The sequence below is a fragment of the Sporosarcina luteola genome, assembly GCF_023715535.1.
Taxonomy (GTDB): Bacteria; Bacillota; Bacilli; order Bacillales_A; family Planococcaceae; genus Sporosarcina; species Sporosarcina luteola_B.
In genome coordinates this window covers 1-57,671 of the sequence record NZ_JAMBOI010000015.1, presented here as the reverse complement: position 1 = coordinate 57,671, position 57,671 = coordinate 1, and the positions used below count along the sequence as shown (strand labels likewise).

Below are 57,671 nucleotides of genomic sequence, written 5' to 3'. Positions count from 1 at the left end.
CATTCCCTCTCCACTTCTGACGCATCCAACCCTCGTCCGGGCAGCGTCATGAAATAGGCGGTTTCGGTTTCGAGATCGAGGACGGCCCATCGGTCAAACAAGTAGAAGAAAATGTCCGGCGTTTCGAGGTCATCCACAGCAATATGAGGAATCGGTTCGTATGTACGAGCGTAATCATAGCTGACGAACCCGATGGCTCCCCCTTGGAAGTCCGGCAACTCGGGCACATTGTCAATTTGCATCGATTCGACGAACTCGTTTAACTGCTCAAGCGGTTCACCTTCCCGCACTTCCTTCTTCCCGTCACGCCATTCAAGCTTCAGTGATTGAGGCTGCTTGCTTATCAACGTCACAAGCGGATCAATACCTGCGATGCATAGCTTACCCGTTCGCCCACTTTCCAGTAAAATATGCTTTTCCGCTGTTTTCGCAAGTTCTTTATAGGCATAAAAAAATTGCTCCTTCGTCATTCCGGTCTTTTTATAATCAGGATGCAATCTATCCATTTCATTTTCCCCCAGCTCCATTTAATATAGTTATCTTAACGTGTTACGTGTTGTTTAGGCTACCTTTAGCAATAGAAAAAGAGAGCCTCATTAGCTCTCTTCAATGAACATCTTTTATTCTTCTTCAAAATGATAAAGCGGGGTGCTCAAGTAGCGTTCACCGTTCGACGGAAGGATAGCAACGACGTTCTTGCCTTTCCCGAGCTTTTCTGCAACTTGGATTGCCGCGAAGATCGCCGCCCCGGAGGAGACACCGCCCAGGATTCCCTCTTCCCGCGCCGCTCTTCTTGCTGTATCATATGCTTCGTCATTCGTCACTTGGATAATTTCATCGTAAATGTCCGTGTCGAGCACTTTCGGAATGAAGCCTGCGCCGATTCCTTGGATTTTATGCGGTCCCGGTTTACCGCCTGAAAGGACTGCTGAATCGGTCGGTTCCACAGCGATAATCTTTACGTCCGGGAAACGTTCTTTCAATACGCCACCTGCCCCGGTGATCGTGCCCCCCGTGCCAATTCCTGAAATGAATGCATCGACACGATCGAGCGCATCTGCAATTTCCGGCCCTGTCGTCAGACGGTGCACTTCCGGATTCGCTTCGTTATTGAATTGCTGCGGCATGAACCAGCCATTCTTCTCGGCAAGCTCTTCCGCTTTTCCGATAGCCCCTTTCATCCCTTCCGACCCAGGTGTCAGGACAAGGTCCGCTCCATAAGCACGCAGCAGGTTCCGGCGCTCCAAGCTCATCGTGTCCGGCATGACTAGGACCGCCTTATACCCTTTCGCTGCTGCAATCATCGCTAGACCGATGCCCGTATTTCCGCTCGTTGGCTCAATGATCGTGCTGCCTTCCTTCAAATCCCCGGATTGTTCCGCGGCCTCAATCATTGCAAGCGCTATCCTATCTTTGACACTCGATCCCGGATTGAAGTATTCCAGTTTCAAATAAATATCAGCGCTGTCCGGATTCGCCATACGGTTCAACTTGACGAGCGGCGTTTTCCCAACAAGATCCGCAATCGTGTTCCCGACTCTATTCATTCTTACCCACTCCTAATCCCTACTTATTTGATATGTTTTATTGTATTAATAGTACACCCGAATTGTGACCAGTGTCAATCAATAATGCCTCCTATACTATTTCCCCTTTTTCAATTGTATAATCTAAAAAAGCTGTTCAGAACCACTCATTTATCATGAGGTCCAAACAGCTTTCATTTCATTTTCCGTAAAACCATTTTGCATCAAACTCTTTCCAGAACGCTTCGGGATTGACCGATTGCGGAAGCTGTTCAATGGCGAGCTCGCGTTTAATATGCTCTTTCACTTCTTCAAAGGAGAATGCCCTGCCTTCCACCACTTCATTCACTAGGATAATAGCGTATGTACCGTCCTGCAGCTTGATAGCGTCCCCGATCTTGCCTTCTTTCTGTTTTGACGCAGCTTTGTAGATTGTTGGGTCGATCGTCTCCGTCTCAGCATTTATATAGCCGATGTCACCGCCGAGGCTTGCCGACGCAAGATCGGTCGATATCTCTTTTGCCATGGCATTGAAGCTTGACCCCTTAGCCAACTCATCCAACGCCTGCTCCGCCTCTTCCTTGGTCGGAACAATGATAACGGAAGTCCGATAAGCAGTTAAGATATTATAGAGAGACTCATTTTTATCATAAAAAGATTTCACAGATCCATCATCAATGACGACGTCATTCGACAAAACCTTTTCCAGAATGAGGTGGGAACGAATTTTTTGCCTGGTTTGTTCAATATCCAGACCCGAGTGGGATCGGCCATCCACCGAAGTGATCAATGCGAGTTCAAGTTCGATCTCTTTGTCAGTCACTTCGATGCCGTATTTCTTTGCTGCCGTCTCCATCACTTTATTGTTAACGAGATCAAGAAGCACTTCCCGCCCGACTTCCTTTTCCATAGCAGTCATCCACTGCGCCCTCGTAATTGCCTCACCCGCGACCGAAGCAACCTCTTCATCGGGTTGCTTCGATTTGTCAGGTATGAGCCATCCGATAAACCAAAGGACGTTACAGGCAAATAGGATGCCGATCAGGAAAACAAGCGGTTTCGTTTTCAATTTCCTTCTTGGAGGGACCGTCTCCTGGACGTTACGACCTTGACCGTATTTCATCGATAAATCCTTCAAGCTCTTCTTTTGTGAATAGATACTTCTCTAAACAGAAATGGCATTGAGCTTCCGCCTGGCCATCCTCATCAATCATTTCACGGATTTCCTGCTCTCCAAGTCCGATAAGCGCGTTGCCGAAACGTTCTTTGGAGCAATTGCATCGAAATGCAACGTCCATGCGATCGAGGACTTCAACATTGTCTTTCCCTAAAACTTCCCCGAGTACTTCTTCAGGCGTCAATCCACGGTCAATCATCCTAGAAATCGGTTCAACGTTTGCAAGCTTTTTCTCAAGCGCGCTGATCGTCTCTTCCGTCGCACCCGGCATCACTTGGATGATGAAGCCTCCTGCAGCCTTTACAGTATTATCCGGATTAACAAGGACACCTAATGCAACCGCTGAAGGCACCTGCTCTGATACAACGAAATATTGAGTGAAGTCTTCCGCGATTTCACCCGAAACAATCGGAACTTGTCCCGTGAAAAAGTCGCGTAAACCAAGGTCTTTAACAACCGTCAACATCCCTTCCGTGCCCACAGCGCGTCGAACGTCAAGTTTCCCTTGTTCGTTCAATTCAAAATGGGTGTGCGGATGGGTGATATATCCTTTTACATCTCCGTTGGCATCAGCATCGACGACAATCGGTCCGGCGGGGCCATTCCCTTCGATTTTCACCGTCAGTTTGTCATCGCCTTTCAGCATAGCCCCCATCATTAGCGCCGCTGTCATCGTCCTGCCTAAAGCAGCTGTAGCTGTCGGCCATACATGATGCTTTTTCTGTCCCTCGGCCACTGCATTTGTCGAATTCACCGCATAGGCACGAATCGTCCCTTCATAAGCCAATGCTTTTATCAAATAATCTGTCATTCATAACTACTCCCTTCAAACATTTCTTTCATAAATCAAATGAAGCCCTTTCAATGTAAGGAAATTGTCTACGATGTCAATCACTTTCGTTTCACTGGCGATCAATTCGGCAAGCCCACCCGTAGCAATGACGGTCGGTTCCACCTTACTTTGCGCTTTCATCCTTCCGACGATACCTTCAACAAGTCCTACATACCCATAAACAATTCCTGCTTGCATCGCGGCTACGGTGTTCTTGCCGATAATATGGTCTGGCCGCGTCAATTCGACACGGGGCAATTTAGATGCCCGATCGAATAATGCTTCCATGGAAATGCCGATACCAGGCGCAATAGAGCCGCCCATATACTCGCCCTTTTCGTTCACATAACAAAATGTCGTCGCAGTTCCGAAATCGACAATAATGAGCGGAGAGCCATAATCATGGATGGCCGCAACCGCATTGACGATACGGTCTGCACCCACTTCACGGGGATTTTCGTATTTTATATTCAACCCTGTTTTAACGCCAGGACCGACGATGAGCGGACGTAAGTTAAAATACTTCCTGCACATCTGTTCAAGCGGGAACATGACCGGCGGAACGACCGAGGAAATGATGATGCCATTAATATCCTCAAAACTAAGGCCTGCATGGGTAAATAGCGCTTTCACGGACATGGCATATTCGTCTTCCGTTCTTTGCCTGTACGTTTCCATGCGCCAATGGTGCTTCAATTCTCCTTTATCATAAACGCCAAGAACGATATTCGTATTTCCTGTATCCAATACTAGAATCATTTTCTTTTCCTCGCTAACATTCGTCATTTTCCACAGTATCATACCACAAACCAAAAGCGGAGGGCGACGGTTAGCTTCGACAGGCGGTGGAGGTTTTGAAAAAAAGGCGCTCCTTGCCTTTTCTTTCAAAACCGAAGCGACCCGAGAAGCTGTCGCCTGCAGCTGGACGACATTGGATATAAATAAAAACAGCCGACTGCCTTAAAAAGCAGTCGACTGGAATGTTACCTTTTAAGTTGGAGCGTTTCGTTAATCTCTTCTATGTTCATCGATTGGAGGAAGTGGCTGATCTCCACTATTCTCCTTCGGCAGATCTCCGATGGAAGGATCTGCAGGCGCGCCTATCGAATCGGGATGGACGGAATCTTTTTCAGCTTCTGCATCATCCATTTTCGGTTGTGAGCCGTTTCCATTTTGTTCATATGGACGCTCAGGCAAAGTGCCATGATCTTTCAAGTGATTGATCTGCTCTGCATCCAACGTTTCCACTTCGAGTAGCGTTGTTGCTATCAAGTCGAGCAAGTTGCGGTGCTCGGTCAGTATAGTAGTTGTGCGCTCATACTGTTCCTTAATGATGCGCTGCATTTCCTGGTCGATTTCATATGCGATCGATTCGGAATAGTTCTGTTCGGAATTGAAGTCTCTTCCAAGGAAGACATTGCCGCCTTGCGCCTGGCCGAATTGCATCGGTCCGAGCTTTTTGCTCATACCGTATTCCGTCACCATGGAACGCGCAATACCCGTAGCGCGTTGGAAGTCGTTGTGGGCACCCGTGGATACTTCCCCAAGGACGATTTCTTCCGCTACACGCCCTCCGAGGAGGCCGGCAATTTTGTCAAGAAGTTCAGGCTTCGTCATGAAGTAACGGTCCTCTTTCGGCAACATGACCGCATATCCGCCGGCCTGGCCGCGAGGAACGATCGTCACTTTATGGACGATTTCAGCGTCATCCAGCATAAGTCCGACAACGACGTGACCTGCTTCGTGGAATGCGACGATGTTCCTTTCCTTTTCGGAAATGACCCGGCTCGTTTTAGCTGGTCCTGCAATGACACGGTCCGTCGCTTCATCGATATCAGACATATCGATTTTCGCCTTGCCCCGTCTAGCTGCGACTAACGCAGCTTCATTCAACAAGTTTTCCAAGTCAGCACCCGAGAATCCAGGCGTCCGTTGTGCAAGAGCTTTCAAATTGACTGTTTCATCAAGCGGCTTGTTTCGCGCATGTACTTTCAAGACCGCTTCACGGCCTCTTACATCCGGACGGCCGACAGTGATTTGACGGTCGAAGCGTCCTGGGCGAAGAAGTGCAGGATCGAGGATATCCGGACGGTTCGTCGCGGCAACGATGATGATCCCTTCGTTTCCATCGAACCCATCCATTTCAACCAAGAGCTGATTCAACGTCTGCTCACGCTCGTCATGTCCGCCACCGAGACCAGCACCCCGTTGACGTCCGACTGCATCGATTTCATCGATAAAGATAATACAAGGTGCATTCTTTTTCGCATTTTCGAACAAGTCACGGACACGGGATGCCCCGACCCCGACAAACATCTCAACGAAATCCGAACCGGAAATCGAGAAGAACGGCACGCCGGCTTCACCAGCAACAGCACGCGCCAAAAGCGTTTTACCTGTACCAGGAGGTCCGACCAAAAGGATCCCTTTTGGAATACGCGCTCCAAGTTCAACAAATTTACGTGAATCTTTCAAGAAATCCACAACTTCTTCAAGCTCGGCTTTCTCTTCATCCGCACCCGCAACGTCTGTGAATCTGACCTTTTTACGATCATCGGAATGGAGCTTCGCCTTGCTTTTCCCAAAATTCATGACTCGGCCGCCACCGCCGCCTTGTGCTTGATTCAATAGGAAGAAGAATAGAATGATGATGATAATGAATGGAACTAATCCTGTGAAGAAGGCTACCCATGCACTTGTTTCAGGTGCTTGCAGAATTTGGATCTCAGGGTTATTCGTTGTCCCGACTGCACGTAATTCACGTATTTCATCCATGACGGTGGAATCATCCACCAGGATATTTGTCGTAAACTTCTCTCCCTCTTCATAACCCTTCATAGTACCTTCAACGGTCAGAACACCACGGACGGGTTGAAACGACATTGTTTCAATTTCGCCTTTTTTTAGTTCTGTGAGAAATTGATCATACCGAATCTCTTTAGTTTTCGGATTCGGATTATTTAGTGAACTGAAAATCCCCATAATTGCAAGGAAGATCAATCCGTATAATAGAAAGTATCGAAGTATACGATTCATCCCAAGCCTCCTCATTTCTTTCAACAGAAAACTATTGTAAATCTTATCATATAACAGATTCAACCTACAAAGGAAATGCCTTTTTAAGGCACAGAAAACGAAATTCACTTTTCACCGCTTATGCTTACGGGTCCACACTCTTAGATACTAGTATGCCAACTTCGGGCCTACTATGGAAAAAGCTTTCCACCGCCCCTTGTAAAGGTTTGTTGAAAAGCTTTCAGAAAGAGTAGATTTCCTTTTTCAATACACCGATATAAGGCAAATTCCTATATTTTTCTGCGTAATCAAGTCCATAACCGACAACAAATGCGTCTGGTACAAGGAATCCGACATAGTCCGCTTTCAAGTCCACTTTTCGGCCTGTCGGTTTGTCAAGCAACGTTACGATTTTTATGGATTTCGCTTTCCGGTATTTGAAGAGTTCGACCAAATAATTCAATGTTTTACCGCTGTCAATAATGTCTTCGATGATCAAGACGTCGCGGCCCTCAACACTTGCATTCAAGTCTTTGACGATTTTCACTTCTCCTGATGAGACTGTTGCATTTCCGTAACTGGATACATCCATGAAATCCAATTCAATATACGCATCGATCCGTTTGATCAAGTCGCTCATGAACGGCAATGCTCCCTTAAGGACACCGATTGCAAGCGGGAATTTATCATGATAATCCGCTGTCAGCACGGCACCAAGTTCCGCAACTTTCTCCTGGATCTGTTCTTCTGTGATGAGTACTTCTTCAATATCTTTCTGCAACATCGAGTTCCCTCTCTTTTCCGTTAAGATTTTCACGTTTTTTCATTTTGAATATGTACTTTTCCTGTTCTGTTTTCCGTTCCCTGAACTGGATGCCATATCGTACGCCAGGAATGGCGCATATTTCCTCGTTCGCAGTTGTGACGACCGGTATCTTCCTTCGTTGTTCGGCACCGATCTTTTCGTCAATGAACAATCTGGACAAGCGCTTCGGCCGGGTCATGCCTGGAAGCAATAGACGATCACCGTCTTTTCTGCCCCTTACGTAAAGCGGCAAATCAGCATTGGGTAAATCGAAATACATCGTTTCCAACGCGTCCGCTTCCATTACATCCGCATCGCCCCAATATAACAGCATATCCCCCCAGATTGTCCATTCGCCCTTTTCCAGCTTGCGAAGGGATGTATCCGGAATCGGCATCTCTTCCACAATCGAAACATTGCCGTATTCCCTCACGAATCGGTATCCTCTTGGAAGATCGATCGTGACATTTCCTGCACTTGCGGACAGATGGTGATGCAATTGATTCAAAAGTGCTGTGTTATATTCTACAGGTTTGATTTCCCCGAAGTATAGATAATTCAATAGTAGTGGAATGAAGCGCTTTTGTAAAGCAGTGTGCATGCTGCTGAAAAGATCCAAGGAGAAGGTCGGAAGCCCGTCTTCAGTGAACGTAACAATGGACGCGAAATGCTCCTTTGCAAGACTGCCCAAGAGCAATTCATCCTCCTGCAGCGCCACCGTCATTTTGACGGTATTCAATGCCGCGGAAGGATTTTCCGACATGATGACCGGCGCGACATGGCGGCGGAGCCGATTCCGCAAATAAGCGTCGCTATCATTGCTGGGGTCCTCCCTGAATTGTGCCCCCCGCTCCTTCACATAGGTCAGCAGCTCTTCCTTCATTGCTGGAAGGAATGGCCTGATGATGCTACCGCCATCGATTTTCCGGCTCAATGGTATGCCGAAAGGGGTGTTCCCCTTGGACATTTGCATGAGCACCGTCTCCAATTGGTCTTCGGCGTGATGCGCTGTCGCCAGTACGTCATAATGTCCCGCCTGCATCACTTCAGTGAAAAAGGCATACCTTCCAGTACGGCAGACGTCCTGCATATTTCCACCTTCCTCATTCAAGATGGAGGGTACGGGTACATTCCCGCCGAAGAAAGGTATTCCAAGCTTTTCGCATAGTCCCTTTACAAGCTTGCCATCATCCGCTGACTCCTGCCCGCGCAGCATGTGATCGACATGGGCGGCAGCCACTTCAATCCGCAGTTTTTCGCGAATTGTGGCCATGAAGAGCAAAAGTGCGACTGAATCCACCCCGCCCGAGCATGCGACTAAGACCCTGCGACCCGATGACAGCAATTTCTCTTTATGAATAAATTCAAGGATTTTCCTTTCGAATGCCTGCATTTTTCGCCCTCCACATTATTGTCTCTTCAACTACCCCTTATTCTACCCCATAACTTTTTCCCGGGAAATAAATCGATTTGTAGGCTTTATTGTCGTCCACTTCGGTAGAACGTGTTCAACCTTCATTACCAACACAGTCCGGTCATCCGCCACAATTCCGAACTTCCTTTCCATTTCGTACATGATACGGTCAGCTATAGGCTCGCAAGAAAGGTGCTCATACTTTTCCAATATTCCATAGATTGCATCTTCCTGTTTTTCAATTGTAACGGAACCGTTGAATACGCCATCCGTCAGCATGACAATAATATCCCCTGACTTCAATTCTTCGTTTGTCGCTTCAACCGAAAATGACGGAAGGAAACCAACAGGAACGGATTTGCTATCAAGCCGGAGGAAGTCTTGGCCCCGTTTAATATACGTGCTCATTGAACCCGCCTTCCAAGACCAAAGCCGTCCATCCTGCAAGTCAACCAAAGCCAAATCCAGCGTCGCATACATATCATCAAGCCCATTCAGCGACATCATATAATGCAATGTATGCATCGCCGTTTCCGGATCCATCTTCCGGTCCAGACATTCCCGCATGAGACGAATCACTTTCCGGCTTTCCCGGTATGCATTTATATCATGCCCCATGCCATCCGATAGTAGAACAGCGGTGAGCCCATCATGAATTGGAAACACTTCATAGGCGTCTCCCGCATGGAATGTACCTCCCCCAGCCGTCGCTACAATTCCATATTCTAATGAAAAACGGACAGACGAGGAAAACATCAGTTGGATATGAGGGAATGGGTCTTGCAGCGCGACAGTTTTCTCCACTTTAAACGGCTCGCGGTAGACTTCCTCCAACAGCGGTAATATGAGACGTTCTGCCACCGTCATATCCGTCTCGAAATCCGAACGTCTTTCAGGGGTTGAAATTACGATCCGGTAAGCCCCCTTCTCCTCTGATAAAATATCGATCTGATAATATTCGATTCCTTGCGACTGCAAATGCTTCCCCAATTCCTCCTCCGCAAGATGGTTAACCGACAACTCCCCTTTTATATCATTCATGATTTTCTCCAAATGAGTGCTCATATCTCTCAATTGCAAGGCAAGCATTTTCCGCCCATGCTGAAGCTGCCCCATCAAGAGATGATTGGAAGCCGACTCCTCCAACTCGGAAATCAAACCTGAAGAACGGATACACTTATATTTGATCTTCTCTTCCACACGATGGCGTGCCGCTTTCTTTGTCGCCGAATACGTCCCTTCCCACTCATATAGGAGACGGGCCATTCCTTCTTCATTTCCCTCCCAGCATTTCGAATACCTGAAACAGGACTGGCATATCGATGGGATATTCTGCGCAGCATTCACGTCATCTGAAGCGAACCGATCATTGACGAGATTGGACATGAATTCAGCAAACTGTTGAAAATCCGATAATTGCTCATCCAGACGGTCGGTCAGCCATTGCTGCCGCTTCACTGATATATCCTGTTGACCTGTCGGCGTAATCATACGCCCGATTGGTTCAACCTTCTTTGCCGGGACAAAGAAGAACAGAAGCGTCGCCAAGCCGATCGTCAAGAAGTGGGATGTATCCAGCGGCAGTGTAAAATCATATAGAAGGAAGAAGACGGATACAGCAAAGCCGCCTGTCGCAATACCCAATTTCCCGAGACGTTTGAATGCGCCTGCAAAAAACCCCGTCATGCCGTATACGGCCATCATCCCGGTAAACGACAATTCCGCAACTCCTGCAATCGCCGCGATCATCATCGCAATCGTCGTGGAAAACGGCAGACCCCCAGCAAGTGCTGCCAGCAAAATGGTCAAATGAAGCAGCAATCCTGAAATTGAAATCGGACCGACCATGAGATTGCCCATCCCTGTTGTCGCCATGATGCCGACAATGCAAACAGCCCCGAGACGTTCCGGCGACCACTGGCCATAAAAGATGCGCTCACGATGAGGAAATGCAACAAACAGGAAAAATGTCATGAACAGCGCCAGTACCGCTTCGAAACCGATCGACAATTGCACATCAACAGGCGTATGCCCGCTATGCATGACAAACTGCCATAAAACTTGGACAACTATGATCGTACCTGCAACTGTCAATGGAATGGACTTCCTCATAAGAGGATGCTTACTCACCACATTAAATAACAACAATTGCAGTAAATGGATCACTGCTTGTCCCAGCCCCAGAAATGCCCCTCCCGCAATTCCGCCGATGAATACGTAAACGAGATGATTCCTGAATCGCATTTGCGCCAACGCCCAAATCGGCAAGAAAAAAGGGACAGCTGCGTTGAACAGAACAGCTTGCGACAAGAAAAACGTGCTCAGTAAAAAGAACGCCGCCATTAATACATACATCTTCCGCTTGCCCATCGTGCTCACCACGTGACGAATCTGTTGGCCTACCGGTCTTTCAAGATTGCCTATCATCTTCATCTCAACATTCCCCCTATGTCTACTTGTCCCTGAGTATACATAGGTCAAGCCAAAGAATTTGTCTGTTCCTGACAAGGGGCCCCATAAATCTTTCGACGAGTTCCGTAGCAATTTTCTGTTTTCCAACGAAAGGTTGACAGACTCCGTCGACCGTTGTATTATGGTTATTGTCGTTCAGAATCAATTGGACAACATGGCGGCGTAGCTCAGCTGGCTAGAGCGTTCGGTTCATACCCGAAAGGTCGTGGGTTCGACCCCCTCCGCCGCTATAATCGAAATGCGTAGAGCGTCGTTTAGCCTCGACAGGTGCTGGAAGCCTTGAGGTTAAAGGCGCTCTTTGCCTTTAACAGCAAGGCTGAAGCATCCCGAGAGGCTGACGCTCGAAGCTGGACAATAACGAAAAAAAGGCGTCCAGTCTTAAGACTGGACGCCTTTTTCATGTCAAAACACGCATAAATCTCTGGAATCACGCATAAAACGAATAACTCACGCATAACTTTCTCCAGAAACGCATAAACTCCTGCAAACACTCATAAACTCCCGCAAACGCGCATAAACTCTCCCAATCACGCATAACTCATTATCGAACCTATCTTCTTATCGAATCGACTCGATTTGTTTCTTATGATGCGAGTCATGCCAGGCAAAATCCGTGAAATATTCCTCCAATGTCAGAACATGCTCCCCAATGTTGAACGGCTTCGTCCATTCCGTCTCATCCACACCTTCAAGCCAATCAATAATTTGTTGCCGATACTGTGTTGCGAGCTCAATCACTTCGTCAAATGAATATTCTTTTGCAAGTATCGCAGCCCGCTCATTGAATGGCCCCCACTCTACATCTTCCAGTATCTCTGATTCTCCCAAACGCCGAAGCCGATGCTCCAAAGTGAACCGATCCCATTCTGCCATATGCATAAGAATCTCCTTTGGCGACCATCTTCCCTCTTGATAAGGTGCATCCGCCTGTTGCTCAGTCAGTGAGCTTAATGAATCCGCCCATTCCAAGTACTTCTTGAGATTATTCATGATTTCATGCATTCCAATTCAGCCCCCCCTTTTCCATTATTCAATATTCGGCAGCTGCAGAATGAAATCCTTTAAAAAATATTTATGAGCGTTTGGAAGTTTTTATGCGTGAATAAATTCATTTATGCGCGTTTCAGTAGAATTATGCGCATTTGGATGAACTTATGCGTCTTTCACCGCGGTTATGCGTCTCTAGGCAGATTTATGCGTAATTCAAGCAACTTATGAGTGTTTGTATGTATCCCCACAAAAAAAACGACCTACATCTTAACTAGATGTAGATCGCTCATAAGAGATTCATTTCCACTAATTGAAACAGCCAGCAAGTTACCCTCTTCTTGCGCCACGGCCACCGCGTTTAGATTCTGTTGCTCTTTTCAAAGTTGAAAGGCGTTCTTCACTGTCTTTCATGAATTTCGCCATCTTTTGCTCAAAATTCTCTGGACGCTCACTATGGCTAGGACGGCCACCGCTGTGACGAGGACGTTGAGGGCGTTGAGGACGTTCAGCTTCCGGTTTCGCTTTTCTGATCGATAACCCGATTTTTCCGTCAGTGCCGACATTCATCACTTTCACTTCAACCATATCGCCTACTTTTAGGTGGTCATTGATATCCTTCACATAATTGTCCGCTACTTCACTAATATGGACCAGACCAGTTGAACCGTTCGGCAGTTCGACGAACGCACCGAAGTTTGTGATCCCTGTAACTTTCCCCTGTAACTTGCTGCCTACTTCAATTGACATAAAAAAAATGCTCCTCCTTAAGATTTAAACGGCCCTTTTCAGATGCCTTTTTACCATATGGCGAGTCCTGCAAGTGCAAGATCCTTACTTTCATTATAGCCAACAAAAAAAGAGTGTCAATAAGACTACTCTTTTCCTTCATCTTTTTCTTCTTTTTTCTTCTTGTTTTCAGGAACAGAGAAGATGATTTCATTTTCGTCAGATAAGAAATATTCTTTCCGTGCAAGCTTGGCAATATAATCATCGTCATCCAATTTCACAAGCTGTTTTTTAAGAAGTTCTTGTTCTTCCTTCACTTCTTCCAACTTTGCAAGCGTCTCCACTTTTTGCTGTTCCTTTTCCTGCAGCGTCTGCTGTTGCTGAATATACATATTCGTCAATCCGCCGAACACTACGAATGCAATCACTGCATAGATGAACAGTTTCTTCTGTAGCCGCTTTTTCTGCTTGTTTCTCCATACTTCCTTTTTACGCAACGAGCGGACATATTCAGTTTCAATCGATGCAACGGTCGTGGTTGATTTCCTTTTCCTTTGCTCCATGTCCTGCACTCCCTCTCATTACGGTACGAAATCCGATAAGTCTAGTAATTATACATCATTCCGTATCGGATTTAAAGAAAGAGTTATAGACTTTGTTATATAGATAGATGAAAGGAGAAAGGAGAAACCTCACAATTTTGACGAGCAACTTGAATATCTGCGTAATGATCTTCACCAGGAGCCTAATGATGAACACAACCGGCTTAATGATTACCATATTCAAGACTCTTCCAAAAAACCTGAAAGGCCGGTGGAATAGTGATGCGTATAACAACATGCCGCAAATTTGGGCAACCGGATCATACATCCTCCATGCCCCGTCCCGGACGATGAAAAGAACGTAGAACGATGCACACCCGATCAAAATCCAGCCAATCACTTCCAAAGGGACCGCGTATTTCCGGATAATCGATGTCTTGCCGGTCGCATCCACGCCAGTTCCGATCAAATCCATGAAAACCCCGGCCCCAATGCCTGTCCCAATCATTGCAAGAAGACTAAGAAACTGGACGGAGAGACTCATCCAAACAATTTATGGAGGAAACCACGTGAACTTGCATCTTCTTCGTCATATTGCATCGTGCTGATTGTGCCTTCCAATGTAAGAAGCCCTTTGTCTACATCCAAATGGACGATACGCAGCTCCTCCCCACGAATTACTAATACTCCTTGAGATGTCCGTACGATGAACTCCTCTTGGTCGAACCGATCGATTGTTTTAACAGATGTAAGATCCATTCTTTTTCGATTTCTCATCGTGATGACATGATCCCCTGATGGAATTGCGTATGTTGGATTGTCGGTCTGGATTTGCATACTATTCCTCCTTTGCTTGTACGTTCACTGCCATCTTATGCGGCAAAATAAAAAAACATGACAGGAAAAGTTCCTGTCATGCCTTCAATCTTCATCGTCAATAAATTCAGGTTCCACCTTGTCCAGCTTCTCTTCTTTCAAGATTGTAAACATCGACGCTGCGTCTTCCTTCTTCGTTGATTCCTTCAACATATCGACACTTACTGTAACAATCTTTTGTCCAAAGCGGATAGCCAGCTCGTCGCCAGGTTTCACGACGGACGATGCTTTCGACACCTTGCCATTGATTGTAATACGGCCTTGGTCGGCCACTTGCTTCGCCAATGTCCGTCTTTTGATTAAGCGTGACACCTTTAAAAACTTATCTAATCTCATTCCTTTTCCCTCCCCTTAGCCTGTTGCCAAAATTCTTCGAGTTCATCTAGCGTATAGGCGGAGAAATCCCCTCTGCCGTTCTTAATACTGTGCTCGACGAACGAAAAGCGTCGTTTGAATTTCTCATTCGCATGCGCCATCGCTTCTTCGGGAGACAGTTTCAAAAATCTCGACAAATTGACGAGTGTAAATAGGACATCCCCCAGTTCATCTGTCTGGCTCTGCTTCGTCCCATTCGCCACTTCCTCTTTGAATTCCTGCCATTCTTCCTCAAATTTATCGAAAGCTCCTGTTATATCCGGCCAATCGAACCCGACTTTCGCCGCTTCCTTTTGATAATTGAATGAAGTGAGCAAGGATGAACTGTGGCGTGCCTGTCCATCCAAGAGCGATTCGGATTGCGGTTTCTCCGCTTTCTTGATTTCCTGCCAATTCTTCAAAACCTCGTCCGAATTTTCCACATTTCGATCACCGAACACATGCGGGTGGCGACGAATCATTTTATCGCCGATCGACTGTAAGACGTCTTCCATTGCAAAATAGCCGTCGTCCTCGCCGATTTGCGCATGTAAAAACACTTGCAGTAACACGTCGCCCAGCTCCTCGATGATGCCTTCATCATCCTCCTGGTCAATCGCTTCGAGCAATTCATGCGCTTCCTCAATTAAATAACGTTTCAAAGACTCATGTGTCTGCTCTCGATCCCACGGGCAGCCATCCGGAGCACGCAAAGTTGCGATGATTTTGCGCAATGTCGACCATTCCTTGAGCCGTCCTTCAAGTTCGCTGACAGGAGGTACATATACTGTCGTCAAGTTATCGATTTCCGTCTCTCTATCCAACTCGAACAACGGCACAGTCCGAAGCTTTTCCAATGAAGAACCCGCCGCCGTCACAATCGTCACCGGATGGTCATAGGCATACTTCTCCATCAGTGATAGCTTCACTTCTGAAGCGATGAACGCATCATACACTTGGCCAATCAACAAATGCTGCGTCATCATGACGTCATCGCGCTTCATGTCCGTACCATCAAGCAGTTGAAACCCTTCAATCGGGTCAATCCGGAGCGCTGCAAAGATCGGATCAAGGAAGCTGTTGCCGCCTGCGAGTTCAAGTTGCACTATGCCAGCACGTTCTTTTTCAATCAATAATTGCACTGTGCGCTCAGCAACGAGAGGATGTCCTGGCACGACATACGTTACTGCCTTTTCGTTTGCCATCAACACTAATTCCTCAACAATCTCTTCATACACTTGCCCAAACTCATCATTTTTTATATAAATCGCGTCGAAGCTTGCTATTTCCATGCCTTCCGCCCGCAATTCCTCAACAGCAGGATGCTGGTCCGTCCTTGCAACGACGAACTCTGCTTCCTTAAGCTTCCGATATACACCGAGGGACAGTTGATCGAGATCTCCGGCGCCAAGGCCGATAATCGTAATTGTATTCATCTTATTCACCTTCTATTTTTAGTGAGAATCAATTGTATACGGGCCAATCTTTTTCCGAACGGCAGCAAATACCATTCCTTTTCCGCCATTATACGTGATTTCATGATAACGACTAGGAAAACGCCCGCCCCTATTGCAACAGCTGTTAAAGCTGTCAACGTTGCACTGATCCGAGATGACAGATTGTCGAATAAAACCTGATCCGCTGCAAGCATCCAAGGGAAAATTACCGCTGCCATCGCAAATGTAGCTAGGAGTAGCCAACCGTAAAAACGGCTAGGTGCCAGTTTCATCGGCCACACGGTTTTGAAATAAAGAAGAAGCCCAAACGCAATTGCCGCAAAACCGATATTCCCTGCAAGCGCTGCACCAGTTACATCATAGAGAGGCACTAACAATTGATTCGCGATTATTTTCACGACAAGCCCGCCAAGAAGAAACAGCGTCGGGATTTTCACTTTGCCGGCGCCTTGCAATATTGCGGTCAATGGTAAGATGAGCGACAGCCAAAAGATCTGAAACGCAAAAATGATCAGTGCAACGGAGCCTTCCCTTGTCTCAAACAGCATTTCATTCACATATGGCAGGACGAAAGCAAGCCCGACAGCCGCCGCCCATCCGAATAAAACAGCCGTCCGGAATGTGAGTTGAATGAATGGCTCCGCGCCGCGACCTTCCTTTTTCGCAGCATGATGCGCAATTAGCGGGACGATCGCAAGTGCCAATGTGGAAGCAATTAAAATCCCCATCTGGACGAGCGGCTGTCCGCGGTCATAGACGCCTTTCAATTCCATCGCAGCATCCGCGACAAAACCTTTCGCAAGCAAACTATTGTAAATCATAAACGAATCCGCCATTTGAAACAGCAACAAGATGAGCGAACTTGCACTGACGCTCAAACTGACAAGCGTCAATTCCTTCACGATGGGCCATGTATCCACTTGTATACGAGGCCCTTTATAGCCATTTCTGTAAAACAGGGCAAGTATGACAACACCTAACGCCTGGCCGATAACAGCGCCCCACATGGCCACTTCGCCTGCTGTGTAAAGGGATGCCCCCACGCGTACAGCCACCCATGTCCCAATAAGGATGATTGCAACCCTCAACACTTGCTCACCGACATTCGAAACGGCAACAGGCGTCATCTGCCCTTCCGATTGGAATGAACCTTTCAACACTGCAAGCATCGGCATGACAAGCACGATATAAGCACCTGCACGAAGAAGTGAGACCAGTTCAGGATCTCCCATCGCCTGTGCGAAAAATGGAGCGAACGCCGTGAGAATGATGAAAAATGATATAGACAGTCCGGCTAAATAAAAAAAGGCGACCCGCTTTATCGCTTTTGCTTCTCCATTACTCGTGCTGCCCGCAAGCAACTTCGAAACCGCCACCGCAAAGCCGTACGATGTCCATACGATAAAAATGCCGATGAACGGATACACTTGCTGGTAAATGAAAAACCCTTTATCCCCGACAAGGTTTTGGAACGGAATCCGGTATACCGCCGCCAGCAGCTTGACGATGATGGCCGATATCGTCAAAATCGACGCACCTTTCATGAATGTTTTCATATTCCAATCCGCTTTGGACATAACTGCGCCTCTTTCGATGTTTTCTTTGTTTCCAGTATAGCATTTCCGGCAAAATCTGTTCCGGTGAATTAATAGAGGGATCTTGAGAGGGGAAAATCCTGTTTAATTCGAAAGGGGTCCATTTATTCCTGGGAAGGGGCCATTCTATCTAAATGAGTTCTCGTTACCGAGCGAAAACTTCTCATTAATCCCGAATAAGTTCTCGTTCCCCAGCAAATAGCTCTCATTCCAAAAACAGCCACACGCTCCGTTGCAGATGAGCGTGTGGCTGTGTCATTTCATTTTCCTCAATAAATACAGCAAATACGGCGTGCCGATAAGCGCGACGATGAGTCCACTCGGGATGTCTTTCGGCGCGATGGCAATCCGTCCGACAAAATCCGCAGTCACTAAAAGCAAACCGCCCAACAATCCTGAGACGACAAGCAGCGGCAAATGGCGGAAACCTACTAATCTACGGGCGATATGAGGCGAAACCAACCCGACGAAGCCGATTGTTCCGACAATCGCGACTCCTGCTGTACTGATTGCGACTCCGACAATCAGCGCCCAGACGCGCGTCGATTTGACGGATAAGCCGAGACCCGATGCCACGTCATCCCCGAACGTCAACACATCTAAGCTCCGCGTCAAATAGACGGCGGGACCGATGAGCAGAACGAGCAACCATAACGACAGCTGCACATCTTCCCAGCCTTTTCCGTACGTGCTGCCAGATAGCCAGACGAGTGCCGAAGCGACCGCCAATTTCGCCTTTACGACGAACACTTGTGTTGCGGCAGATCCGAATGCCGATATCGCAATCCCCATCAACGCAACGAGCATCGGCTGGAAATTGTTTTTCCAAGCCGTCACCATAATGATGCCAAGAGCAACGGCGGCTCCTACTACCGCTCCAAGCGGCATATATTGAACAGGAATTGCAGGGATTGCGACCAATAGCAGCATCGCCCCGGCACCACCCATCGAGGTAACGCCCAACACACTTGCATCCGCCAACGGATTCCGTAAGACGCCTTGCAATAAAACACCGGCAAGCGCAAGCATCACGCCGATGATGAATGCCGTAAGCACACGCGGCACCCGGAAATTCCAGACGACCGGTTTCATCCAATCGAGCGACCATGCCATTCCGTTATAGGATAATGCCAATGCAAAGACAGCGACAATTAAAATCGTAACGATCGAAATGACGACCGGCAGTTTGACCGGCTTCAACGTTCCGCCCATTTGGCGATCGCCTTTCGTATGCGACTTCGCCGTTTTCCAAGCTAAATAAAGCAGCCAAGGTCCGCCAGCTAATGCCGTCATCGCTCCGACAGGCACTTCCTGTCCAGGCTGGATCAACCGGCCGAGCACGTCCGCCCCGATCATCATTACACTGCCCCATAGAAAAGATTGCAGGAATATTTGCAAATGACCGCGGACGCCTAGCATCCGGACGATATGCGGAGCCATCAAACCGATGAACCCGATCGGACCGACGACACTGACCGTCGTCGCCGCAAGCAAAATCGCTGCAGCCCACGCAATTAATTTAACAATACGAACGTTTTGACCAAGCGAAGACGCAACATCTTCACCTAATGATAGAATGTCCATCGGCTTAGCAATTCCTAAAGCGGCGATGAACAGAATAATGATCATCGGACCCGCAAACGCAACGCCGCTCCAATTCAGCTGCACGAGCGTACCAGATCCCCATAAAAAGAGACCGTTTGTCTGATTCTCGAACAACAGCTGCAATGATCCTGTCATGGATGCAAACAGCAAGGAGATGATCATCCCCGTCAAGGCGACACGTACGGGCTCCATCTGTTTCCCCGCCAGAGTGACGACGAGGACGGAAGATAGCACCGCACCTGCAAGCGCAACGAGAAACGGAAAATCGCCTAGCAATGACGGAAAGAAGATCATCGAAACGACGACAAAGAAATACGCACCGGCATTGATGCCGAGCGTGCCTGCAGACGCCAACGGGTTATTCGTCAATGTCTGCAAAATGGCACCCGCCACAGCGAGCGCCCCGCCTGCTAAAATGCCGATTGCCAGACGCGGTAGCCGGAGGGAAAGCACGATATCTTGAATGCGCCCCTCCACCCAAACCTCCTTCAAAAGTTGGGGAACTGTGTAATCAGCTTGGCCTTGCGTCAGATGGATGAAGGATAGAACGACCAACAGGAAAAGACCGATGATCATAACGAACAACGATCTTTTCCCTGAAGCCTTTCCCGCCATTATTTATTGACCATCGTATCGACGATTTGATTCAACAAAGTTTCGGCTGACAGCGGACCTCCATACAACCAAGTATCCTCACCGAGGTTAAATAGTCGGTCTTCTTTTACGAAGTTCAAGTTTCTCCAAACAGCATTATCTTTCAATTGCTTTTCGTATACATTGTCTTCTTCCTGCACCGTATACAAATAGTTTGCATCTTCGTATTTCGTCAACCCTTCGACATTGAATGTGCTCGATCCGAAGACTTCAAATTGATCCGGCACATGCACGTTTTTCAAACCGATTTTCTCAAGAATTTGGGAAGCCATGGAGTTCGGCGTGAACACCCGGATTTCCGGCGCTTGAGGACCTGTGTAAGCTAGCGTCAAGATGACATCCTTCGTCTTCAAGTCGGCTTTCTCGATTTCAGCTTTCGCTTCCTCGTATTTCTCATCTAAGTGCGCCAACACTTTTTCAGCTTTATCCGTCTTGTCTACAGCCTTCGCGATTTCATTGAATGTCGTCGTCATTTCCTTATACAAGTCAATGGACTCGTCTTCCGGATACGGATTGAAAATGACTGTCGGAGCAATTTTCTCCAAATCCTTCAGCATTGCATCATGACGGAAGCTGACGCCGATGATCAAATCCGGCTCAAGCGCAGCGATCGCTTCTAAATTCGGTTCTTGTCTTCCACCTACATCAGCGACATCAGCGCTTAATTCAGCGTCAATATTCACCCAGTTATGGTATTCCTGGATATCCGCCATTCCTGCAGGCTGCATGCCGAGTGCCAGCAGATCTTCCGCATACGTCCACTCGAGGACGACGACTTTCTTAGCAGGCTTATCAAGCGTCACTTCGCCGTTCGAACCGACGATCGTAACACTGTTTTCAGACGTCTCGCCGCCTGCGCCTTTATCTTCCGTTTTCTTCGATGAACAACCGGCCACCAAAATCACACTGAGAGCCAGCAATAAGAATGCTTTCATATATCTATTCATGTTTTACCTCCACGTTGATAATCGTTATCAATTAGTAGTGTAATCTTTTGACCCGTCATTTGTAAAGTGTTTTCAACAAATTAATGATTATCATTCTCAATTGGTTGGGATTATGATATGCTTCTTAGTAATAAGTTCATTCCTTTTAGGATAAATGAAACGGAGGCATTCTGTATGCACCCTACTATAAATACGAAAGACCTTTCCATCGGTTATGAAGATCGTCTTCTTTTCGAGAATTTGAATTTGGCAATTCCTCGTGGCGAGATTACCGTCTTCGTCGGCAGCAATGGTTGCGGTAAGTCCACATTGCTCCGTTCAATCGCCCGTTTATTGAAGCCTTCGGACGGCTCCGTCTTGCTGGAAGGGAAAGATATTCATTCCATGTCTTCTCGCAGTGTCGCGAAGAAGATGGGCATTCTTCCCCAAGGTCCCGTCTCACCTGAAGGATTGACGGTTCACGACCTCGTTAAACAAGGACGGTATCCTCACCAATCATGGCTTTCCCGCTGGACAGCGGAAGATACGAAAAAAGTCGAAGCAGCGATGGAAGCGACGAAAATCAGCGACCTTCGTGACCAGGCGATCGATACATTATCGGGCGGCCAACGCCAGCGTGCGTGGATTGCGATGACACTCGCCCAGGACACGGACGTCATTCTGTTGGATGAGCCTACGACATATCTTGACATGACCCACCAAATTGAAATTTTGGATCTTTTGTTTGAGTTGAATGAACAAAAAGGCCGCACGATCGTAATGGTGCTCCATGATCTGAATTTGGCTTCCCGTTATGCCCATAATATTGTCGCTATTAAAGACGGCGGCGTTTATTCGCAAGGCAGACCTGAGAATATCATCACATGCGATCTCGTTCGAGCGGTTTTCGGCATGGAATGTCAAGTGTCGACGGATCCCCTTTTCGGAACGCCGCACTGTGTTCCATACGGCCGTGGACGCTGCGTCGTACAGGAAGTAAGGAGCAATACAGGTGCCTAAGCTGAACGAAGAGCACATTGCATCGTTAGAACGGTTTGGCATCTTTCTGAACAGGCAGCCTGACGCATTCACGAACGCCCAAGCAATTTTGTCGGAAACGGCGAGCACTGAATTGTTTTCGGAAATTCAAACGTTAACCAAAGCCCCGACAGATGCCGTGGCGGCTTCTGTCTATATGAGGAGGCACGGTTTCTTTATGACAGGACTGTTCCATATGCTCAGCAAATTCAACCTGCTCTATACCGGCAAGTTGGAAGACGTCTCTTTATTCATCGAAAACGGGACGATTCAGTTTACCATTCCGCCAGATTCATTCGAAGACGTACAAGACCGGCACGAGGCGATCCATTCCCTTCTTGGACAGTACGGACATCCCGTTGTCGAATATATGAGCAAGCGCGCGCATGTTTCCAAACTGATCCTTTGGGAGAATGTATGGGGCTATGTGCTCTGGATGTATACAATGCTTCTTAACGAAGACTGCCCATCTGCACAAAGTGACCTCGATTTCTTATTGGATAATGAAACATGGAAACCGCATATGAGGCGCTCGCCCTTCAAACAGTATTTGCAGAATGAAGAACCGCTTGAAGCAATGGCAAATTACAAACGGACCACTTGCTGCCTATTAAAGGAACTTCCAGATACAGAGAAGTGTCCTTATTGTCCGTTAAATAGAACATAAAACAGCCTTCCCGCACCTATTTTAGTCGGTACGCGAAGGCTGTTTTTTATTGTTCTGTATATATAGGCTGACTAAATCAACTGATTGCACTTAGATAGAGGTTAAATGAATCTTCTACTTCATGTCCCACCAGTGCAATAAAGTCGGTAATCATTTATTGTATGGGCTTTATCAAGTGCTTCGTAATAGGCTAATCGATTTTCCACCTTAATAATTACTCGCGGGAACCCATCATAGCATCAGCTATTACTGAATCAGCCTCTTTCGTTGAGATTAGAGAAGCAAGGTCCTTAATTATTTTCATTTATGGTTGTTTCCAGGGATTCGGAATATCTTTCATTTCCGGATGGTCCCAGAATTCAGGGCCAGGATAGCCTATATATAAATAAAGGTCGTTGTTAGGAGATTGTGTTGTCGCTTTTATAATTTGACTCTTCTCTTCTGAGTAGATATAACGATTGTACTCATCTTCAATAAATTTAAATCCTTCATAATGAGTAAATAACTCTTCAAAGTAATCTTTATCTACTTTTATTAATACAATCGAGTCTAATTTATCATTATAAAAATTGAAACTCGCTAACCCATCATAATTTATGACAAAATCAGACCCGCTTCCATCCGCTTGCCCTATTATATAGTTTTCACCTAATCGTTCAATAACTTTCGATGGTGAGTCACCTAACGTTACTCCATGAAAATATAGGTAACCTCTTTCATCAGTGAATGTGGGTTTGGCTAAATCTACATTTAAGTTGGTTGAAGAAGAGTGGTGACTTTTAATATTCCGTTGCGTTATATATAGATATTCTGCTTCTTTTTTCAAGTGTGATTCTGCATAGGATAGTGTTACGTAAAGATTTTCATTATTTGGCTGCGTTGATGACTCTATTATTTGATTGGTCTCATTAGAGTAGAAAAAACGAACATCATCAATGTGGAAAAGTGTAAACTTAAATCCACCGTAGTCATTAAATAATTTGTTAAAGTAATCTTCATCTACATTCACGAATACGATTGAATCTAATTTATCTTCAATAAAAGAGAATTCCGCCTGACCCTCATAATTCATTACAACGTCTGCCTCACTGCCGTCCTCTTCACTATCATCCTCTTGCACGATTGTAAAATTCTCACCATAGACTTCGATTACTTTTGCTTGGGAGTCACCTAACGTTATTCCCTCGAGATAAAATACCCCTTGTTCTTCGGAGAATATAGGTTTTGATAAATCTATGTCTATTTTCGTTGGAGACGGTTGTTCGGCTACAGACGGTTCATTTTCAGTCAATACTTCGTTTATGACAAAAAGCATTGCGCTCATTGTTACTACAGCGCCAATTATGATATATCTCCAATTATGTTTTCGTCTCTTTGATCTATTTTGGATCTCCTCCACAACGTTTCGCATAACCCTTTTTTTACTATCCGTTATATCCTTCACTTCAGTAGGAATGAATTTATCCATTTAGCAGTACCTCCCATTCAATTCCTATCAGCTGATTTTTCAACAGTTCTCTACCGCGTCGCAATCGGGTTTTGACTGTGTTTTCAGGAATGGCTAAAAGACTCGCTATCGCAACAATCGTCATTTCGTGAAAATAAAAGTATATGAGAACCTCACGTTGTTTCAACGGCAATTGAAGGATTGCTTCTCCAATTATTGTTTCTTCATCTTTTCTAACCAATTCATCTGATTTCATTGCAGGTTCTGTGTGGAATAATCTGTTTTGCAACTTTACCTTTCTATAAGTCCAGCTTTTCAAATAATCTTTGCTTTTATTAGCCGTCATTTTTGTTAGGAAAGCTTTTACTTCTCCCCGTTCTTCATAATTACTTTGACTGTGGTAAAACTTTATGAATACTTCCTGTACAATGTCTTCTGCTGCTTGGAGATCTTTCACGTAATAATAGGCTAGCCGTATTAAATGCTCCGTGTATTGAAACATTAATTCTTTTATTTCATTCGTATCTGTCACAGCTTCAACCCCTTTCCCTATATAGTAAACGATTCTCAAACTTCCAAGGTTTGAATATTTTAAATTTATTTGTTTAGAACTATTTCCGACAAACAAAAACAGCCCACCCGCACCGGTTTTTCCCGGTGCGTGCAGGCTGTTTTTCATTGTTCCATTTGTTTCGCCAAAAAATGAGCTGCAGTTTCTGCTGCTTTTTGTTCGGCTTCTCCGATGAAATGTACTTTCGATAATAAATAGACGGCGCCAATTGTGTCTCCGCCCGCTACAATCGGAGCGATACAATAGGACTTAACTTGCTCGACTTGTCCAGGCACCCATTCCACTGCCTTTTCAAGTTTCTCCGTAACGATGGTTCGGCCCTTTAAAATATCTTCCACGTCCGGAGCCAATTGGCGGTTCAAATAATCTTTTTTCGATAATCCGGATACGGCGATCATTTCATCCCTGTCACTGATCAGGGCGGGTGTTCCGAGGGTTTCATATAGTGTTTCTGCGTACTCTTTCGCAAATTGACCGAGCTCGGAAATAGGGGAATATTTCTTCAGGATAACCTCGCCATCCCTGTCGGTGAAGATTTCAAGCGGGTCCCCTTCGCGAATGCGAAGCGTCCGTCTGATCTCCTTCGGGATGACCACCCTCCCCAGATCATCAATTCTGCGCACGATTCCTGTTGCTTTCATGCATGATGCCTCACTTTCCAAAAATTAAAACCGTTTTCCGTTCGGATATAGTATGCATCATGCTTGGACATTTTATGCAATAGTTCCTTTAGACGGAATCTGTGGAAACGGACTCTTTGATAGACGAATGCAGAATCCTCATCATCTCCTCAAGAACGTCAAATTCCGTCTTTTTGCCTGTATGGCGCTCATCAACCGTTATGATAAGCCTGCCGTCTTCCATCGTAAAGCCGACAGCACGGCCGAATTCCATGGAGTCGGAAACAATTTTTGCTCCATCCGTCTTCGCCGTACCTTCTTCAGTTAAACGGATTTCAATGACTGAACGTTGTTTTTTAATCGATTCGACACCCGCCATGCGACCCCATGCCTTTATCCTTCCGACACGAAGCAACAGGTCGGCTTCAAGTGGCAAGTCGCCGAACCGGTCGGTCATCTCATCGACGAGCTCGGAGTAATCCTCCTCGCTTTCGATTGCTTTCACCCGTTTATACATTTGGATCTTCTGGAATCCGTCTTTAATATACGAATCCGGTAAATAGGCATTAATTGGCAAGGAAATTTCAACGTCCTGAATTTCGGATTTTACGATGCCCGTCTGTTTCTCCTCAATTGCCTCTTGTAACATTTGTGAGTACAGATCAAAACCGACAGAGTCGATGAAGCCGTGCTGCTGGGAACCTAGCAAGTTCCCCGCTCCACGGATCGACAAGTCCCGCATCGCGATTTTAAAACCAGATCCGAGTTCCGTGAATTCCTTGATCGCCTGCAGTCGGTTTTCCGCTACTTCTGTCAGCACTTTGTCACGCTGATAGAGGAAGTAGCCGTATGCAACACGGTTCGACCGTCCGACTCGTCCGCGTAGCTGATACAGCTGGGACAAGCCCATGCGGTCCGCATCATGGACGATGAGCGTGTTGACGTTCGGAATATCGATGCCCGTCTCGATGATCGTTGTCGTGACGAGGACATCGTATTCACCTTCCAGGAAACTTAGAATTACGGATTCGAGCGTCGACTCGTTCATTTGCCCGTGGGCGAAAGCGACACGCGCTTCCGGGACGAGCTGCTTGATTTCATCGACTTTGCGTGTCATATCTTCGACGCGGTTGTATAGATAAAACACTTGACCACCGCGCCCCAGCTCGCGCTCAATCGCTTCCCTTACAAGACCGAAGTTATGCTCCATGACATATGTCTGGACCGGGAAACGGTTTGCTGGAGGCGTTTCGATGACGGACAAATCCCGGACACCGAGCATCGACATATGCAACGTCCTTGGTATTGGCGTCGCTGTCAATGTGAGAACGTCCACATTCGTTTTCAACTGCTTGAGCTTTTCCTTATGCGTCACGCCGAATCGCTGCTCCTCATCGACGATGAGCAAGCCTAGATCTTTATACGCCACGTCCTTAGATAGGAGGCGGTGTGTGCCGACGACGATATCGATCGTTCCGGCCTTCAACCCTTTCAACGTTTCCGTCTGCTCTTTCCGCGTACGGAAGCGGTTTAATAAAGATACCTCCACCGGAAACCCGGAGAACCGTTCCTTCATCGTTTCATAATGCTGTTGGGCAAGAATCGTTGTCGGAACGAGGAACGCGACTTGCTTGCCGTCCGCGACTGCCTTGAACGCTGCACGAATCGCCACTTCCGTCTTCCCATATCCGACATCGCCGCAAAGAAGTCGGTCCATCGGACGCTCTCTCTCCATATCGCGTTTCACTTCCTCGATGGAACGAAGCTGATCTTCTGTCTCGTCGTATGGGAATGCATTTTCAAAGGAGCGCATTAGATCATCGTCCTCCGAGAATGCAAACCCTCTTTCAGCTTCGCGCTGCGCATATAGCTTGATCAGATCGTCCGCGATATCCTTGACGGCGGATGACACTTTACTCTTCGTCTTTTTCCATTCAGCGCCCCCGAGTTTATGGAGTTTTGGTTCCCTTTCCCCAGATGCAACGTATTTCTGAATCAAGTCGATTTGGTCCGCCGGGACGAAAAGTTTATCCTCCCCACGATAGCGGATATCAAGATAGTCTTTATGGACGCCGCCCACTTCGAGTGTCACAACGCCATAATATTTACCGATTCCGTGATGGACATGGACGATATGGTCGCCAGGTTTGATCTCCGAATAGCTTTTGATGCGTTCAGCGTTTGTCATTTTTTGCGGACGGGCTTTCCGCTTCGGTTTCCCTTTGAACAGCTCCGCGTCCGTAATGACCGCTAGACGTTGAAAAGGCAATTCGAATCCTGCGGAAAGGTCCCCTTCGATGATGGAAATAGTTCCCGCGCCTGTCGGCTTGCCGTTCACTGCCGCATCCATCTCATAATCTCTTAGAATCGATTGCACCTTCGCCATCCGCTCTTTCCCATCAGCAACGATAAAGATATTGTATTTCCCTTGCTGCCAACGATCCATTTCGTTTTTCAACAAGTTCATCTGCCCATGGAATTCCTGCATCGGTTTGCAGGAGAACGAGACTGTTTTCTTTAGGACGATGCCCGGCACAGCCCTTACGAATAATGATAAGTACGACTTGGGATGATTGAGCATTTTATGCATCTCTTCGAATGAAAACGAGAGTTTCGCGTCTTGAACAATCTTGCCTTCCTCGAGAAGAGTCAGAAACCATTCCTTCTCTTCACTTTCAAGAGAGGAAGACACTTCAAGAATCCGTCCAATTTCGTCGAATAGAACAATGCCATTTTCGGGAAAATAATCACCAAGATAGGATGGGACACGGTCTGAAAACGATACATGCTTCATCATCCCTTCCGGAGTGATGCCGTCGCGCAACAGGCCGATGTCTCGGGTTATATTCATCGTAAGGGATTCTTTTGCCTCTTCATTTTTCATCCGCTTCAGGCTTGCACGAAGGGCGTCCTCCAAGTTCGAGGCAATTTGAGACAATTCCGCGGCGTCCCAAACATATTCCGTAGCAGGAAGGATTGTCACTTCTGTCAGTTTGTCGGTTGAGCGCTGATCTTCCGCGGAGAACATCCGGATGGAGTCGACATCCGTGTCAAACAGCTCAATTCGGATCGGGTTTTCCATATTCAATGGATACACGTCCAAAATGCCGCCCCTCAGAGCGAAATCGCCCGGCGCGGTTACCATGTCCTGTCTTCCATAGCCCATTTCCACAAGTTTCCGGATGCATTCGTCCACATCAATGCTGTCATCCAGATGCACTGATAAGGAATTTTTGATCCATCTCTCTTTCGGAGGAAGTAGTTTCTTCATTCCCGCGACAGGCGTAATATAGACTCCCTTGCCAATTCGCGCCATATGATCGAGCGTATCAATTCGGTTTGCGCGCAGTTCATAACTGGACACAGAAAAATCGGCAGCGATCAATTCCTCTGCCGGATACAAATGAACGAGTGATTCGCCGAGCATCTTCACAAGGTCTTCATATGTACGTTGTGCTTGAAGCATATTGGGAGTGATGATCAGGATCGGCTTCTCTGCTGACTGCTGGACAGTCTTGAAGAAGACGGCCTTTGCGCCGCCAGATAGCCCGGCCAGCAATTGACGGTCCCGTCCTGTTTTTAACTCCTCAACAACTTTAGTAATCTCTTTGTCTTGTAGAAATAAATCTATTAGCGCATCCAATGATTATTTTCCTCGCTTTGCAGTAAATAAAATTAAGTGAAAAAAGCTTTGCGCGCGCAACACGCCAAAGCAGAAAAACCTATTGTATCCATTTCCGTAATGCATAGTAATTGGGATTCATCCGCAACGACTGTTCACATTGCTCACAAATGCAACGAACCGTCATTGAACCATTCTTATCATATTCGAGGAAGTGCTCCCCTTGTCCTTCTTCCGCATTTTTCAGTTCCCGGAGGATCTCTTCGGCAGATGAGAGCGGGATGCTGCCGACCTCTGTGTTGCAATGCCTGCATGAATAACGAACGTCATTCGGTTTCATCGGTTTCATCGACCCCTTTTTAACAAAGTATAGGCTTGGGAGCCGGTGATTATTCCTTATGAACCATTATAGTTATTCATTACGTCTAAAAATGGCCTCTTGAGCCAATCCACACAGGCAGAAGCGCTTTTTTCGACCATCTCTTCAATAAGCGGCTGTTCTTCCTTGCTGAATGGTGAAAGTACATAGTCTGCTACTTTCATGCCGCCGGTCGGACGACCGACTCCAATGCGGATCCTGTTGAAGGAATCCGAGCCAAGATGGGCGATTAACGATTTCATCCCGTTATGGCCGCCGGCACTACCTTTTTGACGCAGCCGTAATTTGCCGGGAACGAGGTCAAGGTCATCGTACAGTACAACGATATCATCGAGTTCCACATCGTAGTAATCCATGAGCGGACCGACACATTCTCCAGATAGATTCATATATGTCAAAGGTTTGACGAGCATCACTTTTCCTTCGGGACGGTGGATGATCGTATAGGCGCCGTTGAATTTCAATTGCATGGCAGGCGCGTCAAGTCGACGAGCCAATTCATCGATAACATGGAATCCGACGTTATGCCGGGTTTTCTCATATTGCTTCCCCGGGTTTCCGAGGCCGATTATCATTTTCATGAGGCGTATCTTCCTTTTGAATTAATTATAAAAAGGGCGCACGCTTTGCACGTGCGCTCCAACTGCTGTATATTATTCTTCCTCTTTACCACCGATGACTTCCGGTTCTGCATTTGCAGCACCTGCATCAGCTTCAAGCTCTTCCATTTCCGCTTCGGTACGTGGAGCGGAGATTAGAACGAGTGCGTAATCATCGTCAGAAAGTATTTCAAACTTAGATTTCGCACGTACGTCTGCGACTGTAATCGTGTCACCGATTTGCATCTCGGAAATATCAACTTCAAACGACTCCGGAATATCCGAAGGTTTGACTTTGATCGTCACTTCGCGGTTCGGCTGTTGTACGACGCCGCCTTCCTTCTCGCCGACGGAGTTGCCGACAAGATGTACCGTAACGTCGACTTCAAGCTCTTCTGCCATATCAATTGCGAGGAAGTCCGCGTGGCGGATATCGCCTATTAAAGCATCCTCTTGGAAATCATTCAATACGACGTTCAATTGCTTGCCATCTACTTCAAGTTTGAGAACGCCATTGCGTCCGACTTCACGCAATGTTTTCAGCAGGTCGCTCTCTTTTACGGCAATCGGTGTAGATTCTGTATTATATCCATAAACGACTGATGGGATGAACCCATCATTTCTTAGTGCTGTTAATGCTGATCTCGTTTTTACTTCTCTTGATTTCGACTGAATTGCTGTACTCATTTGCGTAGTCACCTTTCTTGAAAAAAAGTTATTCTATCTCTTGAAATACCCAAAATCAGACGACATGAAACTAGCTGGCTTGCTTATTCAAACAATGTGCTGACAGATTTCTTTTCAAACACACGGATAACTGCTTCACCCAAAAGCTTTGCAATCGATAATTGTTTAATTTTCGGGGATCTTTTGCTTTCCGGCAGTTCGATCGAATTCGTAATGATCAATTCCTTGATTTGCGAATTGTCGATTCTTTCGATGGCAGGACCGGATAATACCGGATGCGTACAGCAAGCGTACACTTCCTTCGCGCCACTCTCGATGATCGCGTTCGCTGCGATTGTAATCGTTCCGGCAGTATCGATGATATCATCAATCAGAATAGCTGTTTTCCCTTCGACGTTCCCTACGATGCTCATCACTTCGGCAACGTTTGGACGTGGACGGCGTTTGTCAATGATAGCGATTGGCGCTTTCATACGATCCGCCATCTTCCGTGCCCGTGTTACTCCGCCATGATCCGGAGAGACGATGACGAGCTCGTTGCCCTCCAAGCCTTTTCCTTTGAAGTATTCCGTCAAAATCGGTTCTGCAACGAGATGATCAATCGGAATATCAAAGAAGCCTTGGATTTGCGGTGCATGCAGATCAATAGCAATGACGCGGTCAGCACCCGCTTTTTCAAGCAAGTTGGCCACAAGCTTCGCCGTGATCGGTTCACGGGAACGCGCTTTACGGTCTTGGCGTGCATAACCATAATAAGGCATAACTACATTGATTGTACGGGCTGATGCGCGCATCAATGCATCAATCATGATAAGGAGCTCCATTAGGTTATCATTGACTGGATAGGAGGTTGATTGGATGACAAAAACATCGCAACCCCGGATACTTTCTTCGATATTGATTTGAATTTCTCCATCGCTGAAGCGCTTGACAGAGCACTTGCCGAGTGGGCGTCCGATTTCGTCCGCTACTTCCCGTGCAAGTGATTCGTTGGAATTTAAAGAGAATATCTTCAGTTTATCATTAGGATAATGATTAGCCATCATGGTCCCCCTGGTTAGTTAAGATTTAATTTTGTTGCGTATCCTTCTTTATTCTCCTGGCGCGCGCGTCCAATTGCAAGTGAACTTTCTGGCACATCTTTTGTAATGGTCGATCCAGCCGCTACGTAAGCGCCTTTACCAATTTTTACAGGTGCAACCAGATTGGAGTTGCAGCCGACAAAAGCGTCATCTTCGATTGTTGTCGTATGCTTGTTTTTACCATCGTAATTCACAGTGATTGTTCCGCAGCCGATGTTGACATGCGTTCCGACTTCCGCATCACCGATATAGCTAAGGTGGGAAACCTTGCTTCCTTCTCCTAGCCTTGATTTTTTAATCTCGACAAAATTGCCGATTTTTACATTGTCGCTGAGTCTGGAATCCGGACGGATATGTGCGAACGGGCCAACTGTCGTACCGGACCCGATGATGCTGTCCCGTACAACTGACGAATGGATGGTTGTATGATTGCCGATCTCACTGTTGGCGATATGACTATTCGGTCCAATGATACACTTTTCCCCGATGACCGTCTGTCCTTCGATCATCGTGCCTGGTTGAAGAACTGCATCCCGGCCGATTTGGGCATCCGCGCTAATATACGTGCTGCCCGGATCGATGATTGTCACACCGTTGCGCATATGGGATTCCGCAATCCTTTGGCGCATCACTTTTTCCGCTTCTGAAAGGATGACCCTGTCGTTTATACCGATTGTTTCACTGAAATCATCGGTTACATAAGCGGAAATTAATGCCTGTTCAGCCTTCAGGATGCCGATGACGTCAGGAAGATAGTATTCGCCTTGCGCGTTATCGTTCTTCACTTTTTTCAAAGCCTCGAACAATGCGCGGTTGTCAAAGCAGTACGTTCCCGTATTGATCTCGGTCACTTCCCGCTCTTGTGGCGATGCATCCTTATGTTCGACGTTCCGAAGGACGTTTCCTTGCTCATCCCGGATGATGCGGCCGTAGCCAGTAGGGTCGTCGGCATGTGCTGTCAGGATTGTCGCTTTCGCCTTCGTGTCGGAGTGGTGTGCGATCAATGCTTGCATCGTTTCCGATTTGATGAGCGGCGTGTCTCCACAGACGACGAGCGTAATCCCTTCAAGTTCACCTAACCGATCTTCCGCCTGCTGAACTGCATGTGCTGTGCCGAGCTGTTCTGCCTGAAGGGCATATTCACTTTTGGCACCGAGTGTTTCTTCTACCTTTTCTGCGCCGTGACCGACAATCGTTACGATTTTATCCGCGCCGATTCCGAGGATATGGTCGACAACGTGTTCGACCATCGGTTTTCCACAGACAGGATGCAATACTTTATATAAATCGGACTTCATCCGCGTCCCTTGCCCTGCAGCTAGGACGATGGCATATGTATTCGTCATTTGCTGGCCTCCATCCATTATTTCATTATTGACTATAGCCGAAAATAGTATAAATTTCAACTATACCCCCTTGACAACGCGATGTAATTCTTTTAATATTATTCTTTTCTTTTTTATTCCAATCAAAAAAGCACAAAACCGGAGAATATCTCTTGGTTCCGTGCTTCTTTTATATTCCATAAACTTATGCTCCAGCTTCTTCTAGGACTCCTTTTTCCTCGACCATATGATAAGCAGTGAGGACTGCATCTTGGACTTTCATCCTTGCCGATGTATTGATGGGGTGTGCGACGTCGCGGAATTCTCCATCCGGCGTACGTTTGCTTGGCATCGCAACAAACAATCCGTCATTCCCCTCAATGACGCGGATGTCGTGTACAACAAATTCACCGTCCAAGGTAATTGAAGCAATTGCCCTCATTCGACCTTCCGTCTCAACCTTTCTCAGCCTTACATCTGTCACTTCCATTACTTCCCCACTCCCTTTGTTGTTTATGTCTAGAATTTGGCTCAACGATTATATTCTACAAAAGTAAGCTTTTCCCTTTTATTTTTTCAAACTTTTTCTAAAAAACTTTTTATGGCACAAAAAAACGGCGGCCTGCTCTTATTACGAGCGGGCCGCCACTGTTATTTATTCGCCGGATAGGGCGATGACTTCGATTTCTACTGATGCGTCCTTCGGTAATCTTGCCACTTCCACTGTTGAACGTGCAGGAGTATGTGATCCGAAATGTTGTGCATATACGTCGTTCAATGCTGCAAATTGGTTTATGTCCTTGATGAACACTGTCGCCTTGATTACTTGACCAAGGGAAGAGCCTGCCTCTTCCAATACAGCTTTCAAGTTTGCGAAAACTTGGTTCGTCTGCTCTTCAATCGTTCCTTCGACGAGCAGTCCGTCCGGTGTCATCGGAAGTTGTCCGGATGTGTAAACCAATCCATTTACTTTCACTGCTTGAGCGTATGGCCCGATTGCTTTCGGGGCATTTTCTGTAGCTACATAATTCATTCCGTCCTTCCACCCTTCTTGAAATAGTTTCCTTCTTCAAGCTCGATTGTGCGATCCTTCTCATTCACTGCGCGAAGCTTGACTAAGGATAAATAGTCTTCAACGAGCACTTCCTCGGTATGTTCCGCCTCTACCAGGACAGCAATCCCTGCAAGTTCGCAGTCGAATTCCTCGAGTAGATTCTTCATGCCCGCCATCGTTCCGCCCGCTTTCATGAAGTCGTCGGTGATCAATACTCTTCTCCCGCTCTTCATGCTTCTTTTTGATAATACCATCGTCTGGATGCGGCGCGTGGAACCGGACACATAATTGATGCTGACCGTCGATCCTTCTGTCACTTTGCTGTCCCTTCGAACGATGACGACTGGAACATTCAGATGGCGGGCTATCGCATGGGCGATAGAAATGCCTTTCGTAGCGACTGTCATGATTACATCGATCTCCGTATCCCCGAATGCAGATGCAAAGACTTTTCCGATGCGGTCCATTATTTTGGGATCCCCTAAAAAATCCGTCATATATAAATAGCCGCCAGGCAATAGCCGATCCGATCGGCCAAGGCTTTCCTTTATAAGGGCCATCACTTCACGGACTTCCGTTTCGGAGACTTGCGGAATGTATTTCACTCCACCTGCAGCTCCCGATACTGTCATCAATTTGCCTGTCCCATTCTCTTCGAACGTCTCTTTAATAATTGCCAAGTCTTCACTAATGGACGACTTTGCAGCCTGATAACGTTCGGAGAAGAAAGTAAGCGGTATGAGTGTATGCGGATTATCCAATAGGTGACGCGTCATATCAACGAGTCTTCCGCTCCTTTTCCACTTCATGAGTAACAACCCCTAAACCCGAATGTTTTATTCGACATTATCATAATTGTACGCCTTTAATCAAGCAGAAAACGTTCCCCTGTCATTCTGACAGCATGGACTTCCTTACAGAAACCTTTTAATCCATTGTAAATTCTCGATACTCTCGCCTCTTGCCTGACAAACCCAAAAACGGTCGGTCCGCTTCCGCTCATCAATACAGCGTCTGCCCCGAACTGTTCCATTTTTTCTTTCAGGACGACGACCTGTGGATGCAACTGCATTGTCACTGGTTCCAAAACATTGCCCAAGGATGCGCACATTTTGGCGTAGTCGCCTGAATGCAACGCTTCGAGCATACCAGCCGTGTCGGGATGCAGAATGGAATTGACATCAAGATTGCGGTAGATATCCGCTGTAGAAACGGAGATAGAAGGCTTCGCAAGGATAACCCAACAGTTGGGGGGTGCCGGCAAATGCTCTATCTGTTCCCCGCGCCCTTTCGCTAGCGCTGTTCCTCCATGCACGCAGAAAGAGACGTCCGAGCCGATCTTTGACCCGATTTCTGCTAACTCATCCGCGCTCAGCTGCAATTTCCATAGCCGGTTCAGTCCGCGCAGTGTTGCCGCGGCATCCGAACTGCCTCCTGCTAGACCTGCGGCAACAGGTATTTTTTTGTCGAGCGTTATTTCAACCCCGTCGCGGATACCGTATTTTCGTCTCAGTAGGTCCGCCGCTTGATAGGCTAGATTTTTCCGGTCATTCGGCACAAACCGCTCGGAAACTTTCATGTTGATATGCCCATCATTCGAAGGGCGAAGCCAGACACGGTCAGCCAAGTCGACTGTCGTCATGATCATTTCCACTTCATGAAAACCGTCGGGGCGTTTATGTAGGACATCGAGTGTCAGGTTGATTTTTGCAGGTGCTTTCTCATATAACATCCAGCCCCCTCCATTCCAAGCTTGTCATTGTTCCCTATTTTACCATAGGGCGATTGGATTGCATCCTCAAACTTTACATCGATGGACGAAATAAAGAAAAGAGCTGCACGGCGTCTGTAACGACAACCATGCAGCTCCTTCTTTGTCAGTCGTACATGAGATGGGTGGAACTTAGCTGTCGTTCCTTCTCTCCGCCATTCCACGTTCGGCCATCTGTATGGCATGCTTCACCATATTACCGGCGTCACGCGACTTGATGCCTCCCCAACCTTCCCGCTGAACAACATCGTAAAAGCCAAGCTCTTTCGCAATTTCTTCCTTCAAGTGCTCAGACATTATACTCCGTCTTCTCGCCATTAGGTTTTCCTCCTTTTCGACTGACAACTTTAGTATGGGCAATGGCAATAAAAAAACACCTATGCGTCTCCGTTAAGGGATGCATAGGTGTTTTTAAATAAAAAACAATACATGATTGCTATAAAAAACTATTTGACGATGAACTCAGTGGCGTCTCCGTCATCCAGAACTGTTATTTCGACTGCTTCAGTCAAAATATCCGCGTAGCTGTAAGACACCCTTTCAAAAGCATTTTCATCCTGGTCCAGTTCAACAACAAAAACTGCCCGATACGTCTCACGAAGGACTCCGGCACGTTCGATCGTTTTCTTACGGCCGCCGTTTGCTCTTAAGTGCAAACGTTTCCCCAAATGAGCATCCAATGACTTCTTAATGTCCGCTAATGTTTTTGGCACGTCGCTTACACCTCACTGGATACTAGTATAACACTTTTAAAAAGTTCTGTCAATTAAAAGAAGAATTTTATCAGTAAAACGTTGTCATTGTCAATTCTTTTTTTGCTTTTTTCAATTGATTAAGCTAAGAAACGCCCTGTTGTCACCGGTTTTTGAAATCTGCATACAAGGCGTTCGATAACTCTCCGAACTCCTTAATGGATAATGTCTCGCCTCTTCTGCCCGGATCCATGCCAATCCGCTCAAACGCATCAAGGATCTGCTCCTTCTTCGCCTTCCCGTCAGGCAAGGAGGATTGCAGGTTGTTCAGCAGTGTTTTTCTCCTCTGTACAAATGAGCCTCTCGCCACCTTGAACAGGAAGTCCTCATCTTTCACTTCCACTGGAGGCCCCGCTTTTTTTGTCAGATTCAAAACCGCAGATTCTACATTCGGCTGCGGGATAAATACCGTTTTCGGCACAATCATCGCTACTTCGGCATCCATGTAATATTGGACAGCGATCGATAATGATCCGTATGCTTTCGTACTTGGCGATGCCGTAATGCGATCCGCCACTTCTTTTTGCATCATGATCACCATGCCGCGTATCGGAACTTTTCCTAGCAAAAACCTCATGATGATTGGCGTCGTCACGTAATAAGGGAGGTTTGCTACGACGACAATATCGTCAAATCCGCTGAACTGCTCCTCGATCACTTGATTCAAATCCGCCTCCAGGACGTCCTGGTTGATGATGGTGACGTTATCATACGGCGATAACGTATCTTCCAACACAGGAAGCAGACGGCCGTCGATTTCAAATGCAACGACCTTTCTCGCAGTTCTCGCGAGGTGCTCCGTCAATGCCCCGATGCCCGGACCAATCTCGATGACGCCCGTCTTGTCCGTCAAGCCTGCATGCGATACGATATTACGTAAAATGTTCGGGTCTATCAAAAAGTTTTGACCTAAGCTCTTTTTGAATGAAAACCCGTGCTTCTCTAAAATTTCCTTTGTTCTTATTGGCGTTGCGATATCCTTATTCATGGCCATCCTCCTCGTGCAGGACTTTTAATGCCTCCATTAATTGATGTTGCCCAATCCGGAACATTTCAAGTCTCTTTTTCAAACCTTTACCGTTCACTTGACCGATTTGCAGTAGTTCGCTTAGCCGATCGCGCCGTTTTTTCGCGTCGGGATGTCCAATAAGCCTTTCATCCAGCAGGACCCGGAGAGGGATTTCCTCAACGGTTTGAACATCGACGGAATAGACCGCTTCAAGAGCTTTTTGGATGTCCTCATCCTTCGCATGCTCAATGCCAAGCCCTTGCCCGTTCTTGGCGATTGTTTTCGATTTATGCAGAAAGGCGTGTTTGACGTCCGGAATCCGTTCTTCGATGATGGAGCGGATTCTTTTGCCCGGGAAGTCGGGATCGGTAAATACGATGACTCCACGTGTTTCCTGGGCGTGCTTGATTTTATTCAATGTCTTTTCATCGATTGCCGATCCGTTCGTTTCGATTGTGTCGGCGCCTGTTGCCCTCTTGATGGCAATCGTGTCGGATTTGCCTTCGACGACGATGATCTCCTTAATGTTCACTATGACCCTCATTTCGTTACGTTACGTTTGTTTAATTTTACGCGTCAAAGCAGTCGTTGTACAGACAATCGAACAGGGATGGGTTTGATCTGCTGCTACTACGTAAAGATGAAAAAAACCGTGGGACTGGTTAAGCCCCACGGATTGATGTGGAAAAACATGACTACTATTGGAATTAGTCGATCACTTTGACTTTCACGGTGCGACGGCCGAAATTGTACGCTGCCGCCTTAGTAGGGACGTGAAGGTCGATCTTCTTCCCTTTGATAGCACCGCCAGTATCCCCTGCGATTGCGTATCCGTATCCTTCAACCCAGACTTTCGAGCCGAGCGGAATGACACTAGGATCCACCGCAATAACTTTCAGATTCGGATTGGCTCTCAGGTTGATGCCCGTTGCCGTGGTTCCTGTGCAGCCGTTACAGTGTGCAGTATAGGCGGTGGCGGTAACATAAAACTCTTTCCCGCCGGAAGGTGCTGCCGAGCTGCCACGAGACACAGCGACATTGGATTTTTTATTGTAGGCGCTTGCCACTACTACTTTGGAACCGACCGCAACAATTTTCTTTTGCGGTTCCTCAATGACTCTTTCACTCAATAACGTACGAGATACTTCCTTGCCATTCTCTTTGACAATTTCAAACTTGCGTTCAACGGATCCCTTCTTGCCTTTTTGGACGATCTTTTCGCGTCCTTTCAGCAATTTGGCATCGCTTTTCGTTACGACCGCAAAGTTTGTTGGCTCTTCCACTACATCGGTGACCTTTTCTACGCGTACGACTTCAACTATAGAACCCGGCTTTACGAAACCGTCCGCATCACGGTTCAGCTTGTCGTTTTCATCCAATTGAATGTTTTCTCTCTTTAAAAAGTCAGCGACCGTAGTCGAAGTTGACCACATTTGTTTCTCTTTTCCGCCATCGATAAGCGTCAATTGGAACGCTTTTTGAACATTGACTTGTAGATTTTCACCAAGGTTTTCATTCAGATCTGGGGTAACCTTGTCATGCTCGGTAAGGTTAATGTCGGCCGCGGCTAAAATATCGCCGACGTTCCGATCCGTCGTCCAAAACTTTTTTGTTTCCTTGCCTGTTTGAATCTCTACTAGCTTTGCCTGTTCCCACCTAATCGATAATCCTTCCTCGATCGTGGTATTCACTGAGGGTGTTACTAAATCGTGTTCGGCAACTTCGATATCCCTACTTGCTAGAAGTTGCCCAACTGTATGTTCAGATGTTTTTATTTCAATTTGCTCATCGTTCACTTGTAGTGTGACCGATTTCTTGGATATTTCATGAAGAACAAGTGAAATGATTGAAACGAATAGCGCAAACACAAAAGCAACAATCGCTATTTGTTTACTCCTCAATGACATCGAGAACAGATTTTTCATGGTGTTTTTTGTCATGAAAAAACTCCTCCTTTATCACTCGGCAAATTATATAGCTTCCCTTTCGACGTGTCAACCCATTAGATTTTTCACACTTCATACTGAGTTTGGCTGAATTCAGTCGGAAAGCTATATAATCACCCTTCGCATTACTTCGGAATACGGAAGATCTTCAAAGCATTTTCGGTCGTTCGTTTCGCCACCTCTTCAACCGTAATTTCCTTCAGACGGGCAATCTCCTCCGCCACGAGTGGGACTAGCGCCGGCTCATTCCGTTTTCCACGATGAGGGTGGGGAGCGAGGTAAGGGGCATCCGTTTCAATCAATAAATGATCCAGTGAGATGTCGGCTGCGACTTGCTTCGGCATTTTCGCATTTTTAAAGGTGACAGGGCCGCCAAGTGAAATAAGGAAATTCATCTCAATGCATTCTTTCGCAGTCTCGACGCTTCCTCCATAGCAATGCATGATGCCGCCCGTAATTCGAGCTTCTTCTTCCTTCAGGATCCTGACGACATCCCCGGTCGCGTCACGATTATGGATGATGACGGGAAGATCGACTTTTTGCGCGAGTCGGATCTGCTTCCGGAACAATTCCTGCTGAATATCCTTTGGCGATTTGTCCCAGTAATAGTCCAGACCGGTTTCCCCGATGCCGACGACTTTCGGATGCGCCGCCAGGGATTCAATCCACTCTAGATCCTTGTCAGTACAATCAACAGCGTCTACAGGGTGCCAGCCGATGACAGCATAAATGAACGGATATTGCTCAGCTAGCTCCATTGCCTTCTCAATCGTCACCCTGTCGAAGCCGACGACGACCATTTTATTGACACCCGCGTCAAGTGCGCGTTGAATCACTTCTTTTACATCTTCATTATATTGGTCTGCATTTAAATGAACATGAGTATCGATATACATTGATGTGTCTCTCCTCACAGATTTCATTCTATTCCAATGGATTATGACTTTCGTTACAATATGTTAACAAATTGGTTAAAAGATAAAGACGGCGCCTCTTTAGGAAACGCCGTCTGTTTTTATTCATTTCACTTGTGCACCGTTTTCCAATGTCGGATCGACTGTTGCCAGTTTTAGAATCCCATTGGAACTACCGGCCAATATCATCCCTTGTGACAATTCTCCGCGTAATTTCACTGGTTTTAAATTGGCGACGACGATGACTTTCTCGCCAATCAAAGCTTCCGGTTCATAATGCTCGGCGATGCCTGAGACGACTTGACGCTGTTCGTAGCCCAAGTCGAGTTGAAGCTTCAGCAGCTTGTCTGCTTTCGGGATTTTTTCACATGCAGTCACGGTCGCGACACGTAAATCGACTTTCATGAAGTCGTCAATCGTGATTTCTTCTGCCTCTTCTTCGATTTTCACAGGCTCTTCAACCTGCTTTTCCTGAGGAGCAGTAATTGCCATCTGGTCACGGATATAGACGATTTCCACTTCCGGATCTAGACGTGGGAAAATCGGAACCCCTTTTTCGACAACTTTGGTTCCTTCAGGAATTGCTTTAAAATCTCCTAGTGTTTCCCATGCTAGCAATGTTTCATCCAATCCAAGCTGTTCGATAATCTGAATCGGCGCCTTCGTCATGAACGGCTGCAGGAGCACTGCGATTTGTCGGAGCGATTCAGCAAGATGGGCCATGACAGATGCCAATTTCCCTTTATCCGCCTCGTCTTTTGCAAGAACCCATGGAGACGTTTCATCTACATATTTATTCGTTCGTGAAATGATTGTCCAAAGCTCAGAAAGAACGACGCTGAATTGCATCTTCTCCATCGCAGTTTCGTATTTTTCGATTGCATTTGTCGTGAAGTCACGTAAAACATTATCGAATTCGGTCGCTTCAAGGCTTTCAGTCGGAATGACGCCGTCGAAATATTTATTGATCATGGAAACTGTCCGATTCAATAAGTTTCCAAGGTCATTGGCTAAATCATAGTTCGTGCGCTCCACGAATGATTCAGGGGAGAACGTTCCGTCTTGTCCGAACGGCAATTCCCTAAGAAGGAAATAGCGCGTCGCATCCAAGCCATATCGCTCAACGAGCATTTCAGGGTAGACGACGTTCCCTTTTGATTTCGACATTTTCCCGTCTTTCATCATTATAAAGCCGTGGGCGAATACTTTTTTCGGCAACGGCAAATCAAGCGCCATAAGGAAAATTGGCCAATAGATCGTATGGAAACGTACGATATCTTTCCCGACGACATGTACATCAGCCGGCCAATACTTATTGAATAGCGTTTCATCATCAGACCCATAGCCGAGCGCCGTAATATAATTCGTCAATGCATCGACCCACACGTAAATGACATGTTTCGGATTCCCCGGCACTTTAATGCCCCAGTCGAATGACATACGGGAGACAGATAAGTCTTCAAGCCCCGGTTTGATGAAGTTATTGATCATCTCATTTTTCCGGGATTCCGGTTCGATGAAATGAGGGTTGTCCTCATAATATTTCAAGAGCCTGCCTGCATACTTCTGCATATTGAAGAAGTATGATTCCTCAGCCACCCTTTCCACCGGGCGATGACAGTCTGGACAGTTGCCGTCTTCAAGCTGGGCCTCAGTGAAGTAAGATTCACAAGGGACACATTTCCAGCCTTCGTACTCACCTTTGTAAATGTCACCGTTATCAAGGAATTTTTTAAAGATCTTTTCGACGGCCGCTTTATGTCGCTCCTCCGTCGTTCTGATGAGGTCATCATATGAAATGTCCATCAATTTCCAAAGATCGATAGCGACATCCGCGATTTGGTCTACATATTGCTGCGGCGGAAGGCCTTCCTCTTCCGCTTTCTCTTGGATTTTCTGTCCGTGCTCGTCCATTCCTGTTAGGAAATGCACGTCAAATCCACGCAATCTTTTATAGCGGGCCATCGCATCTGATGCAACGGTCGTGTAAGCTGTTCCAATATGAAACTTCCCACTTGGATAATAAATGGGAGTCGTAATATAAAATGTCTTCTGCTGTTCTGCCACCAAAATACCTCCTGTGTTTCAATCTATACTATCCATATTACTTAAATTTCAACAAAAGTGCTATGTAGATACGCAGTAAATCGTCAAATTGCTCATAAACCTCTTGAAATGAGCATAAATCGTCAATAATGCTCATAATCATGCCTAGCGACGCATAAACACCCGTAAACGCTCATAAGCCGCTTCAAATGCGCATAAATGCAAAATTCTACGTATTAATCAATTACGCCTCGTTTGCTTGCTGAAATAAGTTAAATTTCCTTATTAATGCTCAATCCATCTACCATTTCCATTTCCCTAAATACAGCCCTGACTAATTACTAAATGCCTTGTCATTACTAAAAATATAAACATCCAAAGTCCTGTTTCGTTCATTTAATCTATTATTCTAGACATAGTATTAAGCTAGTTTTATTGACGTTAATTGGAAGACTTGGTATGATACTTGATAGACAAGAGGAAAATGTCGAATCTTGCCGAAAATTTAAATCTTTGTAGGAGGAAATCCTTTAATGAAATCTACTGGAATCGTTAGAAAAGTCGACGAGCTAGGACGAGTCGTCATTCCAATCGAACTTCGCCGTACACTTGGCATTGAGCAGAAAGATGCTTTGGAAATCTATGTTGATGACGACAAAATCATCTTAAAGAAATACATGCCGAATATGACTTGTTCAATCACAGGAGAAGTGTCCGACAATAACTTGCAGCTTATTGACGGAAAGCTGATTTTAAGTCCTGATGGTGCTAAACAACTCATTAAAGAGATCGAAGAGAAGATAAAATAATACTATCTAAATGATAATGATTTGAATCCAGAACAAGTACTCGTTCTGGATTTTTATTATACATTCCCGTTCACATGGTACTCCTGATAGACATCCCTTTTTGACATTCCTCTTTCCAATGCCACCAATTTAATTGCTTCCTTCGATGAAACGCCTTCTTTTTCCATCACCATTTCCACATGCGAGTGAATACTTATATCCTTCCACCAATTCTCCACGGCTTTCTCAACGGCTTCATTCCCAGCAATAACGAGACAGAATTCCCCTCGAATTTCATTAGACCCCGCCCAGGAAACGGCTTCCTCAAGCGTTCCACGAAGAATCTCTTCATACCGCTTCGTCAACTCCCTCGCCAACACAACTTGCCGTGAACCGCCGAATGCTTCCGACAAAGCCTTGACCGTTTCCTTCAAGCGATGGGGAGCCTCATACAGTAGCAGAGTCTCTTCCTTTTGCTTCAGCTTTTGTAATTGCTCATTGCGCTCCTTTTTATGCCGCGACAGGAATCCAATGAAGGAGAACGGCTGTGTCTGTAGCCCGGAAGCAACCAATGCACTGATGGCTGCGTTGGCTCCAGGGACTGGAACGACATCAAACCCTTCTTCAATCGCTTTTGCAGCAATATCATTCCCGGGATCGGATATGCATGGCATCCCCGCATCACTCACCAAGGCGACCGTCTTCCCTTCCGCCAATAAAGATAGGATTTTCTCTCCACCTTTTTCAAGATTATGCTCATGGTAGCTCATAAGCGGCGTTTTTATCTCGAAATGGTTGCAAAGCCTGATTGTATTCCTCGTATCTTCAGCCGCTATCATATCCGCTTCCTGCAGGATCCGAATAGCCCGGAATGTCATATCCTCCAAATTGCCGATCGGCGTCCCGACGAGAAACAGCTTTGCCACACCTGCTTCAGCACTCTTCTGTGATTTCATCGATATGCTGCCCCTTCCTCATATATCGTTCCTTAGCAGGCCGTGTCAATTGCTTGAACTGATATTCAGCCCGCATTGCATCCTGCTTCGTTTCATAGCTTTCCCGGTAAATGAGACGGACCGGAAGCTTAGCACGCGTGTATTTTGCGCCCTTTCCTTCATTATGAGTTCGGATACGCTTTTCCAAATCATTTGTATAGCCTGCATAGTAAGAGCCATCATTGCATTCAAGGACATAGAACAGATGCTCATTCATCTTGTCCATATAATAAAAGCCTCACTTCTTCGGTATACTCCCCATCTTCACCATATACATAAAGAGGCGGCAATATCTTCAAATCAGGCTTCCCATCTTTTATTCCTTCAATTAACAACGTATTCGCCTCTTTACCTTCTTTCGGATACACGAACCGGATTCTTTTCGGTTCAAGCCTGTTCGCCCGCATCGCTGTCACAATATCCAGCAGCCTGCCCGGCCGGTGAACGAATGCCGCTTTCCCGCCCTGCTTCAACAGCTCACTGGCGGACTGTACGGCTTGTTCTAAAGTCAGACGGATTTCATGCCTTGCGATGGCAACATGTTCTTTCAAGTTTTTCTCACTCGCTTCAATAGCAGGAAAATAAGGTGGATTGCAAGTGACCGTGTCATATTTCTCATAGCCGATTTTCCCGGCAATTCCGATTACATCGTCATTCACAATAGTGATCTGTTCATTCAACTTATTATAGCCAACACTTCTCTGTGCCATATCCGAGAGCTTGTCCTGCAATTCAACTGCAATAATATCAGCATTCGTCCGGGCACTAAGAAAAAGTGGAATGGCTCCGTTGCCTGCGCATAAATCGACAATCTTCCCCGAACGGATCGGTACATATGCAAACTTCGCAAGCAGGACAGCATCGAGCGAAAAAGAAAAGACAGAAGGACTTTGAATGATTCGCAGGTTTTCCGCCAATAGATAGTCCAGTCGTTCATCATCTTTCAATAAATTCTCCATTCGGTTCTCCTCCAATAAATAAAAAAGAGCCGATGCCTACATGGTTATAGGATCGGCTCATCTCAAGCATTCTGTTTGCTCAGGAAGGATAGGCAGAACAAACAATCTTCCCCTTTACGACTGCTTCCGTAATGGACATTACAGACGTGATATCCTTCATTGTATATCCTGGCCAGGTTGTCCACCCCTTCGCCGATATCGACTCTATGGGGCTTCTCAGGCGGTCGCTTCTTATCCATCAATTGAGTTTGTTCAGTCAATACTTCAAGCCGTGTCCGGAGATGATGGTTTTCCAGTTGAAGTGAGTGGTTCTCTTCCGTCATCTTCGCCACAAATCCAATAAGTTCCCGGAATTGCTCATGCATGGCTTCGAGCTGCTGCTCAAACTCCATCACTCTGTCGAGAAAGTTCCCTTCTTTCAACTATTTCACCCCATCATTTCGTCAATTGAGCTACTGAGTTTTTCCGACTCTCTATTTCTTCCCATGAATATTCCAAGACTTGCTCCTGATCCGACAAATTCACTTGCAAAATTCGCTCAAGCAAATTCAAGCCGACCACTTTCCCCGGCCCTTCAGGCGTCTGCACCCGTTCACCGATATCAGGCATGAGAGCTTTTGCCTCTTCATATTCATCGTTTTCGTATTTCAGGCAACACATGAGACGTCCGCATAATCCGGAGATTTTGGATGGGTTGAGTGACAGGTTCTGATCCTTCGCCATCTTGATGGAGACAGGTTCAAAGTCGCCCAGGAAGGTCGAACAGCAGAGCATTCTGCCACACGGTCCGATTCCACCAAGCATTTTCGCCTCATCGCGGACTCCGATTTGACGTAATTCGATGCGCGTCCGGAAAATGGCAGCGAGGTCTTTTACGAGATTCCGGAAATCGACCCGTCCTTCCGCTGTGAAATAAAAGACGATCTTATTACGGTCAAATGTATATTCCACATCGACAAGCTTCATTTCAAGCTCATGCTCACGTATCTTCTCAACACATTTACCGAAGGCCTGCTCAGCATCCGCACGGTTTTCATCCACTTGGATCTGGTCTTCTACAAGCGCCTTGCGAATAATTTTCTTAAGTGGCAAGACGACATCATTTTCATCGACTTCCCTCACAGAACTAGCGACTTTTCCGTACTCGATACCCCGTGCTGTTTCGACGATGACATAATCACCGACAGTAAGCGGATAATCGAGAGGATCGAAATAATATATTTTACCCGCTTTTTTAAAACGGACTCCTACAACTTTATACAAGCGTTAACCCCTCCTGCAAATTGAGCACCAGCTGCTCCATTAAAAGTGTACGGTTCATATTGCCATACAGCTTTTTCTTCGCTTGCAGAATCGCTTCTATATTGGCCGATAGACGGCTATATGTCATCTTCATCGAAAGGCTCCTGAAAATCTGCTGCTGATCGGGAAATGCTAATTCCGATTGCAGTCCGGCTTTCATCGAGACGATATCACGGTATGCATAGAGAAGCAAGTCAAGACCACGTTCCACGTCTTCCTTCTCTTTCATTGCCGGCAACCATTCTGATTGGATGAATAGAAGCGCTTCATTTACATTGCGATCTGATGCCTCAATCAATTTTAACACTGTTTTTCGTATGTGTGCAAATTGATCATTTTCCGCAAGCTGTTTCGCTTGCCCGATATCCGCTGTCATCATCGTAACCGTCGCTGCCATCGATGCGGTAATCCCTGCTTCTGTCAATTTTGCAATCATCTCTTCACGCTGCGGCGGAAGAAAACTAACGCGTTGGCACCTCGATTGAATTGTCGGAAGGATTGACTGATAGGAATCGGTCAGAAGAATTGCCGTCACTTCCCCTTCAGGTTCTTCCAGGAACTTCAAAAGCGTATTGGCTGCCGAAGTGTTCATCCGGTCCGCGCGGGAAATGATATATAGTTTACGTCCCGGCTCATACCCTTTTCGCGTCATTTTCATAATCAACGATGACATCTGTTCTTTTTTAATGTCTTGTCCATCCGGTTCGATCTTCGTCACATTCGGGTGATTTCCCGAAGCAACCCTTCTGCAGTTGCGACATGTTTCACATGGAACAGCATTTTCAGGCCTCTCGCAAAGCAAAAGCTTCGCGAAATGGATGGCTGCCACTTCTTTTCCAGTGCCCGCCTCTCCATCAAATAGATAGGCGTGGCCAATCCGGTTATTCCGAAACGTCGCTTCCAGTCTGTCGATGACGGCCTTTTGCCTTTGCTTGATGCTAATTTCCATGCTCGTACCTCCTTGCAACCAAAAACGTGTAAAAACACGGGTCATCTATATATATTAACGAGAAGTCCTTTGATTTCCCCGATTTTCCCTAGTAATTCGACAGATGTCTGCTCATCATTTAATAAGGCTTCCGCCAATTCAATGAGCTTCTCATCAATTGTCTCGACAATGTTCAATCGACGTCCTTCGCCGAATTGATTCCACGTATGAGATTGTTTCAAGCCCATCCCGGATTCAACCGACTCCTTCAGGAAGCGTCGGACGAGCATCTTGAATTTCGCCATGTCCCGTAAGTTCCGTGAACGGGCAAGACGATCCCCTGCAGAAGATATGTCTCCAAGAAGTCTTGTAATTTGTTCTCCGTGCAGGCGTTCTTCCTGTTGCAGAACCATTTGGCCGAACCGGGCATTCCCTTGCGTCGGACGCAGCGGATCATTTCTGAATTTATCAGGCCCGGTCTGGAATTCACCATTCACTTTCATTTCTACTTCACCTCATTTCATCAGAAATGATGAAACTGTTCAATCGGTAAGACGAATACTGTGGCACCGCCAACTTCCACTTCTACTGGGTAGGGAATATAGGAGTCGGCGTTGCCGCCCATTGGTGAAACGGGAGCGACCATCTGGTCACGCGAACGGCAATTTTCACGAATTAATTCCAAAGCTTTCGGTACGAGGCTGTCGTCCGTTCCGATGAGGAAGGTTGTGTTTCCTGACCGCAGAAACCCTCCAGTACTGGCTAGTTTCGTAGCGCGAAAATCATTTTTCGTTAAAGCCGCCGATAAGCGGTTGCTATCTTGGTCCTGTACAACTGCCACAATCAATTTCACGGTACCCTCTCCTTTTAGCTTTTTCTTTTATAAATATATTGGTACTGTTGATTTCCACTTCAGGTGGACGCTTTCCGCCGGCATGGCTTCAGCCTCCTCACTACGCTTCGCTTCGTTGCGGGGTCTTCAGCTCATGCTATTCCGGCAGGAGTCGCCACCTTCCGTTTCAATCAACGAAGTGTACTTAACAATTAGCAGTCACTTTCTAAAAAGAGTTGCATTAAACCCTCTCTTATATTATATCATGAATCCTGTTTATTAATGAGTTGAGAACTTATAATTTTCCAAACATTTTCAGTTACTTCAGATAATGGTTTGCTAGCGTCTGTGCTGATGATGCGATTTGGGAACTGTTTGAGCAATAGCTGGTAGCCCTCGTAAACTTTTTCGTGGAACTGTAAGGTTTCGTTGTCCAGTCGATTTTGTTCCCGTTCTCCGCTATCTGCAATTCGTTGGAGTCCCTCTTCTGGTGTGATGTCGAAGAAGATTGTCAGATCTGGCATTGTGTCTCCAATGGCGAATGAGTTGATTGTCATGACGTTCTCCATGCCAAGCCCTCTTGCATAGCCTTGATAGGCAAGCGAGCTGTCGATGAAACGGTCGCAAAGGACGATCTCTCCTTCTTTCATTGCCGGGATGACTTTTTCGACGAGGTGTTGCCTGCGCGCTGCGGCATAAAGCAGTGCCTCGGTCATGCCATCCATTTCCTGATGTTCATTGTCATGTATTATTTCCCGGATTTTTTCCGAGATGCGGATGCCTCCCGGTTCGCGGGTAAGGATGGCTTTTTTCCCTTCCCGTTCCAGTCTCTTATATATTTCTGCAATGACAGTCGTTTTTCCTGCACCTTCGGGACCTTCAAAGGTAATAAATATCCCTTTATTTAACATAGTATGCCTCCGTCAATCGATGATCACTTGTATTTGTCTATCATTCGCCCGAATGGCGCCTTGAAATTTTGCATTCATTTGCAAGTATTGTACAAGCGTCGCAATATGCCGCTTTGTTACCGTTTCTCCGCCAAGGAGCAACGGAATGCCGGGCGGGTAAGGAATGATGGCAGCTGCCGCGACATAACCGACAGCTTCTTCTATTGATTTCCATTCGGTTTCTCTCCCATAAAGTTCTTGCGGGAGATAGGTCAGGGTGGATATTCTTTCATCCGCCGATATCGATTCGTCCATCAACTCTAGCTCTTCCTTCATCGGCAAGCTTGCGACGGCAGCTGCAATTCTTTGAACACTTTCGCTGAATGGATACTCTTTACTCTTTTTCAGCAACGGCAAAATGAATAGCACTTGGAATGGGTCGGCTAGTTCTGCGAAAACCCCTTCCGCTTCAAGCCTAGCAAGCAATTCAAACCCTGTATAGCCTTGGACTCGCAGCAATAATTTTAAAGGGTCTTCCGATTCTACGATCCGCAATTCAGGAATGGTGAGTAGGTTGCCGATGAAGGCTCGACGCTTTTCCAGGAATTCGACTTGATCTTCCTTCGTATAGGACTCTGCGTATGCCCGTGCATCGTCAAGCGACGCCATGAGCAAATAGGATGGGCTGCTCGATTGGAGCATGCCCAAATAATGCGCTATCCTTTCAGGAGAGATGATTAACGACCTGATATGTAAAAATGACGCCATCGTCATGGCGGGTAATGTTTTATGAGCTGAGTGCACAACGATGTCCGCCCCTAGCTCCAATGCGGATTGCGGAAATGCATCTCCTGCGACAAAATGGGCTCCATGCGCTTCATCGACCAAAACAGGGATGCTCTTCTCATGACAATAATGAATAATGTCCGTAAGCTCGGTGCCTGCCACTCCATAGTAAGTCGGATACGTCAGAACGACCGCCTTGGCATTGGGATACGCTTCTATCGCCTCTTTCACTATTGCAAAACGGACTGCACCCGGCGTATTCGAATGGGCATCCCAAACAGGCGATACAAAGACCGGCTTGGCGCCTGTCAATTCAATCGCATGAAAGATTGATTTATGTGCATTCCGCTGCACAATGACCGTATCACCAGGTCTGCACGCCGCGTACATCATTGCTAAATTGCCGACCGTCGATCCATTGACGAGAAAGAAGCTCCGGTCGGATTGATACAAAGCCGAAAGCCGTTGCTCCGCTTCACGGATCACCCCGGACGGCTCATGCAAGTCATCCAACCCTTCCAATTCCGTCATATCGTATGGCAGCACGGACTGCATTTCTTCCGGCAAGCCGGACAGCAGACCGTTTTTATGACCCGGCACATGAAAGGAGATCGGCCGCTTTTCCTCGAACTTGCTAAGTGCTTGGACAAGCGGTTTAGTTTGTTCACTCATTACGATTCACACTTCCTTTGTATCTATTATAAAGGAAGTCGGGACAGTAAGGGTGAAAACTCCTTCTTGGAAATGAAAAAAACCGGGTTGCCCCGGCAATCATACGTATTTCATTCTTGATAGTCCGATGAATAGGAATATCACGGCGAAACCGAGTAAGACAATGAGCGGCATGAAGATGTCCCCGATAGTGCCACTGTCGGCAATCAGCGTCGTCAAACCTTCCATTGCCCATGTCTGAGGGACAAAGTTGGCGATTTTCCGCATAACGTCAGGCACCATGCTGATTGGCCAATAGACCCCACCAAGCATGCATGTTGAGATGATCACCAAAGTGCCAATGGCGTGTTGCTGATCAACCGTCTTCACAAGGCTTGCAATGGCAATTCCGAGGCCTACGACACAAAGAAGCAAGGCCGTGACGAGAAGAAGCAATGCTGCCGGGGAGCCCCAGTTGACGTCAAACAACGTGGAAGACAGCAAGATAAGAAGGAAAAACTGAATCCATCCCACGATTAGAAAGGATAGGAAATAGCCAAGCAGCACTTGGAAACGGGTGACGGGTGTCGTAAACAATCTCGACCAGATTCCAGCCTGCCTCGCTTCAATCAGCGTGCCTGTCATCGAAAGCATCATGATCATAACGAACATGATGGAGAATCCGGCAGAGCTATAGGAGATGCCCATCATCGGATGCCCAGTGGGTGCATTTGTTTTTTGTTCGGTCCATGCTTGGATACGCCCTTCATTTTCCGTGATCCGCCCGTAGACGGATTCCCAGCTTTCATTGAAATAGAAGCCTCCAACCTGCGACGCCGCAACGTAAATGTCTACGGCTTGCATTGCCTGATTCACTTGTTGTATGACGAGTGGCGCTGTCGACATGCCGAGTGAAGGTTGAAAGGTAGCGGGTGGCTTTTCATTGCGAAGCTTAGTTGCAATTCCTTTTTCAAGCGTTACAATGCCCTGCACCTCATTACGCGCCAACAACTCCTCCGCTTCAAGAGCATTAACAAGCTCATAGGAAATCATTTCATCCATCATCAACTTCTGAATGACGTCCTTCGAAAACGCTGTCTGTTCCTCATCGACCAATGCGATGCGAAATGTTATATCGGCATTCTTCCCAAAAATACTGCCGAAGAGAAACGTGAATAGCAGCGGCATCCCAAGCATTAAGACAATCGACGATTTCTTCTTGAACGTCCGTTTAATTTCAAACAGACAAATCGATAAAATTTTCTTCATTCCATATACCTCCCCTAAGCAATCCGGCGCCCGAGCCGAATTGAACAGATGAAAATGGATACAATCCCTACGCCGAGCAACACCCCTGCCGGCAGCCATAACGCGGACCAAGAAGTGCCTGTCATGATTGATGTGTAGCTCGTCAATGCCCATGAATTGGGCATCGCCATGGCAATTTTCCGCATGACTTCAGAGAATAAAGAGAGGGGAAGCATCGAACCGCCAAGCAACGCCATTACTTGGACACCCATGGTTCCAACGATGTCCGCCATTTTCTCGTTTGTCGTAAAGGCAGCTACAACCATCGCCAATCCTGCTACTGAAAAGATATAGAAGAAGGTGATGAAGAGGACTTGCAGGATGGATGGGCCCCAGTCAACCTTCAGCAAGAAATGTGTAGCCCCCATGAAAATCAGAAATTGGATCCATGCAAATAGAAATGCACCGATGAACTTTCCTGTTAGAATTGAACGAACGGACGTCGGAGTCATCATCAATCGCGACAGTGTTTCACTCCGCTTTTCCTGATGAAATGACTTTCCACCTGCCATCGCGTTGAATAGAAGGAACATCGCCGCCATGGCTGCAGCATAGTACTGCATGGAACTCACCGATTCTTCTAGTGCAGGCTCACTAACATACGTCCGTTGTTCATTCATAACCTTCTCAATCGATGTCGTAAGCTCTTGTTGGATGGCTTCCATGTCAACCCTGCCATCACTAGACAACGCCGCAGCCTCCGCCATGACTGTAGTTGTGGAGTGTGCGATTGCCTGCGACATTTGAGCAAACGTCTCTATCATCTGCCGGATGAGGGTCGCCGTTGTTTCCTGCCCGGTGGTTGGCAAGATGATGGCCCGTTCTGTATCAGGATCCCATTCATCCGGTAAAAGTAGGCCGACGTGGACTTCCCTTTCCTCCATCCAATCCAGCAGTTGTTTCTCAGATTCCGCCCGTTCGACTGTAATGGCAAGCCCGTCTCCCCCCAGAGCCCGGATAATACTTTCCGCCATTTCATTCGATTCGGGTGAATAGACGCCTAAAACGGTTTCAGACATGCTTCCTCCACCCATCACCCCTTTCAAGGCGGATCCTAAAATGACAGTCAATATAATCGGCATGAGGATCATCATGAGGATCGCTTTACGGTCTTTCAAGTGAATCTTCGCATCTTTAACAGCTATTACAAGGCTCTTCATTGCAGTCCCTCCTATTCACGCAAAGAGCGTCCTGTCAGTTGCAAAAACAATGTCTCCAAATTCGCTTCCTTGAGCTGCATATTGTGTATCACGACGCCTGACTGGCTAGCAAGCAGGATTACGTCCGCTACGATTTCCATTTTCGATTGCAAATGCACATCGAGCTCCTCGGCTGTCTGGACAATGACCTTTTCCACTCCATTCAGCTTCTTTACCTGCTCGATAAATGAAGGGTGCAAGGTACCGACTGTAAGCTTTAACACAATTCCACCCGCCAAACGATTGTTTAAATCCTTCTTCGTGCCGCTTACGATGAGCTTCCCTTCATCAAGGATCGCAATCCGCTTGCAAAGAAACTCGACCTCTTCCATATAATGACTCGTGTAAATGACCGTCAGTCCTTGTTCATTCAATGATTTCACCGTCTCCAAAATATGATTCCTCGATTGAGGATCGATACCGACTGTCGGTTCATCCATAATGAGCAGTTGCGGTTCATGCATAAGCGCGGCCCCGATATTGATCCGCCGTTTCATCCCGCCCGAAAAGGTTTCGATCCTGTCCTTACCGCGTTCCGTCAGACCAACGATGTTAAGGACTTCCTTCGCACGGGCCTTCGCTTTTTTGCCGGATAGACCGTACATCTTTCCCCAAAACATCAGATTGTCCATCGCGGACATCGTCGGATAGAGGGCAATGTCTTGCGGTACGACTCCTATTATCTGTTTGGTTTCCTTCAGATGCTTGCCGACAAGTTTTCCATTAACCCGGATTTCCCCTGCGCCGTTTGGAATCAGTCCGCATATCATTGAAATGAGCGTTGACTTCCCCGCGCCATTCGGACCGAGCAACCCGAACGACTCCCCTTTTTCGACTTGAAAAGAAATCCCTTTGATGACCTCATGTGCACCGAAGCTCTTTTTCACATCCGTAAGTGTAAGCATTCTCCGCAGCCTCCTTCTTTATTTCTATTTTATTGTGGAAGCCTCTCCCCTACATCGAGCGCGCGATAGATTTTAAAGGCATGAAAAAAACGACACCAATGTGCCGTTTCTCATATACGTATGCAGAAAGTAATGTCAGAATGTCGTTATGCCATAGCGGACAGCATAGATTGCCGCCTGTGTCCGATCACGAAGTCCCAGCTTCTGAATGACGTTCGAAACATGGTTCTTTACCGTTCCTTCGGTAATGAATAACGCATCCGCAATTTCCTTATTGTTCAATCCTTCTCCGAGGTGAGTCAGTACCTCCGCTTCCCATCGGATAACCCCTCTAGCCCTTTCGGCAGTTCTTCCTGGCTAGTTTGACTCTTCATTCTAAGCTCCGTCAGCACCTGCGAAGTAAATTCCTTCGGCAGCACGACACCGCCATGATAGACGGTAAGGATCGCCTGAACAATCGTATCCGTCGGCATATCCTTCAATAAGTAACCGTTCGCCCCTTCTTCAAGCGCATCGAATATGTATTCACTGTCGTTGAACGTCGTCAGAATCAATACTTTCACATCTGGCAGGCTATCTTTTAGTAACCTTGTACCTTCAACGCCATTCACGCCGGGCATCCTGATATCCATTAACATGATATCAGGTAGAAGCTCCACCGCTTTATATAACGCATCCTTACCATCCATCGCCGTCCCAACTACTTCAATCTCGGAACGCAAGCCCAGCAACGTGCTAAGCCCTTCCCGCACCAATGGCTGGTCGTCGACAATCATAATTCTTATCATCCCTTCACCCCCGACGATATCTGTTTAAGCGGAAAGGTGATCATAATACTAAAGCCTTCCCCTTCAAAGCTTTCGATTTCAAATGAACCCTCATGCTCCGCAACACGCTCTTTCATATTAATCAAACCGAAATTTGGTATAAAATTCTTTTCCCCTTTCCCATCATCCTTTATTTCTATATGGATCGCTTCTTCATCCATTTGGATCTTCACGATGCATGTATCCGCATTTCCATGCTTTTTCGCATTTGTCAGGCCTTCTTGCACAATCCTTTTGATTGTCGGCTGCAACGATTTCGGAATCCTGGCCACGTCTACTGGCAACATAAGCCGGCTTTCCATATATGTCATCGATGAAAATTCATTCATAAGCTCCTGTAGATCGTCACGAAAGGAAGATTTTTCATAATCCTCTTTCAATGTCCGGACAGACAACCGTATTTCATGGAGTGCATCCCGGGTAAGCTGCTCACAAACGGCGAGAACCTCTTTCGCCTTTCCCGCATCCCTCTCGACCATTTCGCCTGCCACTTGCAACTGTACAACCAATGCCGTCATTTTATGGCCTACGGTATCATGAATTTCGCGCGCTATCTCATTCCGTTCCCGAATTGCCGTCAACTGCTCGACTTGCTCGGCATATTCCCGCAGCTGCCTGTGCGCTGCCTGCAAAGCATCGTGGGAGTCATTCAACTGCCCATATTGAACAGAAATCGTCTCCTTCGCATGGTGAAAATTTCGGATAAGGCTACCGACGAAAGCGCCATAGAAGACGAACATCCCGTTCACAATATTACTCGATAGCGAAAATACACCTGTTTGTGCATATAACTGCATACTGATTAGTATCCATACGGTAACAAACGTCCCTGAAAAAAGTCCGAGCAGTTTTTTACGGTCATACAGTAAGAAAACGGTTGTTGAAAGGACACCGAAAAAGATTAAATACAAATATCCACTCTCAGGGAATAAAAAACCGAACCCCGTAATGACAATAAAGTCGATTGACGAACAAAGTATTCTCGTCTTCTCCCGGACGTCGGCCATTTGAATAAAATGGCTGATAATGAATAGGGGAATGGCAGAGATTATGAAAACAGTTCGAAAATCCACAATGCCGTTCGTCATTTGAAAGAAATATCCGCTTAAAATGACTAACATGGCTACGCGCACTAAAGAGAATAAAAATAGAGAGACACTTTTCACTACCACACCCCACACTATTTGTTTATGCTAACTCAGTGGTCCGTATATCGTAATGAATTAACCAGTCATGGCGTCCATGACAACGAAGACAATGGTTTTTCCACGTTTCTAGTAATGCACCCACTCGATGTCCATTCTCTTAATCATGTACTATTCGTATTTTTTAAGCAATAGCTCTAAGAAAATTACCATTAATGAAGTATCTTCTTCACTCATTAGTCTGAAGATTGATATAATTAAATTGAGATAAGATTTATTCTCAGTAAGGGGGCGATTTTTTGAAGCACAAAATTTTGGGATGTATTTTTTTGAGCATGGTTATTCTAGTTAGTGGGTGTTCTGCAAATGAAACAGTTGAAGGCATGTTCGATTTACCTGAAGATCTACCAGAATTCGTGATTAAAAGTAATTTCGAGAATATTGATTGGGAGAATAAAGCTGTTGCATTCAATGGCAATATTATAGGCAATGAAAACAAATCAGGTGTTATTGGTGCCGATATGCCGAGCATCACTACAAAACAAAAGTGGATGTGGCACCTTTGGGGGATTGAGAATCCAACGGCAACCAATCTCACGGTTGTTGGCCTACACAGAGAAACAGGCACTATCCATCAAGTCTTAACATCAGGTTGGACTACTGGCCTTGCAGGAGAGAATAATGGAGCAGATGCACACGTACCTTCCAATGTGCAAATTCCCATGGCAGGGGAGTGGGCAATATTGCTTTATGCTGATGGAGATTTATTTGATGTGTTGATTTATGAAATTAATGAATGATGTGTGATCTTTGGGCGTGGAACAGCACTCATTGAGCGCAAGGTGGTCGGCTTTGAGCGCGGGACGGCTCTCATTGAGCGCAAGATGGTTGGCTTTGAGCGCGGATTCAATTTATTGATCGCCAGATAGTGGCTTTGAGCGCGGATTCAATTTATTGATCGCCAGATAGTGGCTTTGAGTGCGGATTCAATTTATTGTTCGCCAGATAGTGGCTTTGAGTGCGGGACAATAATACAATCCTAATCTAATCCTGAATCGCAGCCTAACTCCCTTAAATGAAGGTTTATAAACACAAAAAAACCATTCCCCATGGGGAATGGCCTTGGCCCGGCGACGTCTTACTCTCACAGGGGGAAGCCTGTTCCCTGCGTAATTTACACCGTTGGCGTAAATTACGCAAAGCGGCAGCGCCGCTTTACTACCATCGGCGCTGAAGAGCTTAACTTCCGTATTAGGTATGAGAACGGATGTGACTCTTATAATAACCTTCGGTTACATTTTCAAACACAAAAAAACCATTCCCCGTGGGGAATGGCCTTGGCCCGGCGACGTCTTACTCTCACAGGGGGAAGCCCCCTACTACCATCAGCGCTGAAGAGCTTAACTTCCGTGTTCGGTATGGGAACGGGTGTGACCTCTTCGCCGTCATCACCAGACAACTGAACGATGCTTGTTCGTTCAAAACCGGATAAAACAGACATTGTTGCTGAACTTCAAGTTCAACCGTACTAAAGTAACTTAAGGTTAAGTCCTCGATCGATTAGTATCCGTCAGCTGCACGTGTCGCCACGCTTCCACCCCGGACCTATCCACCTCATCTTCTTTGAGGGATCTTACTTACTTGCGTAATGGGAAATCTCA

Annotated in this window: 57 protein-coding genes, 1 tRNA gene, 2 rRNA genes and 1 pseudogene (1 of these 61 running past the window's edge); 5 read left to right on the top strand and 56 right to left on the bottom strand. The window is 46.5% G+C overall.

The genetic code is table 11. From position 1 onward, the window contains the following. From M3191_RS16820 to M3191_RS16780, 9 genes are all read right to left on the bottom strand, one after another. A protein-coding gene (locus tag M3191_RS16820) for an anthranilate synthase component I family protein (RefSeq protein ID WP_251701517.1) crosses the window boundary here: on the bottom strand, positions 1-506 show its beginning. It extends 910 nt beyond the left edge of the window; the window shows 506 of its 1,416 coding nt (coding positions 1-506); its start codon is at positions 504-506; its stop codon lies off the left edge, out of view. Between the two features lie 114 nt (positions 507-620). Next, positions 621-1,547 carry a cysteine synthase A gene (gene cysK, locus M3191_RS16815; RefSeq protein WP_251701516.1) on the bottom strand — a complete coding sequence of 309 codons (927 nt, stop codon included), beginning with the start codon at positions 1,545-1,547 and terminating at the stop codon, positions 621-623. Positions 1,548-1,725: 178 nt separating this feature from the next. Then, positions 1,726-2,649 carry a peptidyl-prolyl cis-trans isomerase gene (locus tag M3191_RS16810; protein ID WP_251701515.1) on the bottom strand — a complete coding sequence of 308 codons (924 nt, stop codon included), beginning with the start codon at positions 2,647-2,649 and terminating at the stop codon, positions 1,726-1,728. Then, positions 2,627-3,514, bottom strand: coding sequence for an Hsp33 family molecular chaperone HslO (gene hslO, locus M3191_RS16805; RefSeq protein ID WP_251701514.1), 888 nt, complete (start codon positions 3,512-3,514; stop codon positions 2,627-2,629). The genes M3191_RS16810 and hslO overlap by 23 nt, the downstream gene beginning before the upstream one ends. Positions 3,515-3,529: 15 nt before the next feature. After that, positions 3,530-4,294 carry a type III pantothenate kinase gene (locus tag M3191_RS16800; protein WP_251701513.1) on the bottom strand — a complete coding sequence of 255 codons (765 nt, stop codon included), beginning with the start codon at positions 4,292-4,294 and terminating at the stop codon, positions 3,530-3,532. Between the two features lie 249 nt (positions 4,295-4,543). Beyond that, the gene (ftsH, locus tag M3191_RS16795; protein ID WP_251701512.1) at positions 4,544-6,571 is read right to left on the bottom strand and encodes an ATP-dependent zinc metalloprotease FtsH; all 2,028 of its coding nucleotides are present in this window, start codon (positions 6,569-6,571) and stop codon (positions 4,544-4,546) included. A gap of 220 nt (positions 6,572-6,791) precedes the next feature. After that, complete coding sequence (hpt, locus tag M3191_RS16790; RefSeq protein WP_251701511.1) at positions 6,792-7,334, bottom strand: hypoxanthine phosphoribosyltransferase; 543 nt, start codon at positions 7,332-7,334, stop codon at positions 6,792-6,794. Next, entirely contained in the window at positions 7,315-8,748 is a 1,434-nt protein-coding gene (gene tilS, locus M3191_RS16785) for a tRNA lysidine(34) synthetase TilS (protein ID WP_251701510.1), read from the bottom strand. The genes hpt and tilS overlap by 20 nt, the downstream gene beginning before the upstream one ends. Before the next feature lie 42 nt (positions 8,749-8,790). Beyond that, the gene (locus tag M3191_RS16780; protein ID WP_251701509.1) at positions 8,791-11,202 is read right to left on the bottom strand and encodes a SpoIIE family protein phosphatase; all 2,412 of its coding nucleotides are present in this window, start codon (positions 11,200-11,202) and stop codon (positions 8,791-8,793) included. 195 nt (positions 11,203-11,397) lie between these two features. Between M3191_RS16780 and M3191_RS16775 the strand changes: the two genes are divergently transcribed. Continuing rightward, positions 11,398-11,471 (top strand) — tRNA-Met (locus M3191_RS16775). 328 nt (positions 11,472-11,799) lie between these two features. On the opposite strand, the gene M3191_RS16770 is transcribed toward M3191_RS16775, so the two are convergent. The 10 genes from M3191_RS16770 to M3191_RS16725 form a co-directional block, all read right to left on the bottom strand. Next, on the bottom strand, positions 11,800-12,243 hold the full coding sequence (locus M3191_RS16770; protein WP_251701508.1) for a DinB family protein: 444 nt from the start codon (positions 12,241-12,243) through the stop codon (positions 11,800-11,802). Between the two features lie 315 nt (positions 12,244-12,558). After that, a complete protein-coding gene (locus tag M3191_RS16765; protein WP_251701507.1) occupies positions 12,559-12,978 on the bottom strand; it encodes a S1 domain-containing RNA-binding protein in 420 nt (139 codons plus the stop codon). Between the two features lie 125 nt (positions 12,979-13,103). Then, positions 13,104-13,520 carry an FtsB family cell division protein gene (locus M3191_RS16760; RefSeq protein ID WP_251701506.1) on the bottom strand — a complete coding sequence of 139 codons (417 nt, stop codon included), beginning with the start codon at positions 13,518-13,520 and terminating at the stop codon, positions 13,104-13,106. A 55-nt stretch (positions 13,521-13,575) separates the two neighbouring features. Further along, positions 13,576-14,043: a spore cortex biosynthesis protein YabQ gene (yabQ, locus tag M3191_RS16755; protein WP_353056538.1), complete on the bottom strand. Its 468-nt coding sequence runs from the start codon at positions 14,041-14,043 to the stop codon at positions 13,576-13,578. Further along, positions 14,040-14,336 (bottom strand): sporulation protein YabP, encoded by a 297-nt coding sequence (gene yabP / locus M3191_RS16750; RefSeq protein ID WP_251629840.1) that lies wholly within the window; start codon positions 14,334-14,336, stop codon positions 14,040-14,042. Before yabP ends, yabQ begins: the two co-directional genes overlap by 4 nt. An 84-nt stretch (positions 14,337-14,420) precedes the next feature. After that, positions 14,421-14,711: an RNA-binding S4 domain-containing protein gene (locus tag M3191_RS16745; RefSeq protein WP_251697093.1), complete on the bottom strand. Its 291-nt coding sequence runs from the start codon at positions 14,709-14,711 to the stop codon at positions 14,421-14,423. Then, the gene (gene mazG, locus M3191_RS16740) at positions 14,708-16,165 is read right to left on the bottom strand and encodes a nucleoside triphosphate pyrophosphohydrolase (protein ID WP_251701504.1); all 1,458 of its coding nucleotides are present in this window, start codon (positions 16,163-16,165) and stop codon (positions 14,708-14,710) included. Before mazG ends, M3191_RS16745 begins: the two co-directional genes overlap by 4 nt. A 5-nt stretch (positions 16,166-16,170) precedes the next feature. Then, positions 16,171-17,763, bottom strand: coding sequence for a putative polysaccharide biosynthesis protein (locus M3191_RS16735; RefSeq protein WP_251701503.1), 1,593 nt, complete (start codon positions 17,761-17,763; stop codon positions 16,171-16,173). A gap of 273 nt (positions 17,764-18,036) precedes the next feature. After that, positions 18,037-19,962 (bottom strand): iron ABC transporter permease, encoded by a 1,926-nt coding sequence (locus M3191_RS16730; RefSeq protein WP_251701524.1) that lies wholly within the window; start codon positions 19,960-19,962, stop codon positions 18,037-18,039. Positions 19,963-20,000: 38 nt separating this feature from the next. Beyond that, positions 20,001-20,987, bottom strand: coding sequence for an ABC transporter substrate-binding protein (locus M3191_RS16725; protein ID WP_251701502.1), 987 nt, complete (start codon positions 20,985-20,987; stop codon positions 20,001-20,003). Positions 20,988-21,161: 174 nt separating this feature from the next. Between M3191_RS16725 and M3191_RS16720 the strand changes: the two genes are divergently transcribed. Both M3191_RS16720 and M3191_RS16715 read left to right on the top strand, forming a co-directional pair. Then, positions 21,162-21,986 carry an ABC transporter ATP-binding protein gene (locus M3191_RS16720; protein ID WP_251701501.1) on the top strand — a complete coding sequence of 275 codons (825 nt, stop codon included), beginning with the start codon at positions 21,162-21,164 and terminating at the stop codon, positions 21,984-21,986. Next, positions 21,979-22,671: an IucA/IucC family C-terminal-domain containing protein gene (locus M3191_RS16715; protein WP_251701500.1), complete on the top strand. Its 693-nt coding sequence runs from the start codon at positions 21,979-21,981 to the stop codon at positions 22,669-22,671. The genes M3191_RS16720 and M3191_RS16715 overlap by 8 nt, the downstream gene beginning before the upstream one ends. Before the next feature lie 304 nt (positions 22,672-22,975). Here M3191_RS16715 and M3191_RS16710 read toward each other — a convergent pair whose 3' ends face one another. From M3191_RS16710 to metG, 20 genes are all read right to left on the bottom strand, one after another. Next, positions 22,976-24,139, bottom strand: a complete 1,164-nt coding sequence (locus M3191_RS16710; RefSeq protein WP_251701499.1) for a hypothetical protein — start codon at positions 24,137-24,139, stop codon at positions 22,976-22,978. After that, positions 24,132-24,797, bottom strand: a complete 666-nt coding sequence (locus M3191_RS16705) for a sigma-70 family RNA polymerase sigma factor (RefSeq protein WP_251701498.1) — start codon at positions 24,795-24,797, stop codon at positions 24,132-24,134. Before M3191_RS16705 ends, M3191_RS16710 begins: the two co-directional genes overlap by 8 nt. After that, a complete protein-coding gene (spoVT, locus tag M3191_RS16700; RefSeq protein WP_060205952.1) occupies positions 24,794-25,330 on the bottom strand; it encodes a stage V sporulation protein T in 537 nt (178 codons plus the stop codon). Before spoVT ends, M3191_RS16705 begins: the two co-directional genes overlap by 4 nt. 88 nt (positions 25,331-25,418) lie before the next feature. Further along, positions 25,419-28,952 (bottom strand): transcription-repair coupling factor, encoded by a 3,534-nt coding sequence (mfd, locus tag M3191_RS16695; RefSeq protein WP_251701497.1) that lies wholly within the window; start codon positions 28,950-28,952, stop codon positions 25,419-25,421. A gap of 79 nt (positions 28,953-29,031) precedes the next feature. Then, a complete protein-coding gene (locus M3191_RS16690; RefSeq protein ID WP_251701496.1) occupies positions 29,032-29,280 on the bottom strand; it encodes an anti-sigma-F factor Fin in 249 nt (82 codons plus the stop codon). 47 nt (positions 29,281-29,327) lie between these two features. After that, positions 29,328-29,891, bottom strand: coding sequence for an aminoacyl-tRNA hydrolase (gene pth / locus M3191_RS16685; RefSeq protein WP_251701495.1), 564 nt, complete (start codon positions 29,889-29,891; stop codon positions 29,328-29,330). A gap of 72 nt (positions 29,892-29,963) precedes the next feature. After that, positions 29,964-30,596: a 50S ribosomal protein L25/general stress protein Ctc gene (locus M3191_RS16680; protein ID WP_251701494.1), complete on the bottom strand. Its 633-nt coding sequence runs from the start codon at positions 30,594-30,596 to the stop codon at positions 29,964-29,966. 83 nt (positions 30,597-30,679) lie between these two features. Continuing rightward, entirely contained in the window at positions 30,680-31,639 is a 960-nt protein-coding gene (locus M3191_RS16675; RefSeq protein WP_251697072.1) for a ribose-phosphate diphosphokinase, read from the bottom strand. 14 nt (positions 31,640-31,653) lie between these two features. Then, complete coding sequence (gene glmU / locus M3191_RS16670) at positions 31,654-33,024, bottom strand: bifunctional UDP-N-acetylglucosamine diphosphorylase/glucosamine-1-phosphate N-acetyltransferase GlmU (protein ID WP_251701493.1); 1,371 nt, start codon at positions 33,022-33,024, stop codon at positions 31,654-31,656. 184 nt (positions 33,025-33,208) lie between these two features. After that, positions 33,209-33,493 (bottom strand): septation regulator SpoVG, encoded by a 285-nt coding sequence (gene spoVG, locus M3191_RS16665; protein WP_251701492.1) that lies wholly within the window; start codon positions 33,491-33,493, stop codon positions 33,209-33,211. Positions 33,494-33,658: 165 nt separating this feature from the next. Continuing rightward, entirely contained in the window at positions 33,659-34,036 is a 378-nt protein-coding gene (locus M3191_RS16660) for a RidA family protein (RefSeq protein WP_251701491.1), read from the bottom strand. Then, positions 34,033-34,866: a pur operon repressor gene (gene purR, locus M3191_RS16655; protein WP_251701490.1), complete on the bottom strand. Its 834-nt coding sequence runs from the start codon at positions 34,864-34,866 to the stop codon at positions 34,033-34,035. Before purR ends, M3191_RS16660 begins: the two co-directional genes overlap by 4 nt. Before the next feature lie 56 nt (positions 34,867-34,922). Beyond that, the gene (gene ispE, locus M3191_RS16650) at positions 34,923-35,789 is read right to left on the bottom strand and encodes a 4-(cytidine 5'-diphospho)-2-C-methyl-D-erythritol kinase (RefSeq protein WP_251701489.1); all 867 of its coding nucleotides are present in this window, start codon (positions 35,787-35,789) and stop codon (positions 34,923-34,925) included. A gap of 171 nt (positions 35,790-35,960) precedes the next feature. After that, positions 35,961-36,146, bottom strand: a complete 186-nt coding sequence (locus tag M3191_RS16645) for a small, acid-soluble spore protein, alpha/beta type (RefSeq protein WP_060205970.1) — start codon at positions 36,144-36,146, stop codon at positions 35,961-35,963. Positions 36,147-36,274: 128 nt separating this feature from the next. Beyond that, on the bottom strand, positions 36,275-36,541 hold the full coding sequence (gene veg, locus M3191_RS16640) for a biofilm formation stimulator Veg (protein ID WP_251629891.1): 267 nt from the start codon (positions 36,539-36,541) through the stop codon (positions 36,275-36,277). 142 nt (positions 36,542-36,683) lie between these two features. Continuing rightward, complete coding sequence (gene rsmA, locus M3191_RS16635) at positions 36,684-37,568, bottom strand: 16S rRNA (adenine(1518)-N(6)/adenine(1519)-N(6))-dimethyltransferase RsmA (RefSeq protein ID WP_251701488.1); 885 nt, start codon at positions 37,566-37,568, stop codon at positions 36,684-36,686. Continuing rightward, the gene (rnmV, locus tag M3191_RS16630; protein ID WP_251701487.1) at positions 37,561-38,121 is read right to left on the bottom strand and encodes a ribonuclease M5; all 561 of its coding nucleotides are present in this window, start codon (positions 38,119-38,121) and stop codon (positions 37,561-37,563) included. The genes rsmA and rnmV overlap by 8 nt, the downstream gene beginning before the upstream one ends. A 175-nt stretch (positions 38,122-38,296) precedes the next feature. Beyond that, positions 38,297-39,529 carry a G5 and 3D domain-containing protein gene (locus M3191_RS16625; RefSeq protein WP_251701486.1) on the bottom strand — a complete coding sequence of 411 codons (1,233 nt, stop codon included), beginning with the start codon at positions 39,527-39,529 and terminating at the stop codon, positions 38,297-38,299. Positions 39,530-39,660: 131 nt separating this feature from the next. Then, positions 39,661-40,431 (bottom strand): TatD family hydrolase, encoded by a 771-nt coding sequence (locus tag M3191_RS16620; protein WP_251701485.1) that lies wholly within the window; start codon positions 40,429-40,431, stop codon positions 39,661-39,663. A 123-nt stretch (positions 40,432-40,554) separates the two neighbouring features. Beyond that, positions 40,555-42,516, bottom strand: coding sequence for a methionine--tRNA ligase (metG, locus tag M3191_RS16615; RefSeq protein WP_251701484.1), 1,962 nt, complete (start codon positions 42,514-42,516; stop codon positions 40,555-40,557). A gap of 512 nt (positions 42,517-43,028) precedes the next feature. On the opposite strand from metG, the gene M3191_RS16610 reads away from it, so the two are divergent. Then, positions 43,029-43,304 carry an AbrB/MazE/SpoVT family DNA-binding domain-containing protein gene (locus M3191_RS16610; RefSeq protein WP_251629903.1) on the top strand — a complete coding sequence of 92 codons (276 nt, stop codon included), beginning with the start codon at positions 43,029-43,031 and terminating at the stop codon, positions 43,302-43,304. Between the two features lie 56 nt (positions 43,305-43,360). Here M3191_RS16610 and rsmI read toward each other — a convergent pair whose 3' ends face one another. From rsmI to M3191_RS18730, 15 genes and pseudogenes are all read right to left on the bottom strand, one after another. After that, positions 43,361-44,239: a 16S rRNA (cytidine(1402)-2'-O)-methyltransferase gene (rsmI, locus tag M3191_RS16605; protein WP_251701483.1), complete on the bottom strand. Its 879-nt coding sequence runs from the start codon at positions 44,237-44,239 to the stop codon at positions 43,361-43,363. Then, positions 44,217-44,504: a GIY-YIG nuclease family protein gene (locus M3191_RS16600; protein ID WP_251701482.1), complete on the bottom strand. Its 288-nt coding sequence runs from the start codon at positions 44,502-44,504 to the stop codon at positions 44,217-44,219. Before M3191_RS16600 ends, rsmI begins: the two co-directional genes overlap by 23 nt. Further along, positions 44,488-45,237, bottom strand: coding sequence for a tRNA1(Val) (adenine(37)-N6)-methyltransferase (locus M3191_RS16595; protein ID WP_251701481.1), 750 nt, complete (start codon positions 45,235-45,237; stop codon positions 44,488-44,490). Before M3191_RS16595 ends, M3191_RS16600 begins: the two co-directional genes overlap by 17 nt. A 62-nt stretch (positions 45,238-45,299) precedes the next feature. Beyond that, positions 45,300-45,659 (bottom strand): DNA replication initiation control protein YabA, encoded by a 360-nt coding sequence (gene yabA, locus M3191_RS16590; RefSeq protein WP_285853427.1) that lies wholly within the window; start codon positions 45,657-45,659, stop codon positions 45,300-45,302. Between the two features lie 13 nt (positions 45,660-45,672). Further along, positions 45,673-46,500 (bottom strand): PSP1 domain-containing protein, encoded by an 828-nt coding sequence (locus M3191_RS16585; protein WP_251629919.1) that lies wholly within the window; start codon positions 46,498-46,500, stop codon positions 45,673-45,675. Beyond that, the gene (holB, locus tag M3191_RS16580) at positions 46,493-47,488 is read right to left on the bottom strand and encodes a DNA polymerase III subunit delta' (protein WP_251701480.1); all 996 of its coding nucleotides are present in this window, start codon (positions 47,486-47,488) and stop codon (positions 46,493-46,495) included. The genes M3191_RS16585 and holB overlap by 8 nt, the downstream gene beginning before the upstream one ends. Before the next feature lie 41 nt (positions 47,489-47,529). After that, entirely contained in the window at positions 47,530-47,970 is a 441-nt protein-coding gene (locus tag M3191_RS16575) for a YaaR family protein (protein WP_251701479.1), read from the bottom strand. Positions 47,971-47,990: 20 nt separating this feature from the next. Next, positions 47,991-48,320 (bottom strand): cyclic-di-AMP receptor, encoded by a 330-nt coding sequence (locus M3191_RS16570; protein ID WP_060206001.1) that lies wholly within the window; start codon positions 48,318-48,320, stop codon positions 47,991-47,993. A 242-nt stretch (positions 48,321-48,562) separates the two neighbouring features. After that, positions 48,563-49,210, bottom strand: a complete 648-nt coding sequence (gene tmk, locus M3191_RS16565; RefSeq protein WP_251701478.1) for a dTMP kinase — start codon at positions 49,208-49,210, stop codon at positions 48,563-48,565. A gap of 12 nt (positions 49,211-49,222) precedes the next feature. After that, on the bottom strand, positions 49,223-50,647 hold the full coding sequence (locus M3191_RS16560) for an aminotransferase class I/II-fold pyridoxal phosphate-dependent enzyme (RefSeq protein ID WP_251701477.1): 1,425 nt from the start codon (positions 50,645-50,647) through the stop codon (positions 49,223-49,225). Positions 50,648-50,746: 99 nt separating this feature from the next. Beyond that, positions 50,747-51,895 carry an ABC transporter permease gene (locus M3191_RS16555; RefSeq protein WP_251701476.1) on the bottom strand — a complete coding sequence of 383 codons (1,149 nt, stop codon included), beginning with the start codon at positions 51,893-51,895 and terminating at the stop codon, positions 50,747-50,749. A 14-nt stretch (positions 51,896-51,909) separates the two neighbouring features. After that, positions 51,910-53,094 (bottom strand): ABC transporter permease, encoded by a 1,185-nt coding sequence (locus M3191_RS16550; RefSeq protein ID WP_251701475.1) that lies wholly within the window; start codon positions 53,092-53,094, stop codon positions 51,910-51,912. Positions 53,095-53,105: 11 nt separating this feature from the next. Continuing rightward, positions 53,106-54,038, bottom strand: a complete 933-nt coding sequence (locus M3191_RS16545; RefSeq protein WP_251701474.1) for an ABC transporter ATP-binding protein — start codon at positions 54,036-54,038, stop codon at positions 53,106-53,108. A gap of 135 nt (positions 54,039-54,173) precedes the next feature. Continuing rightward, positions 54,174-54,826, bottom strand: a pseudogene (locus tag M3191_RS16540) (response regulator). After that, positions 54,823-56,031, bottom strand: a complete 1,209-nt coding sequence (locus tag M3191_RS18730) for a sensor histidine kinase (protein ID WP_251701473.1) — start codon at positions 56,029-56,031, stop codon at positions 54,823-54,825. Before M3191_RS18730 ends, M3191_RS16540 begins: the two are co-directional and overlap by 4 nt. Before the next feature lie 278 nt (positions 56,032-56,309). On the opposite strand from M3191_RS18730, the gene M3191_RS16530 reads away from it, so the two are divergent. Continuing rightward, on the top strand, positions 56,310-56,810 hold the full coding sequence (locus tag M3191_RS16530) for a hypothetical protein (protein ID WP_251701472.1): 501 nt from the start codon (positions 56,310-56,312) through the stop codon (positions 56,808-56,810). A gap of 540 nt (positions 56,811-57,350) precedes the next feature. Here M3191_RS16530 and rrf read toward each other — a convergent pair. Both rrf and M3191_RS16520 read right to left on the bottom strand, forming a co-directional pair. After that, a 5S ribosomal RNA gene (rrf, locus tag M3191_RS16525) occupies positions 57,351-57,466 on the bottom strand. 84 nt (positions 57,467-57,550) lie between these two features. Continuing rightward, a 23S ribosomal RNA gene (locus M3191_RS16520) occupies positions 57,551-57,671 on the bottom strand; the annotation flags it as partial.

What these genes read in the sequence shown, in the direction of transcription:
- cysK (WP_251701516.1), bottom strand. Translation starts at nt 1,547, where the DNA reads ATGAATAGAGTCGGGAACACGATTGCGGATCTTGTTGGGAAAACGCCG.
- M3191_RS16810 (WP_251701515.1), bottom strand. Translation starts at nt 2,649, where the DNA reads ATGAAATACGGTCAAGGTCGTAACGTCCAGGAGACGGTCCCTCCAAGA.
- hslO (WP_251701514.1), bottom strand. Translation starts at nt 3,514, where the DNA reads ATGACAGATTATTTGATAAAAGCATTGGCTTATGAAGGGACGATTCGT.
- M3191_RS16800 (WP_251701513.1), bottom strand. Translation starts at nt 4,294, where the DNA reads ATGATTCTAGTATTGGATACAGGAAATACGAATATCGTTCTTGGCGTT.
- ftsH (WP_251701512.1), bottom strand. Translation starts at nt 6,571, where the DNA reads ATGAATCGTATACTTCGATACTTTCTATTATACGGATTGATCTTCCTT.
- hpt (WP_251701511.1), bottom strand. Translation starts at nt 7,334, where the DNA reads ATGTTGCAGAAAGATATTGAAGAAGTACTCATCACAGAAGAACAGATC.
- tilS (WP_251701510.1), bottom strand. Translation starts at nt 8,748, where the DNA reads ATGCAGGCATTCGAAAGGAAAATCCTTGAATTTATTCATAAAGAGAAA.
- M3191_RS16780 (WP_251701509.1), bottom strand. Translation starts at nt 11,202, where the DNA reads ATGAAGATGATAGGCAATCTTGAAAGACCGGTAGGCCAACAGATTCGT.
- M3191_RS16770 (WP_251701508.1), bottom strand. Translation starts at nt 12,243, where the DNA reads ATGCATGAAATCATGAATAATCTCAAGAAGTACTTGGAATGGGCGGAT.
- M3191_RS16765 (WP_251701507.1), bottom strand. Translation starts at nt 12,978, where the DNA reads ATGTCAATTGAAGTAGGCAGCAAGTTACAGGGGAAAGTTACAGGGATC.
- M3191_RS16760 (WP_251701506.1), bottom strand. Translation starts at nt 13,520, where the DNA reads ATGGAGCAAAGGAAAAGGAAATCAACCACGACCGTTGCATCGATTGAA.
- yabQ (WP_353056538.1), bottom strand. Translation starts at nt 14,043, where the DNA reads ATGAGTCTCTCCGTCCAGTTTCTTAGTCTTCTTGCAATGATTGGGACA.
- yabP (WP_251629840.1), bottom strand. Translation starts at nt 14,336, where the DNA reads ATGCAAATCCAGACCGACAATCCAACATACGCAATTCCATCAGGGGAT.
- M3191_RS16745 (WP_251697093.1), bottom strand. Translation starts at nt 14,711, where the DNA reads ATGAGATTAGATAAGTTTTTAAAGGTGTCACGCTTAATCAAAAGACGG.
- mazG (WP_251701504.1), bottom strand. Translation starts at nt 16,165, where the DNA reads ATGAATACAATTACGATTATCGGCCTTGGCGCCGGAGATCTCGATCAA.
- M3191_RS16735 (WP_251701503.1), bottom strand. Translation starts at nt 17,763, where the DNA reads ATGTCCAAAGCGGATTGGAATATGAAAACATTCATGAAAGGTGCGTCG.
- M3191_RS16730 (WP_251701524.1), bottom strand. Translation starts at nt 19,962, where the DNA reads ATGATCATCGGTCTTTTCCTGTTGGTCGTTCTATCCTTCATCCATCTG.
- M3191_RS16725 (WP_251701502.1), bottom strand. Translation starts at nt 20,987, where the DNA reads ATGAATAGATATATGAAAGCATTCTTATTGCTGGCTCTCAGTGTGATT.
- M3191_RS16720 (WP_251701501.1), top strand. Translation starts at nt 21,162, where the DNA reads ATGCACCCTACTATAAATACGAAAGACCTTTCCATCGGTTATGAAGAT.
- M3191_RS16710 (WP_251701499.1), bottom strand. Translation starts at nt 24,139, where the DNA reads ATGGATAAATTCATTCCTACTGAAGTGAAGGATATAACGGATAGTAAA.
- M3191_RS16705 (WP_251701498.1), bottom strand. Translation starts at nt 24,797, where the DNA reads ATGAAAAACAGCCTGCACGCACCGGGAAAAACCGGTGCGGGTGGGCTG.
- spoVT (WP_060205952.1), bottom strand. Translation starts at nt 25,330, where the DNA reads ATGAAAGCAACAGGAATCGTGCGCAGAATTGATGATCTGGGGAGGGTG.
- M3191_RS16690 (WP_251701496.1), bottom strand. Translation starts at nt 29,280, where the DNA reads ATGAAACCGATGAAACCGAATGACGTTCGTTATTCATGCAGGCATTGC.
- pth (WP_251701495.1), bottom strand. Translation starts at nt 29,891, where the DNA reads ATGAAAATGATAATCGGCCTCGGAAACCCGGGGAAGCAATATGAGAAA.
- M3191_RS16680 (WP_251701494.1), bottom strand. Translation starts at nt 30,596, where the DNA reads ATGAGTACAGCAATTCAGTCGAAATCAAGAGAAGTAAAAACGAGATCA.
- M3191_RS16675 (WP_251697072.1), bottom strand. Translation starts at nt 31,639, where the DNA reads ATGGCTAATCATTATCCTAATGATAAACTGAAGATATTCTCTTTAAAT.
- glmU (WP_251701493.1), bottom strand. Translation starts at nt 33,024, where the DNA reads ATGACGAATACATATGCCATCGTCCTAGCTGCAGGGCAAGGGACGCGG.
- spoVG (WP_251701492.1), bottom strand. Translation starts at nt 33,493, where the DNA reads ATGGAAGTGACAGATGTAAGGCTGAGAAAGGTTGAGACGGAAGGTCGA.
- M3191_RS16660 (WP_251701491.1), bottom strand. Translation starts at nt 34,036, where the DNA reads ATGAATTATGTAGCTACAGAAAATGCCCCGAAAGCAATCGGGCCATAC.
- purR (WP_251701490.1), bottom strand. Translation starts at nt 34,866, where the DNA reads ATGAAGTGGAAAAGGAGCGGAAGACTCGTTGATATGACGCGTCACCTA.
- ispE (WP_251701489.1), bottom strand. Translation starts at nt 35,789, where the DNA reads ATGTTATATGAGAAAGCACCTGCAAAAATCAACCTGACACTCGATGTC.
- M3191_RS16645 (WP_060205970.1), bottom strand. Translation starts at nt 36,146, where the DNA reads ATGGCGAGAAGACGGAGTATAATGTCTGAGCACTTGAAGGAAGAAATT.
- rsmA (WP_251701488.1), bottom strand. Translation starts at nt 37,568, where the DNA reads ATGAATAAGGATATCGCAACGCCAATAAGAACAAAGGAAATTTTAGAG.
- M3191_RS16625 (WP_251701486.1), bottom strand. Translation starts at nt 39,529, where the DNA reads ATGACAAAAAACACCATGAAAAATCTGTTCTCGATGTCATTGAGGAGT.
- M3191_RS16620 (WP_251701485.1), bottom strand. Translation starts at nt 40,431, where the DNA reads ATGTATATCGATACTCATGTTCATTTAAATGCAGACCAATATAATGAA.
- M3191_RS16610 (WP_251629903.1), top strand. Translation starts at nt 43,029, where the DNA reads ATGAAATCTACTGGAATCGTTAGAAAAGTCGACGAGCTAGGACGAGTC.
- rsmI (WP_251701483.1), bottom strand. Translation starts at nt 44,239, where the DNA reads ATGAAATCACAGAAGAGTGCTGAAGCAGGTGTGGCAAAGCTGTTTCTC.
- M3191_RS16600 (WP_251701482.1), bottom strand. Translation starts at nt 44,504, where the DNA reads ATGGACAAGATGAATGAGCATCTGTTCTATGTCCTTGAATGCAATGAT.
- M3191_RS16595 (WP_251701481.1), bottom strand. Translation starts at nt 45,237, where the DNA reads ATGGAGAATTTATTGAAAGATGATGAACGACTGGACTATCTATTGGCG.
- holB (WP_251701480.1), bottom strand. Translation starts at nt 47,488, where the DNA reads ATGGAAATTAGCATCAAGCAAAGGCAAAAGGCCGTCATCGACAGACTG.
- M3191_RS16575 (WP_251701479.1), bottom strand. Translation starts at nt 47,970, where the DNA reads ATGAAAGTGAATGGTGAATTCCAGACCGGGCCTGATAAATTCAGAAAT.
- tmk (WP_251701478.1), bottom strand. Translation starts at nt 49,210, where the DNA reads ATGTTAAATAAAGGGATATTTATTACCTTTGAAGGTCCCGAAGGTGCA.
- M3191_RS16560 (WP_251701477.1), bottom strand. Translation starts at nt 50,647, where the DNA reads ATGAGTGAACAAACTAAACCGCTTGTCCAAGCACTTAGCAAGTTCGAG.
- M3191_RS16555 (WP_251701476.1), bottom strand. Translation starts at nt 51,895, where the DNA reads ATGAAGAAAATTTTATCGATTTGTCTGTTTGAAATTAAACGGACGTTC.
- M3191_RS16550 (WP_251701475.1), bottom strand. Translation starts at nt 53,094, where the DNA reads ATGAAGAGCCTTGTAATAGCTGTTAAAGATGCGAAGATTCACTTGAAA.
- M3191_RS16545 (WP_251701474.1), bottom strand. Translation starts at nt 54,038, where the DNA reads ATGCTTACACTTACGGATGTGAAAAAGAGCTTCGGTGCACATGAGGTC.